This window comes from Vibrio sp. NH-7 (genome assembly GCF_053643215.1).
In genome coordinates this window covers 230024-287346 of sequence record NZ_CM132188.1, presented here as the reverse complement: position 1 = coordinate 287346, position 57323 = coordinate 230024, and the positions used below count along the sequence as shown (strand labels likewise).

The 57323-nt window shown below is 45.4% G+C and carries 59 protein-coding genes and 1 pseudogene (2 of these 60 running past the window's edge); 26 read left to right on the top strand and 34 right to left on the bottom strand.

Annotation, left to right across the window (positions count from 1 at the left end; genetic code table 11):
* The 3 genes from ACUALS_RS15660 to ACUALS_RS15650 all read right to left on the bottom strand — a co-directional run.
* Positions 1 to 705, bottom strand: the 5' portion of a protein-coding gene (locus tag ACUALS_RS15660) for an MFS transporter (RefSeq protein ID WP_454449791.1). 504 nt of this gene lie to the left of the window's left edge; only the first 705 of its 1209 coding nucleotides appear in the window; the start codon lies at positions 703 to 705; its stop codon lies beyond the left edge, outside the window.
* 9 nt (positions 706 to 714) lie between these two features.
* On the bottom strand, positions 715 to 894 hold the full coding sequence (locus ACUALS_RS15655; protein WP_454449790.1) for a hypothetical protein: 180 nt from the start codon (positions 892 to 894) through the stop codon (positions 715 to 717).
* Positions 895 to 980: 86 nt separating this feature from the next.
* Positions 981 to 1394: a rhodanese-like domain-containing protein gene (locus tag ACUALS_RS15650; RefSeq protein ID WP_454449789.1), complete on the bottom strand. Its 414-nt coding sequence runs from the start codon at positions 1392 to 1394 to the stop codon at positions 981 to 983.
* Positions 1395 to 1503: 109 nt separating this feature from the next.
* Between ACUALS_RS15650 and ACUALS_RS15645 the strand changes: the two are divergent.
* Both ACUALS_RS15645 and norR read left to right on the top strand, forming a co-directional pair.
* Positions 1504 to 2085: pseudogene (locus ACUALS_RS15645) on the top strand (helix-turn-helix domain-containing protein); the annotation flags it as partial.
* Positions 2086 to 2197: 112 nt separating this feature from the next.
* Positions 2198 to 3727, top strand: coding sequence for a nitric oxide reductase transcriptional regulator NorR (gene norR, locus ACUALS_RS15640; RefSeq protein WP_038135110.1), 1530 nt, complete (start codon positions 2198 to 2200; stop codon positions 3725 to 3727).
* 1 nt (position 3728) lies between these two features.
* On the opposite strand, the gene ACUALS_RS15635 is transcribed toward norR, so the two are convergent.
* Together ACUALS_RS15635 and ACUALS_RS15630 are read right to left on the bottom strand one after the other, a co-directional pair.
* A complete protein-coding gene (locus tag ACUALS_RS15635; protein WP_039477498.1) occupies positions 3729 to 4124 on the bottom strand; it encodes a DUF2391 family protein in 396 nt (131 codons plus the stop codon).
* Positions 4125 to 4682, bottom strand: coding sequence for a mechanosensitive ion channel domain-containing protein (locus tag ACUALS_RS15630; protein WP_038217152.1), 558 nt, complete (start codon positions 4680 to 4682; stop codon positions 4125 to 4127).
* 464 nt (positions 4683 to 5146) lie between these two features.
* Here ACUALS_RS15630 and hcp point away from each other — a divergent pair, with 464 nt between their 5' ends.
* The 3 genes from hcp (at position 5147) to ACUALS_RS15615 (ending at position 8621) form a co-directional block, all read left to right on the top strand.
* Entirely contained in the window at positions 5147 to 6808 is a 1662-nt protein-coding gene (hcp, locus tag ACUALS_RS15625) for a hydroxylamine reductase (protein WP_454449788.1), read from the top strand.
* 66 nt (positions 6809 to 6874) lie between these two features.
* Positions 6875 to 7909 (top strand): 2Fe-2S iron-sulfur cluster-binding protein, encoded by a 1035-nt coding sequence (locus ACUALS_RS15620; RefSeq protein ID WP_454449787.1) that lies wholly within the window; start codon positions 6875 to 6877, stop codon positions 7907 to 7909.
* Positions 7910 to 8075: 166 nt separating this feature from the next.
* Positions 8076 to 8621, top strand: coding sequence for a glutathione peroxidase (locus ACUALS_RS15615; RefSeq protein ID WP_454449786.1), 546 nt, complete (start codon positions 8076 to 8078; stop codon positions 8619 to 8621).
* Positions 8622 to 8650: 29 nt separating this feature from the next.
* Here ACUALS_RS15615 and ACUALS_RS15610 read toward each other — a convergent pair whose 3' ends face one another.
* Positions 8651 to 10429, bottom strand: a complete 1779-nt coding sequence (locus ACUALS_RS15610; protein WP_454450030.1) for an ABC transporter ATP-binding protein/permease — start codon at positions 10427 to 10429, stop codon at positions 8651 to 8653.
* Positions 10430 to 10630: 201 nt separating this feature from the next.
* Between ACUALS_RS15610 and ACUALS_RS15605 the strand changes: the two genes are divergently transcribed.
* Together ACUALS_RS15605 and ACUALS_RS15600 are read left to right on the top strand one after the other, a co-directional pair.
* A complete protein-coding gene (locus tag ACUALS_RS15605; RefSeq protein ID WP_454449785.1) occupies positions 10631 to 11527 on the top strand; it encodes a DMT family transporter in 897 nt (298 codons plus the stop codon).
* A gap of 84 nt (positions 11528 to 11611) precedes the next feature.
* On the top strand, positions 11612 to 12565 hold the full coding sequence (locus ACUALS_RS15600; protein WP_005470088.1) for a GGDEF domain-containing protein: 954 nt from the start codon (positions 11612 to 11614) through the stop codon (positions 12563 to 12565).
* A 16-nt stretch (positions 12566 to 12581) separates the two neighbouring features.
* Here ACUALS_RS15600 and ACUALS_RS15595 read toward each other — a convergent pair whose 3' ends face one another.
* A complete protein-coding gene (locus tag ACUALS_RS15595) occupies positions 12582 to 13508 on the bottom strand; it encodes a DMT family transporter (RefSeq protein ID WP_043886581.1) in 927 nt (308 codons plus the stop codon).
* An 89-nt stretch (positions 13509 to 13597) separates the two neighbouring features.
* Between ACUALS_RS15595 and ACUALS_RS15590 the strand changes: the two genes are divergently transcribed.
* On the top strand, positions 13598 to 14485 hold the full coding sequence (locus ACUALS_RS15590) for a LysR substrate-binding domain-containing protein (RefSeq protein WP_454449784.1): 888 nt from the start codon (positions 13598 to 13600) through the stop codon (positions 14483 to 14485).
* Between the two features lie 68 nt (positions 14486 to 14553).
* Here ACUALS_RS15590 and ACUALS_RS15585 read toward each other — a convergent pair whose 3' ends face one another.
* A complete protein-coding gene (locus tag ACUALS_RS15585; protein ID WP_454449783.1) occupies positions 14554 to 15768 on the bottom strand; it encodes an MFS transporter in 1215 nt (404 codons plus the stop codon).
* Positions 15769 to 15859: 91 nt separating this feature from the next.
* On the opposite strand from ACUALS_RS15585, the gene ACUALS_RS15580 reads away from it, so the two are divergent.
* Positions 15860 to 17548 carry an ABC transporter substrate-binding protein gene (locus ACUALS_RS15580; RefSeq protein WP_454449782.1) on the top strand — a complete coding sequence of 563 codons (1689 nt, stop codon included), beginning with the start codon at positions 15860 to 15862 and terminating at the stop codon, positions 17546 to 17548.
* 21 nt (positions 17549 to 17569) lie between these two features.
* Here the strand turns inward: ACUALS_RS15580 and ACUALS_RS15575 are convergent, their stop codons facing one another.
* The 3 genes from ACUALS_RS15575 to ACUALS_RS15565 all read right to left on the bottom strand — a co-directional run bounded on the left by ACUALS_RS15575 (position 17570) and on the right by ACUALS_RS15565 (position 19553).
* The gene (locus ACUALS_RS15575; RefSeq protein WP_454449781.1) at positions 17570 to 18382 is read right to left on the bottom strand and encodes a substrate-binding periplasmic protein; all 813 of its coding nucleotides are present in this window, start codon (positions 18380 to 18382) and stop codon (positions 17570 to 17572) included.
* A 140-nt stretch (positions 18383 to 18522) separates the two neighbouring features.
* The gene (locus ACUALS_RS15570; RefSeq protein WP_454449780.1) at positions 18523 to 19011 is read right to left on the bottom strand and encodes a hypothetical protein; all 489 of its coding nucleotides are present in this window, start codon (positions 19009 to 19011) and stop codon (positions 18523 to 18525) included.
* Positions 19012 to 19040: 29 nt separating this feature from the next.
* On the bottom strand, positions 19041 to 19553 hold the full coding sequence (locus ACUALS_RS15565) for a nicotinate-nicotinamide nucleotide adenylyltransferase (protein ID WP_039477521.1): 513 nt from the start codon (positions 19551 to 19553) through the stop codon (positions 19041 to 19043).
* A 170-nt stretch (positions 19554 to 19723) separates the two neighbouring features.
* On the opposite strand from ACUALS_RS15565, the gene nadE reads away from it, so the two are divergent.
* Positions 19724 to 20551 carry an ammonia-dependent NAD(+) synthetase gene (gene nadE, locus ACUALS_RS15560; protein WP_005470232.1) on the top strand — a complete coding sequence of 276 codons (828 nt, stop codon included), beginning with the start codon at positions 19724 to 19726 and terminating at the stop codon, positions 20549 to 20551.
* Between the two features lie 244 nt (positions 20552 to 20795).
* A complete protein-coding gene (locus ACUALS_RS15555) occupies positions 20796 to 21344 on the top strand; it encodes an MSHA operon transcriptional regulator (RefSeq protein WP_038135152.1) in 549 nt (182 codons plus the stop codon).
* Between the two features lie 26 nt (positions 21345 to 21370).
* Here ACUALS_RS15555 and ACUALS_RS15550 read toward each other — a convergent pair whose 3' ends face one another.
* From ACUALS_RS15550 to ACUALS_RS15540, 3 genes are all read right to left on the bottom strand, one after another.
* On the bottom strand, positions 21371 to 22150 hold the full coding sequence (locus ACUALS_RS15550) for a substrate-binding periplasmic protein (RefSeq protein WP_454449779.1): 780 nt from the start codon (positions 22148 to 22150) through the stop codon (positions 21371 to 21373).
* A gap of 139 nt (positions 22151 to 22289) precedes the next feature.
* Positions 22290 to 22580 (bottom strand): hypothetical protein, encoded by a 291-nt coding sequence (locus ACUALS_RS15545; protein ID WP_072016628.1) that lies wholly within the window; start codon positions 22578 to 22580, stop codon positions 22290 to 22292.
* 88 nt (positions 22581 to 22668) lie between these two features.
* On the bottom strand, positions 22669 to 23598 hold the full coding sequence (locus ACUALS_RS15540) for a carbamate kinase (RefSeq protein WP_039477524.1): 930 nt from the start codon (positions 23596 to 23598) through the stop codon (positions 22669 to 22671).
* A gap of 347 nt (positions 23599 to 23945) precedes the next feature.
* On the opposite strand from ACUALS_RS15540, the gene ACUALS_RS15535 reads away from it, so the two are divergent.
* A complete protein-coding gene (locus ACUALS_RS15535) occupies positions 23946 to 24497 on the top strand; it encodes a DUF924 family protein (RefSeq protein WP_454449778.1) in 552 nt (183 codons plus the stop codon).
* 33 nt (positions 24498 to 24530) lie between these two features.
* Positions 24531 to 25508: a D-2-hydroxyacid dehydrogenase family protein gene (locus ACUALS_RS15530; protein ID WP_454449777.1), complete on the top strand. Its 978-nt coding sequence runs from the start codon at positions 24531 to 24533 to the stop codon at positions 25506 to 25508.
* Positions 25509 to 25582: 74 nt separating this feature from the next.
* Here the strand turns inward: ACUALS_RS15530 and hutZ are convergent, their stop codons facing one another.
* The 3 genes from hutZ to hutW all read right to left on the bottom strand — a co-directional run bounded on the left by hutZ (position 25583) and on the right by hutW (position 28069).
* On the bottom strand, positions 25583 to 26113 hold the full coding sequence (hutZ, locus tag ACUALS_RS15525; RefSeq protein WP_038135162.1) for a heme utilization protein HutZ: 531 nt from the start codon (positions 26111 to 26113) through the stop codon (positions 25583 to 25585).
* Positions 26114 to 26182: 69 nt separating this feature from the next.
* Entirely contained in the window at positions 26183 to 26686 is a 504-nt protein-coding gene (hutX, locus tag ACUALS_RS15520; RefSeq protein ID WP_038135164.1) for a heme utilization cystosolic carrier protein HutX, read from the bottom strand.
* A 9-nt stretch (positions 26687 to 26695) separates the two neighbouring features.
* Positions 26696 to 28069 (bottom strand): heme anaerobic degradation radical SAM methyltransferase ChuW/HutW, encoded by a 1374-nt coding sequence (gene hutW, locus ACUALS_RS15515; protein WP_454449776.1) that lies wholly within the window; start codon positions 28067 to 28069, stop codon positions 26696 to 26698.
* Between the two features lie 169 nt (positions 28070 to 28238).
* Between hutW and ACUALS_RS15510 the strand changes: the two genes are divergently transcribed.
* The 7 genes from ACUALS_RS15510 (at position 28239) to ACUALS_RS15480 (ending at position 33634) form a co-directional block, all read left to right on the top strand.
* Positions 28239 to 29024, top strand: a complete 786-nt coding sequence (locus tag ACUALS_RS15510; RefSeq protein WP_454449775.1) for an energy transducer TonB — start codon at positions 28239 to 28241, stop codon at positions 29022 to 29024.
* 2 nt (positions 29025 to 29026) lie between these two features.
* Positions 29027 to 29734, top strand: a complete 708-nt coding sequence (locus ACUALS_RS15505) for a MotA/TolQ/ExbB proton channel family protein (RefSeq protein WP_005469941.1) — start codon at positions 29027 to 29029, stop codon at positions 29732 to 29734.
* On the top strand, positions 29731 to 30147 hold the full coding sequence (locus ACUALS_RS15500) for an ExbD/TolR family protein (RefSeq protein WP_039481306.1): 417 nt from the start codon (positions 29731 to 29733) through the stop codon (positions 30145 to 30147). Before ACUALS_RS15505 ends, ACUALS_RS15500 begins: the two co-directional genes overlap by 4 nt.
* 7 nt (positions 30148 to 30154) lie before the next feature.
* Positions 30155 to 30991: a heme/hemin ABC transporter substrate-binding protein gene (locus ACUALS_RS15495; RefSeq protein ID WP_454449774.1), complete on the top strand. Its 837-nt coding sequence runs from the start codon at positions 30155 to 30157 to the stop codon at positions 30989 to 30991.
* Positions 30992 to 31003: 12 nt separating this feature from the next.
* A complete protein-coding gene (locus ACUALS_RS15490) occupies positions 31004 to 32041 on the top strand; it encodes a FecCD family ABC transporter permease (protein ID WP_454449773.1) in 1038 nt (345 codons plus the stop codon).
* Positions 32041 to 32823: a heme ABC transporter ATP-binding protein gene (locus tag ACUALS_RS15485; RefSeq protein ID WP_454449772.1), complete on the top strand. Its 783-nt coding sequence runs from the start codon at positions 32041 to 32043 to the stop codon at positions 32821 to 32823. Before ACUALS_RS15490 ends, ACUALS_RS15485 begins: the two co-directional genes overlap by 1 nt.
* Positions 32824 to 32905: 82 nt before the next feature.
* Positions 32906 to 33634, top strand: a complete 729-nt coding sequence (locus ACUALS_RS15480; RefSeq protein ID WP_454449771.1) for a substrate-binding periplasmic protein — start codon at positions 32906 to 32908, stop codon at positions 33632 to 33634.
* Between the two features lie 7 nt (positions 33635 to 33641).
* Here the strand turns inward: ACUALS_RS15480 and ppsR are convergent, their stop codons facing one another.
* Positions 33642 to 34475 carry a posphoenolpyruvate synthetase regulatory kinase/phosphorylase PpsR gene (gene ppsR, locus ACUALS_RS15475; protein ID WP_038135183.1) on the bottom strand — a complete coding sequence of 278 codons (834 nt, stop codon included), beginning with the start codon at positions 34473 to 34475 and terminating at the stop codon, positions 33642 to 33644.
* A gap of 174 nt (positions 34476 to 34649) precedes the next feature.
* On the opposite strand from ppsR, the gene ppsA reads away from it, so the two are divergent.
* A complete protein-coding gene (gene ppsA / locus ACUALS_RS15470) occupies positions 34650 to 37019 on the top strand; it encodes a phosphoenolpyruvate synthase (RefSeq protein WP_038188301.1) in 2370 nt (789 codons plus the stop codon).
* 56 nt (positions 37020 to 37075) lie between these two features.
* Here ppsA and ACUALS_RS15465 read toward each other — a convergent pair whose 3' ends face one another.
* The 3 genes from ACUALS_RS15465 to ACUALS_RS15455 all read right to left on the bottom strand — a co-directional run bounded on the left by ACUALS_RS15465 (position 37076) and on the right by ACUALS_RS15455 (position 39514).
* Positions 37076 to 38383, bottom strand: a complete 1308-nt coding sequence (locus ACUALS_RS15465) for a peptidoglycan DD-metalloendopeptidase family protein (protein ID WP_454449770.1) — start codon at positions 38381 to 38383, stop codon at positions 37076 to 37078.
* A 133-nt stretch (positions 38384 to 38516) separates the two neighbouring features.
* A complete protein-coding gene (locus ACUALS_RS15460; RefSeq protein ID WP_005470189.1) occupies positions 38517 to 38816 on the bottom strand; it encodes an isoamylase early set domain-containing protein in 300 nt (99 codons plus the stop codon).
* A gap of 80 nt (positions 38817 to 38896) precedes the next feature.
* Positions 38897 to 39514, bottom strand: a complete 618-nt coding sequence (locus tag ACUALS_RS15455; RefSeq protein WP_454449769.1) for a hypothetical protein — start codon at positions 39512 to 39514, stop codon at positions 38897 to 38899.
* 128 nt (positions 39515 to 39642) lie between these two features.
* On the opposite strand from ACUALS_RS15455, the gene ACUALS_RS15450 reads away from it, so the two are divergent.
* The 5 genes from ACUALS_RS15450 to ACUALS_RS15430 all read left to right on the top strand — a co-directional run bounded on the left by ACUALS_RS15450 (position 39643) and on the right by ACUALS_RS15430 (position 44169).
* On the top strand, positions 39643 to 40050 hold the full coding sequence (locus tag ACUALS_RS15450; RefSeq protein ID WP_331399031.1) for a GFA family protein: 408 nt from the start codon (positions 39643 to 39645) through the stop codon (positions 40048 to 40050).
* Positions 40051 to 40152: 102 nt separating this feature from the next.
* Positions 40153 to 40833: a YoaK family protein gene (locus tag ACUALS_RS15445; RefSeq protein WP_454449768.1), complete on the top strand. Its 681-nt coding sequence runs from the start codon at positions 40153 to 40155 to the stop codon at positions 40831 to 40833.
* Between the two features lie 222 nt (positions 40834 to 41055).
* The gene (locus ACUALS_RS15440) at positions 41056 to 42426 is read left to right on the top strand and encodes a YjiH family protein (RefSeq protein ID WP_005469926.1); all 1371 of its coding nucleotides are present in this window, start codon (positions 41056 to 41058) and stop codon (positions 42424 to 42426) included.
* Positions 42427 to 42617: 191 nt separating this feature from the next.
* Entirely contained in the window at positions 42618 to 43094 is a 477-nt protein-coding gene (locus ACUALS_RS15435) for a molybdopterin-dependent oxidoreductase (protein ID WP_038135196.1), read from the top strand.
* Positions 43084 to 44169, top strand: coding sequence for a GGDEF domain-containing protein (locus ACUALS_RS15430; RefSeq protein WP_454449767.1), 1086 nt, complete (start codon positions 43084 to 43086; stop codon positions 44167 to 44169). The genes ACUALS_RS15435 and ACUALS_RS15430 overlap by 11 nt, the downstream gene beginning before the upstream one ends.
* 27 nt (positions 44170 to 44196) lie before the next feature.
* Here the strand turns inward: ACUALS_RS15430 and ACUALS_RS15425 are convergent, their stop codons facing one another.
* The 13 genes from ACUALS_RS15425 to wecC form a co-directional block, all read right to left on the bottom strand.
* Positions 44197 to 44643 (bottom strand): low molecular weight protein-tyrosine-phosphatase, encoded by a 447-nt coding sequence (locus tag ACUALS_RS15425; RefSeq protein ID WP_454449766.1) that lies wholly within the window; start codon positions 44641 to 44643, stop codon positions 44197 to 44199.
* Positions 44636 to 46066 carry an O-antigen ligase family protein gene (locus tag ACUALS_RS15420; protein WP_454449765.1) on the bottom strand — a complete coding sequence of 477 codons (1431 nt, stop codon included), beginning with the start codon at positions 46064 to 46066 and terminating at the stop codon, positions 44636 to 44638. The genes ACUALS_RS15425 and ACUALS_RS15420 overlap by 8 nt, the downstream gene beginning before the upstream one ends.
* Positions 46067 to 46162: 96 nt before the next feature.
* Entirely contained in the window at positions 46163 to 46642 is a 480-nt protein-coding gene (locus ACUALS_RS15415; RefSeq protein ID WP_005470081.1) for a hypothetical protein, read from the bottom strand.
* A 131-nt stretch (positions 46643 to 46773) separates the two neighbouring features.
* Positions 46774 to 47340, bottom strand: coding sequence for a hypothetical protein (locus ACUALS_RS15410; RefSeq protein ID WP_454449764.1), 567 nt, complete (start codon positions 47338 to 47340; stop codon positions 46774 to 46776).
* 71 nt (positions 47341 to 47411) lie between these two features.
* Complete coding sequence (locus ACUALS_RS15405; RefSeq protein WP_454449763.1) at positions 47412 to 48146, bottom strand: WecB/TagA/CpsF family glycosyltransferase; 735 nt, start codon at positions 48144 to 48146, stop codon at positions 47412 to 47414.
* Positions 48133 to 49284, bottom strand: a complete 1152-nt coding sequence (locus ACUALS_RS15400; protein WP_454450029.1) for an aspartate-semialdehyde dehydrogenase — start codon at positions 49282 to 49284, stop codon at positions 48133 to 48135. Before ACUALS_RS15400 ends, ACUALS_RS15405 begins: the two co-directional genes overlap by 14 nt.
* Before the next feature lie 322 nt (positions 49285 to 49606).
* Positions 49607 to 51157, bottom strand: coding sequence for a hypothetical protein (locus tag ACUALS_RS15395; protein WP_454449762.1), 1551 nt, complete (start codon positions 51155 to 51157; stop codon positions 49607 to 49609).
* Positions 51093 to 52418 (bottom strand): phenylacetate--CoA ligase family protein, encoded by a 1326-nt coding sequence (locus tag ACUALS_RS15390; protein WP_005469937.1) that lies wholly within the window; start codon positions 52416 to 52418, stop codon positions 51093 to 51095. Before ACUALS_RS15390 ends, ACUALS_RS15395 begins: the two co-directional genes overlap by 65 nt.
* Positions 52411 to 53565, bottom strand: a complete 1155-nt coding sequence (locus ACUALS_RS15385; protein ID WP_454449761.1) for a glycosyltransferase family 4 protein — start codon at positions 53563 to 53565, stop codon at positions 52411 to 52413. The genes ACUALS_RS15390 and ACUALS_RS15385 overlap by 8 nt, the downstream gene beginning before the upstream one ends.
* On the bottom strand, positions 53555 to 54757 hold the full coding sequence (locus ACUALS_RS15380) for an O-antigen ligase family protein (protein ID WP_052297952.1): 1203 nt from the start codon (positions 54755 to 54757) through the stop codon (positions 53555 to 53557). The genes ACUALS_RS15385 and ACUALS_RS15380 overlap by 11 nt, the downstream gene beginning before the upstream one ends.
* A complete protein-coding gene (locus ACUALS_RS15375; protein WP_005470035.1) occupies positions 54747 to 55967 on the bottom strand; it encodes a polysaccharide biosynthesis protein in 1221 nt (406 codons plus the stop codon). The genes ACUALS_RS15380 and ACUALS_RS15375 overlap by 11 nt, the downstream gene beginning before the upstream one ends.
* The gene (locus ACUALS_RS15370; protein ID WP_454449760.1) at positions 55957 to 56874 is read right to left on the bottom strand and encodes a glycosyltransferase family 2 protein; all 918 of its coding nucleotides are present in this window, start codon (positions 56872 to 56874) and stop codon (positions 55957 to 55959) included. The genes ACUALS_RS15375 and ACUALS_RS15370 overlap by 11 nt, the downstream gene beginning before the upstream one ends.
* Positions 56875 to 56876: 2 nt before the next feature.
* On the bottom strand, positions 56877 to 57323 hold the end of the coding sequence (gene wecC, locus ACUALS_RS15365; protein ID WP_005470068.1) for a UDP-N-acetyl-D-mannosamine dehydrogenase. The gene runs 792 nt beyond the window's last position; the window shows 447 of its 1239 coding nt (coding positions 793–1239); its start codon lies beyond the right edge, outside the window; the stop codon is at positions 56877 to 56879.

The following is a 57323-nucleotide window of genomic DNA, read 5'->3' as shown; positions in this document are numbered from 1 at the left end:
GGCAATAAACATTACGTGGAAGCCACAAACAAAGAAGCCCGCATGGATTAACCAATATCCTTTATGGCTAAATGCCTCTTTTAACGCCTGCTTAAGCGTTTGTTGTTGCTCCGCAGCTTGCGCTATAGCATTATCTGACGGCTTAGGCGCACGCATAAATAACGCAAAGGCAATCATAGTCGAACAAAGAATCGCAAAGCCCTGCAATGCGCCTTGCCAGCCAAACTCAGATAGCATAGTTTGCGCGCCCGGGATCATCGCGAACATACCAAATGATCCAGCAGCAGTTGTCAAACCGAACGCTTTTGCAGCGTGCTCCGCCGGAACCACTTTCGCCACCGCACCCAACACAATCACATAACTTGTGGCACTTAAACCAAGACCAACTAATACCCCCAATGACAGGTAAAGCATGCTTGGCTCTACCGCAATAGACGTTAGGTACAAACCTAAACCATACGCGATAGCACCTAAAATGATGATCCGTTTCGCGCCAAACCGGTCTGCAGCCATACCCACGAACGGCTGAAACACACCGAACAGTAGGTTTTGTAGGGCAATCGCAAAGCTGAAAAACTCGCGCCCGGTTTGAAAGTGTTCAGATATTGGCATCATAAAAATACCAAAAGATTGTCTGATACCCAGACAGGTAATTAAGATGGCGATCCCTAGCCAAACAATGATTGGAAATCGAAAAATGCTCATCGCATAACCTTAGTGATGATGGTGGTGAGAATGATCATGGCCTTCACCTGTTGTCTGGTGACAGCCGCTATTAATCGCTTGCTGAGCCAATAACGCCAATAGTTTGGGAGAGTTATGGACGGCAACAAGAGAAAGCACTAGCAGTAAAGTTATTCTCATTAGCTGAGCAAAAAGTGATTGAGAAAACATAGTTCTAAATCTCAGCATGGGTTTCAAAAGAGCGCGAAGTGTAGAGATCCGCGCGCAATGACTCAAATGACATTTAAACAAGGAGACTATGCATTTTGTGCATACTGTGACTTCTCCAGTTCAAATCCTTCATCGAGCCAACCTGTCACGCCACCAATCATTTTCTTTACGGGTCGACCTAATTTGGCCAAGCGAATGGCAGCTTTCTCCGTCCCGTTACAGTGGGGGCCTGCGCAATAGACGACAAATAAGGTCTCCTGAGGGAAGTGAGCTAATCGCTTTTCATTGAGCCGCGGGTGAGGAATATTAATTGCGCCGTGAATGTGCCCCTCTTCATACAGCGCTTCACCTCGTACATCAACCAGCACAAAGTCTTGCAAACCATTGGTTAGCGCGTGGTGAACATCCCAACAATCAGTTTCAAACTTCATTAGCGCTTCAAAATGTGCCAATGCTTCTTCACTGCTTGCCGCTGCAACGCGCGATACTGCACTTGCCATGTTCTTTCTCCCTGTTTGTTTGAACACTTACCATTATGCGAACAAAGCTTAGCCACAAAAATTGGCTTATAAGACAATGTTCGTTAATATTAAGCCAAATCATTTGTTCACCAAGGATTGGAAAATGTATGAGCAAAAGTTTCGTACTCAGTTTCCAAACGTCGACTATCAGCCAGACGTTTTGTATGTGTTTGACGGCAATCTCGGCTGCTCAGCGGGCAGTGCGGCTGCGTTAGATTTAGGACTGGCTGTCATTCGCCACGATTTTGGCTACACAGTCGCGAACCAAGTGGCAAAAAGGTTGGTGGTTTCAGGGCATCGCTCTGGCGGCCAAGCTCAGTTTGTCGAAACGCCTTTGCTTGAAGTCCCTAACCAGTTTTCCCAGACCTTGGATTGGGCGAAGAGTAACTTAGATAAAGTGATTCAAATCGACACCTTAGCCACTAAAGCCAATATGTCGCGTCGAACCTTTGATCGCAAGTTTCGTAGCAGCTTCAATATGTCACCAAAAGAGTGGTTAACCCAGCAGCGAATTGAAAGGGCGAAAGCATTATTGGAACAAGAATCAACCTCGGTGGAGCGATTGGCTATTCTGGCAGGCTTCGACAATGCCACAACCATGCGGCACCACTTTCGCCGTTTGGTCGGCGTTTCACCGCAGCAATATCGCTCACAATTCAATGCTGGCTAATATTTCACTTGATGCAAATCAACCGTATAGCGTTTATACCCATTAGTGCGATGTGAAAATGACATCCGCTTGATAGCATGCTCGCACCCAAGACCAAACGGATCACACGCGAATGCATCAACACATGAGCCAAGTGCTGCTTGATATCGCCCTCAACCTTACTTCGAATCAAAATAGCGACGCACAATATCAGCATTTGATCGATGGCATCGATCAGGTTTTTCCTTGCGATGCGAGCGCATTGTTCATCTTTGATCAAGATGGTTTCTTAGTACCTGTCGCCGTAAAAGGACTCGCGAACAGTGTTCTTGGGCGTCGTTTTTTCCCTAAGGCGCACCCTCGTTTAGAAGCGATTATGCAAAGCAAACAGCCGGTGCGTTTTGATGCAAACTGCCCCCTACCCGATCCGTTTAGTGGCGTATTGCTGAGCGAAGAAGCCGAGCTTGATGTTCATGACTGTTTGGGTCGTAGTTTGCATGTTGATGGGCAACTGGTTGGCTTACTCACCTTAGATTCAATGACAGTCGGCGCCTTTGATGCCATCGAATCTGTCACTATTGAAACCTTCGCTGCCCTTGCTGCGGCAACCCTGCGTAATATTGGCCAAATAAAAGCGCTCAAAGCTCAAAACAAGAAGCAAAAGCACGTCACCGAAACCTTAATCCAGCAGGCGCGTTCCAAGGAGGGGGAACTGGTCGGATTAAGCCCTCAGATCAATCAATTACGCAGCAACATCGCGACGGTAGCCAAATCAGACTATGCCGTGCTGATCACCGGAGAAACCGGCGTGGGCAAAGAACTTGTTGCTCACAGTGTGCATGCCCAATCTCATCGCAGCACCAAGCCGATGATCTACGTCAACTGCGCCGCATTACCAGAAGGTTTGGCAGAGAGCGAGCTGTTTGGTCATGTGAAAGGCGCATTTACTGGGGCAAACCATTCGCGAGCAGGTAAATTTGAACTGGCTGATGGGGGCACCATTTTCTTAGATGAGCTAGGCGAGCTACCTTTGCTGCTGCAAGCTAAGCTATTACGAGTGATTCAGCAAGGTGAATTGCAACGAGTTGGCAGCGATAAGCATTTGTTGGTCAACGTTCGAATCATCGCGGCAACCAACCGAAATCTAGAACAAGAGGTCGCGGCAGGTCAGTTTCGAGCCGATTTATACCACCGCCTCAATGTCTTTCCGATTTCGGTACCACCACTGCGTAAACGCGAGGGAGACATTCCTGTCCTGTCAGGCTATCTGTTAGAAAAGGTTCGCAACCAGTTCAACATTCCTAACCTGCACCTTCACCCAAAAGCCCTCGCCCAACTAGAGCGTCAGCCTTGGCCGGGTAATGTGCGTGAGTTAGAACACACTCTGACACGCTCAGCGTTACGGGCGATTCAACAGAACGAAACCATCATTCAGCCGCGGCATTTCGATAGTGATTTACGCCCTACTGACGCCCAAAGCGCATCAAAGTATTTCCCACAACAAAGCGCTGGTCTTCGTTCTTTGGTGGAAGAGTATCAACGAGATCTGATTGTTCATGCTTATGAAAAATCCGAGCAAACATGGTCAAAAACCGCGGAATTTTTGCAAATGGACCGCGGTAATTTGTACCGAATGGCGAAAAAACTCAAGGTGGTGGGCTAGGTCACTCTTTATCGAAACTGTCGACCACGATGGCGCCCATAGAGGCAGGCATGGTGATAACGATCACCCGCCTCAACGAAAGTAATGGATCGCTAAACAGCGGAAGTTTATCGATGCAAAGCAGTACCAAGGCAACCACCATCGCCGCCATCAAATAGGCAGACACAATCCGGAACACAAATACAGCTTTGCGCTGTTTAATATCGCGTTGAAAAACACTCTCGTAGGTGAACAAGGTCAGAAAAACTGTGGAGAGTACGACCAACATAAAGATGTTCAGAGCAGGAAGTGTTTCCCCCAACTTCCATGCCTCCTCGGAAAAAGAGATAGGCACCGCGAGCGCAAATGCCCCAACGAATATTTGCCCTGCATCTTCGATATTAAAATTGAGCTTCATTTATTCCGCCTTAATCTCCGCTTCTTGCGCTGAGGGTTCCGTCTTCTTTGCCACAATCTTGGTTACGCCCTTTTGCAAGATTAGACTATTTGGGTAAGTGATGATGTTCCCGCTAGCATGACGCAACATTACGTGGAACATAGTAATATCAATGATCACACCACTAATATCGTCATCTTTGTCAGAGACTTTTACTTCATCGCCAATTCGGTAAGGAAAGACAAAGAAGATCAAAACGCTGGCCGTCAAATTACTCAGCATCGACCATTGCGCTACCAATGCCACGCCAAGTACCGCAAAAATAGAAGAGAGGAACAAAGAGATATCACCAAAGCCAAGATCCAACAAAATAGTGAACACCGAAGCGAAAATGATAAAGGTACCGAAACCAAAGGCTTTGCTAATAAATTTTTCTCTCTCTAACGAGACCTGCTTACGCCGCGCGATCGAACTGATCGCTCGATTCCCTAGCTTTCTTAACAACAAGTACCCGGCCAGCAAAAGAACGCCCAGCAACACCTGTTGAACCAATGGCGAAATTAATATTGATTGATCCACGCTATAACATCTCAAACATAGGCGACTCCCCAGCATCAGCGGCACGATTCTTCATGAGCCGTAAATTCACGCGTTGGGCGGGGACGCCCTTTAAAAACAGGCGTTCATTAAACCACAACACAGCCAAACATAGATACAAAGAGCACCACTCATTTTGTTGCTCTGCGGCGCAATGGCTGTTCTTGTTGTCATTTTTACATCCCCTAAAGATCTGTCGATATAACATGCGGTTTTAACTCGATTTGTTGTTTTTTTCGCCACACTTCAGGGGAAAACCTAAATCACCCACCGAAGTCCCGCTGTCATTAACACAACACAACTTGTGTCTTAATGACATCAAGCCCGTAAAACTGGCAATATAAAACATTAATAATCAATAACTTAAATATTGGCACGCTCCCTGCTCTAACAACGCATATCAAGGCGAACCGCCAACTTCTAACAATTGCAATTGGAGACGCGCAATGTTTTGTATTCAATGTGAACAGACTATTCAAACCCCAACCGTGAAAGGCTGTTCTTTTGCTCAGGGTATGTGTGGAAAAACATCAGAAGTTTCTGACCTACAAGACGTATTGGTTTACACCCTTCAAGGTGTCTCATACTGGGCTGAGCAAGCCAAAAAATTCGCCATCATCGACAGCGAAGTCAATCAATGGGCACCGCGCGCATTCTTTTCTACGCTCACCAACGTTAACTTCGATCCAGCGCGTATTCTAGAGCTCTCAGCAAAAGCTGCAACATTCAAAGCCCGCTTAAAAGAACAAACCCTAGCGGCAGCAACACTCGCAGACACCGCACTAGAAAACACACCTGCTGTGGCAGATTTTGAGCTCCCAGAAAGCGCAGAGGAAATCTTAGCATTCGCCCCCCAAGTGGCGGTGAACCGCGGCTACCAAACCATCAGTGAAGATGTGATTGGCCTTCGCCTGCTTTGCTTATATGGTCTAAAAGGCGCGGCAGCGTACATGGAACATGCGCGCGTATTAGAGCAAACCAGTGATGACATCTATGCACAATACCACCAAATCATGGCATGGTTAGGGACTGACCCAGAAGATCTTAATGCGCTTCTTGAATGTTCCATGCAAATCGGCCTTATGAACTACAAAGTGATGGAGATGCTCGATCACGGTGAAACGAAAACCTTTGGTCATCCAGAGCCTACTGCCGTTAACGTCAAGCCAGTAAAAGGTAAAGCAATCCTAGTTTCGGGTCACGACCTACACGACCTAGAGAAAATCCTTCAACAAACTGAAGGCAAAGGCATCAACGTCTACACCAACGGTGAAATGCTTCCAGCGCACGGCTATCCAGAGCTGAAGAAATACTCTCACCTTGTGGGTAACTACGGCAGTGCGTGGCAAAACCAGCAGAAGGAGTTCGCTAACTTCCCTGGTGCTATTGTCATGACATCAAACTGCCTGCTTAACCCGAACGTCGGTCAATACGCCGATCGCCTCTTTACGCGTAGCATTGTCGGCTGGCCGGGTGTGGCTCACATCGAAGGAGATGATTTTAGCCAAGTGATTGAGTGTGCTCTGGCACAAGATGGCTTCCAGCATGATGAAATCGAGCACATGATTACGGTCGGTTTTGGTCGCAACGCCCTAATGCAAGCAGCGCCTGCGGTGGTTGAAGAAGTCAAAGCTGGCAACATCAAACATTTCTTCCTTGTCGGCGGTTGTGACGGTGACAAGTCAGAGCGTAGCTACTACACCGACTTTACGGCTGCAGCACCTGAAGACAGCGTAATCCTAACCCTTGCCTGTGGTAAGTTCCGATTTAACAAGAACCAGTTTGGTGACATTAACGGTATTCCTCGCCTACTCGATGTCGGTCAATGTAACGATGCCTACTCTGCTATTCAGCTAGCGCTGGCGCTTTCAAAAGAGTTCGATTGTGACATCAATGAGCTGCCGTTAACCTTGGTTCTATCTTGGTTTGAGCAAAAAGCGATTGTCATCTTGCTTACGCTGTTCGCGCTTGGCGTGAAAGGGATTTACACAGGCCCAACTGCACCGGCATTTTTAACCGATAACTTATTGGCCATCATCCAAGAGAAATTCGACATGCGCAGTATTGGCAATGTTGAAGACGATCTAAAAACCATCTTAGCGGCTTAATCATTTGCTAAACCCCAGCAGAAAGCGTTTCGCGAGCTGTTGGGGCTCACTTCTAAGAGAAATCAGATGTTTATTGAATGGCAAAATAATCAAGCTGCGACAATGCGTTGCAGTGACAAATGGCAAGAGACTGACGATGCTGTCAGTATAACGCTCGTTGCGGCCGACGCGAGTCATCTTCATTTCAGCAACTTCAAACCCGGTCAGTTTGTGTCGCTTGGGTTTGAACTCAACGGAAAGATGGAATACAGAGCGTACTCGATTGCTTCTGCGCCCGGCGATGCTCACCTAAAACTGACCGTAAAAAGAGTCGACGGCGGTTTAGTCTCAAGCCACATTGTCGATCATTTTAACTGTGGGGATACAGTGGCGGTGCTTGCGCCAACTGGGCCATTTAACAGTATTGATTGTCCTCCAAAACAAAAGGTCACGCTGATCAGCGCCGGATGCGGTATTACCCCGGTCATGTCGATGGCTTCCACTTGGCTGCGAGATAAAGCCGACATTGATATCGTCTTTATCCATATGGCAAAAAGTGCCGCCCAGACGATCTACTTTGACCAACTTGAATCGATGGCCGCGGCTCACTCACACTTCCACCTAAAGCTACTCCTCAAAGACAATGCAGGAACGAGGCACCCACAGGGGCGATTAGACAAAGCATGGTTGAACACATTGTGCCCTGATCTTGCCGAGCGCACTGTCTACTTATGCGGGCCAACGCAGTTTATGCAAGACATGGAATCGCACAGCCGCGCTCTAGGGGTCGAAGATGGGCATTTCCACCAAGAGAGTTTTACACCAATTGAATCCAAGCAAAACGAAACATCGTCTGCCGCAGTACAGGTAGAGGTTCCCGCATTTGGTGTCACGGCAGAGGTCGCTCAAGGCTCGACGTTAGCCGATGTATTGGAGGAAAACGGCGTACCTATCATCATCGCCTGTCGCAGTGGCATGTGTGGTTCTTGTAAATGCAAGGTAACCAAAGGGACGGTATCGCGCACCAGTACCGAAACCTTGTCAGAGGAAGATCTCGCCAACGGCTATACTCTTGCCTGCTCTAGCCAAATAGAAAGCGATGTCGAAGTTGAGCTGGTATAACCTGCCGAAAGCGAGACAGGCTCTCGCTTTCATTGCTCTTTACTGCGGCTTAGCCACGAGTTAGGCGCTTACGTCAGCGAATTTGTAGATAAAATCCCCCAGTTTGATGATCGTAACGCGGTGAAATCAGTAACAATGTAACGACTGATAAATAAGGATGACCGCAATGAAAACGACATGGATTTTGTTGGCTACACCTCTGGCTTTAACATGGAGTCTGGCCGCTCAGTCTGCCAGTTGCCCAGAGGTGCTCAATTCAAAGCAAAGACTGCTCAACTCGAATCAAACCATCGATCTCTGTGAGGAATTCAAAGGCAAAACATTGCTGGTCGTCAACACCGCGAGCCAATGCGGGTTTACCTCTCAATATGCTCAACTGGAACAGCTGCATCAGACTTATAAAGACAGCAACTTTGCGGTGATAGGGTTTCCATCAAATGATTTCAAACAAGACCGTGGCAGTGAGGAGAATACCGCCAAAGTGTGTTACCTCGATTATGGCGTGACATTTCCAATGATGGCGAGAAGCTCAATAAAAGGGGCATCGGCTAACCACGTGTTTACCAAGATAAGCGAGCAAGCGGGCGTTGAGCCTCGTTGGAACTTCTACAAATACTTGATCGATGCGAAAGGTGATGTCGTGGCAACATTCCCGAGCTCAACACTGCCAATGAGCCCTGCTCTCACTCAAACCATAGAAAAGCATCTTTAAACGGGCTCAGTTTGCTGAGCCCTTCCCGATTAGTGAATAGATTTGAACTGGAGCTCCACCAGCCTTTGGTAGAGCTCACAGCTTTGCATCAAATCATTATGACGGCCAATATCGACAAGGCGTCCTTGATCCAATACGGCAATTTGATCGGCGTGTTGGATGGTGGAGAGTCGGTGAGCAATAATAATGGTCGTGCGCCCTTTCATTAACTGCTCAAGCGCTTGTTGAACGTGGTGTTCACTTTCGCTATCGAGAGCACTGGTTGCCTCATCGAGAAGCAAAATCGCCGGATCCTTTAAGATTGCACGAGCAATGGCAATCCTTTGTTTTTGCCCTCCCGAAAGACGAACGCCTCGCTCGCCGAGAAAACTGGCGTAACCTTCCGGTAGCTTGGTTATAAAGTCATGAGCGTGAGCTTTTTTCGCCGCTTCGATCACCTGCTCGTCTGTTGCATCTGGGTTGCCGTAACGTATATTGTGCATCACATCGTGGCTAAACAAGGCAGGTTGTTGAGGCACCAACGCCATCTTTTGGCGAAGTGCACTCGGGTCAAAACAGCGCACATCCACACCGCCTAGCGTCACTTTCCCCTCGCTCGGGTCATAAAACCGCTGCAACAACTCAAATAGGGTGGTTTTCCCTGCTCCTGACGGTCCAACCAAGGCCAACACTTTGCCCTCATTGGCAACAAGGTTGAGTTGCTCAATCGCTGGGTGTTGCGGTCTTGATGGATAGTGAAACGTCACATTCTCAAAAGACACTTGGCTCGATAAGCCTTCGATGTCGTGTACCTGACCGTTTGGCGGCGCGATATGGCTTTCAACGTGCAAGATTTCGATCAAGCGTTCTGTCGCTCCTGCGGCGCGTTGTAGCTCGCCAAGGACTTCAGAAATCGTCGCCACCGACGAGGCAACCATAATGGCATAGAACACAAACGCACCTAGATCCCCCGCCGACATGGTCCCTTCAATCACGTCGTTGCCCCCAACCCAGAGCATTCCCGCAATCGCACTAAACACGATGACAATAACGCCCGATATCAATATCGCACGCTGCTTTACTCGACGTCGGCCAATATCGTAAGCACGCTCTACTTCTTTGGAAAACGCCCGCTGTTCGTGGTTCTCGTAACTGTAACTTTGCACCGTCTTAATGTGCTCTATGGCTTCACCAGCGTAACTGCCAACATCAGACATGGAATCTTGGCTCTGACGCGACAACGCCCGCACACGACGACCATAAAAAAGAATCGGGACCAACACGAAAGGAACGGATGCCAAAACAATCAAGGTCAACTTGACGTTAGTGGCAAACAACATGATCACCGCGCCAATACACATCAAAGCACTGCGCATCGCCATTGAAAACGACGACCCAATGATGCTCTGCAACAAGGTGGTATCCGTGGTTAAGCGCGACATAATGTCGCCGCTGCCGTTTGTTTCAAAATAACTCGGATGAAGACCAATCACATGATTGAACACTGCCAAGCGAATGTCTGCGCTCACTCGCTCCCCAACCAATGAGACCAAGTAGAAGCGAAAAAAGGTGCCAACCGAGATGAGTATTGTGATGGTCAAGATAAACTGAATCGCCCCTGTTAGCTCCTGTGTTGACTGCTGGGCAAATCCTTGGTCAATCAAGATACGAACGCCATAGCCGACCGACAAGGTGAGTGACGCGGTAAAAATCAACGCCAAAAGCGCCGCCGCGACTTTGAGTTTGTAGGGTTTGATGAAGGTGACCAATTCGAGGAGAATCGCCAGATTTTTGGACTTCCCATCAACAGCAGCGGATTCTGCTGGCAAGGAAGAGGATGGGGTTTGGCTCTGCACAGGATTCAACCTCTTAGTTGTTCGGACCTTGTTCTTTACTCAGCTTATCACTTGGCATCACATATCAACAAACCTTGCGAGTGACACCACACGATATCCGCTACAAGCGTATAGTTTACATCACCTCAGCTTGCCGTATCATAGCCAACTTAATTGAGAACGTTGAGAATAAGAATGCCTACTACATTCACTCCAGTTATCCCTGTCGGGGTTCGCTTCATGCTGTTGTCTGCACTGGGTTTTGCCCTGATGTCAGCCTGCGTGAAATACGTTAGCGTGCATGGCATTCCTCTGTTTGAAATTGTCGCAGCAAGGGCATTGGTTTCTCTCGTCATTAGCTACATCGATATTAAACGTAAGCGACTATCCGTTTGGGGCAACAATAAGCCTTTGCTGTTCTTACGTGGCGCTGTGGGCACGCTGGCGTTGATGTGCGTTTATTACTCCGTAACTACCTTACCCTTAGCAGAAGCGACCATATTGCAGTATGTTCACCCTGTATTTACGGCGCTACTTGGGCTCTTATTCCTCAAAGAACGGATTCAGATCGCGACACTTATCTGCATTGCGCTCTGCTTGGCAGGATTAGGTTTAATGGTGCAACCCAGTATGGCTAATAACGCAACGCAAGAGTTACCGTTGTTCAGCGTGATGATGGCGTTGCTAGGTGCGCTGGGAAGCTCGATCGCCTATGTGGTGGTTCGAAAACTGAGCCAAACAGAAGACAGCTCTGTCATCATTTTCTACTTCCCTATGGTGGCGTTGCCCACCTCCATCGCACTGATGTGGAATGACTTTGTCATGCCAAGCCTGTTTATCACAATAATGCTGGTATTGGTTGGGGTCTTTACCCAAATTGGTCAATACGGTTTAACCAAAGCGATGCAGACTCAAGCCGCAGGACAAGCGTCTGCCTACTCCTATGTGCAAATCGTCTTTTCAACCTTGATCGGCGTAACGCTGTTTAACGAAATTCCATCGATTTGGACCTATATGGGCGGTGGATTGATTGTAACGGGCGCGCTGATCAATGTGTTTGGTAAACAGCTTCTCCCTGTGCGCCCGCGTTAATCAGAGCGAAACTAGAGTCTAGTCATCGTAGTCTGAGTTATGGCAGACTAACCTTGTATCAGCCACAACGATAAGTCGAAACTCATGGAAGAGCACGAAACGACCATCGCAAAGCTCAAAGACCGTATTGCTGAGCTTGAAGAAAACAACCGCCGCCTCGAAGAGAAGCTCAATGCCGCCTTAGATGGCACCGGATTGTGCCTTTGGGAACAGCATGTTCCGACGGGGCAACTGCGCATCTTTAATATGGAATGGGGCAAGATGCTCGGTTACCAGCCACATGAGCTAGAAGCGACCGTTGAAGTATGGAAAAGCAAACTGCACCCAGATGACTACGATCTTGCCGTAGGCGCTTTCGAAGCCCATTTAAGGGGTGAGGCGGACGCTTATCAAGTTGTGCACCGCATGCTTCACAAAGACGGTACCCACAGTTGGGTATCGGATCGTGGCCGAATCGTTGAATATGATGACAACGGCTCCCCACTTCGGATCATGGGCACACACATCGACATTACCAATGAAAAGCGTTACGAAGAAGAACTGGCTCGGTTGGCTTCTGAAGATCCACTCACTGGGCTATTCAATCGCCAAGCATTGACGTCGCATTTTGCCGACTACGCAAAGCGATACCCACACCGCCCTTCTGCGCTGATTTTTATTGATTTGGATGATTTCAAAACCGTTAATGACAATTTAGGTCACAAAGCGGGCGATTTGGTTCTCATGCAAATCAGCGCTTGGTTGAAAGATTTTGCACCGAAAGACGCCTTCATTGCTCGTCTTGGTGGTGATGAGTTTGTCTTACTTTGCCATGAAGATTCTCCCCAGAGCATAGACCGCTTTACTGACGACTTGCTAAGCCAATCTCAACAGCCAATTCAACTGGATAATGGCTCAGCGAAAGTTGGGTTCAGCATTGGTATTTGTCATTTCACCCCACAATCTTACGACTTTGAAGCGCTCTATGTCGCCTCTGACCAAGCGATGTACAGCATCAAACAAAATGGCAAGAATGGCGTTGCACGAATACACCTGTGAACGCCATACAGGCAATCTAACGAAGGTTGTGATTCATTCTAAGTCGCTCAATCGCCTTTACCCATTTGGGAATGAAGGCGCACAACACATTCGCCAACACAATCAAGCCTAGACCAAGCAACTGAATCGACTCATAGCTGTCATCAAAAAACAGCCACTGCCAAAGCGCAGTAAACAATAAATTGGTGTAGATGAGCGGCGCGAGCTGAGAGTTGGACTCTGCCAATTTGTATGCTTTGGAACGAAACACTTGGGTATTGATGATAAGAGCAGCTAAGGCAAGCAATACCGCAACCAACAACATCAGACTGCTCGACTCACTCACTATCCACTCTGGTTGTTGCAGCGCACTCACTCCGACAAACGGCAGCAGCACGACCGAGGCAAAAAGGAAGGTCCAGAAATTGATTTCAAATGGATTGAGATCGGTTTTGCTCGACCGATACAAAGCCAACTGCGATCCAGCATTAAAAAAACCAGCGGCTAATCCGACCAACAACTCTATTCGCAGCGATAAGTTGGATACATCACCCGCCAGCAATAGCACACCGATAAACGTTATCACTAACCCTAAAATGCTAAGGGGGCGCACTCGAGTCGAAAAGATTAATTTTTCTAACAGTGGAATAAACATGGGGCCGGTGCTAAACAAGACCACACTTTCTACCAAAGAAAGGTGCTTTAGTGAGTAGATAAAACAGATCTGACAAAGACCAATACAGACCGCGCGTAGCCAAAATGGCTTCATCAAGCGACGTTCCGGAATGCGAATTTTGGGCAACGCGACAAACACTAAAAGTAAACTCATTGGCAGAAAAAATCGCAAGAAACCAAGCAGACTTGGCTCTAACTGCTGACTAAGAAATTTGGAAAACAGCCCAGTTAATGACAAACTGAACGTTGATAACAACATAAATATTATTGGGTACAACTGATTAGACATAACTCCTCCCGATTGATGCTCAGTGTATGTCTGATCAGCAGCAATAAAAATCGCGTAATAATTACATTATCGGTAAGAAAAACTAACAGATGAAAAAATACGCTCCACTCAAATCTCTTTACTCGTTTGTCGCTGTTGCTGAGTCTGGCAGCATGACCGAAGCCGCCCAAGCTCTTAGCGTAAGCCACTCTGCCGTGAGCCAAGCGATCAAATCCCTCGAGAGCCAACTTGGTCAGCCGCTGTTTCAACGGGTGGGCAGAAATGTGGTGCTAAACGCCAGCGGACGCAAATATTATAAGCAGGTAGCGCCAGCTCTTGAGCAAATCGTCAACGCGACTCAAGAGATGATCGCCGACAAACAAAGCCATCGCTTAACACTCAATATGGTCAACTCGCTCGCTATGCATTGGTGGATACCGCGAGTAGGTCGACTCAATGAGTTTGCGCCTCAGCTCGACATTCGTATTTCTACCTTAACGGGCAGCTTTGCCATGGAATATGAAGGGGTCGATGTGGCGATCATCCACGGCAAAACCGATGAATGGCAAGACTATTACTGTGAGAAGTTGGCAGAAGATGAGCTCGTTATGGTTGCGAGCCCTGAACTACTCGAAAAAGCCTCGACGCCGCAAGCGCTGCTCGCTCACTACCCTGCGATCATAGCCGCAAATGAACGACGCAAGCATGACTGGCAAGTCTGGTGCGAGGCTCACCAACTGCCTATTCCAGATAGCACTTACAATCTTAGCTTCACTGCCTCAGTACAAGCCGTGCAAGCGACGATTCGGCGTCTCGGAGTGTTCGTCACCCATAGGCAGTTCATTCGCGATGATGTTGAGCATGGATCGCTTGTCGAGGTAGGAGACCCCGTACTCAACCCGCATCAAGATTTCTACTTTGCGTGCTCTCCAGACAAACTGAAAAATGAACACGTGCTCCTACTCAGACGTTGGTTGCGAGACGAGTTTTCCTTGTAGCGGGACATCTGGTCAGGGTTAACGCTCGCTTAACCCGAACAAATCCAGCGGAGTAGCCTGATAGCTCGCTAACGAACGGCCCTGACGCCAGTAAACATGAGTGTCATCGCCACCAATAACTGAACAACGAAGCAGACCACAAACAACCACTCTACGCCCACAGCGGATGCAATGTACCCCGAACTGGCTAATCCAATAGGCATCAACAGCTTAAACAGCGAGCCAGTTAACCCCGTTACGCGGCCAAGGTATTGCTCATCAAAAGCCTCTTGGCGGTAACTCCATATACAGATACTGCTATACAAACCAATTGCTGAAATCCAAAAGAAAGAGATTGCCAAGCTCACCACATTCGGCAAAAAGAGCGGGATGACAAAACCTATTGCTTCTAGCGCTATCGACGCAATTAACAACCAGCCCAAACCCAATCGCTGCCTGACTTTATCGGCGCTAAATGAACCGACTAGCCCACCGATTCCGGATGCGGCAATCAAGTAACTAACTTCCACCGCATTCAGTGCAAGTTCAGCTTTGGCATAGTAAATCGCTTGAATCCAAAACACGGCGCCCGTGGTATTGATCACCATCACGGCCAACGTAATGGTCCACATATTTTGCTCTGCTCTTAGGATTTTCCAGCCCTCTTTTAGCGCTGAAAACACTGGCTGGTGATGGACTGAAGATGACGCAGAGTAGTCCAATCTTTCTAATTGCCAATAGGCAAGCAGCAGCATCACCCCGACACCAATAAAGACATTGTGGATCGCCGACATCAACATTAAAGCGCCAGATAGGACAGGTCCTACCGTCTCCATAAAGCTATTGAGTGAGCTCATTCTCGCAATGGCGGTATTTTGTGTTTCTGGTGCCAACGCTCTTTTCATCATCGACATGCGTGCGTTGTGGTAACCGTAGTTAAACGCCATCATAAAAAACGCCGACGGAAACAGGATCCAATGAGGATTAGCCATCCATTCCACCGCCAAGTAAGACGTCAACACCATCGCGGCTTGACCAAACAACATCACTTGAGACCACTTCTTCTTGTTGACCCTATCCACCCAAACGCCAATAAATAGAGCCAACACCAGATTTGGCATAAACTCGACCGCACGCATCCAACCCATCACTTCAGATGATTGAGTAAGCTCATACACTAAAAGCGGCATCGCGAGATTGTAGACCTGCGCACTAAACGCGACAAACAGCGTGCTGGCGAAGAGAATTTGAAATGAGCGATTGCGCCAAATAGACCCGTGTTGTGCTGCAGTTAACGTATCCATGTTTCGTTCCTTTTTTCTTCAACTGACTGCGCTATTATTCGCCGAGAAAAGATGAAGAAAAATAGAAATATCTAAACAGGATTTCACCTTTATGCGCTATTGGAAGGCTCTCGCTTTTTGTCAGGAACACCTGTCTCAAACAGATTGGCAACCCGTCTCGCTCGATCATTTTAGTCAAGCAATGGGATGCACTCGCCGCAACGCCCAGCTCCTTATTAAACGACTGATTAAAGAGGAGATCATCGAATGGAAACCTGGCATCGGCAGAGGTAACTTACCTGTTTCACGCCGACTAAAAACGCTTGAGGAGCGACTAACTCGTCACGCATTACATTTGATTGAGCAAGGTAAAGTGGAAGACGCGTTGACGCTGGTGAGCCTAGCGAAACGAAATCAGTTTCTGAGTGAGTACCTAGAACGCTATCAAACCGTCCAATCAGACCACCATGTGCTCAAGATTCCGTTTTATCGCGGGACACACGATTTGGATCCCATTGGAATAAACCGCCGCACCGAGCAGCACATCGCCGATCACCTTTATGCCACGCTACTTAAAGCCAGCGACACTGAAGGCAGCTATCAAGGCGATCTTGCTCATTTGTGGACATTGGACGGCAATTCCCTTCGCATTACCCTGCGTAAAGGGCTCTGTTTTCATGATGGCAGTCCCTTGTTAGCACAAGACATCAAAGCCCACTATGATCGTTTGATGGCGTCGGACTCCATCTCGAAACAGATGTATCGCTTCATCGATCGTGTTTCGGTGACTGGTCCATATTCACTGACATTTGTTAGCCTTTCTCTTCCTTCATTGTTACCTAAGCTGCTTGCCAAAGGTGCCATGGGTATCTGTAAACAAGAGCAAGGACGCCTGATCGGAAGTGGACCGTTTATCCTCACGCAGCAAACAAAATGGCTTACAAGCCTCAAAGCCAACCCTCGCTACCATGGATATCGCCCTTGGATTGATGGGATCGAAATTTGGAACGTCGGTGACAAGGCCACAGATTTTGAGCTAAACAGCGATGTCGTTCATGGCAGCCACCTGAAAAAGAGCCGCCACGGTTTTACTCAACGTCACCAATGGGAGCGAGGCTGTGTACACGCCATGCTCAACCCTTACCGGCACCCTTGGATGTTGCGCCGCCAACACCGTCAATGGTTGCAGTCCATTCTTGTGAAGATGAGCCCACCAAACGACGAGCAGTGCGAAGAAATTGCCCAAGCACAGGGCATGCTTTCACAACCAAGCGAACAAACGACACACCGCGAAGACAAGGTTCAGCATTGGAATGCCCCACTACCAAGCAAGCCACTGATTATCATGACTTACCAACTCGCGACACACATCGCTGTGAGTAAACAAGTAGTAAAAACGTTCGAATCTTTTGGTCTCAGATGTGAATTAAAGATATTGGAATATCCAGAGTTTAACTGTGAAAAAACGCTCTCAGATGCGGATATCCTTATAACTGGTGAAGTATTCGGCGAAGACTTCGAGATGTCTTGGTTGGGTTGGATACTCTCAACGAACTCTAACGAGGCGTGTCTCAATCAGAAAGACAAGGCATGGCGCGATAAGCAGGTGGTTCAGATCATGTCTCGCCCTACGCTCCGCGGGCGACTGAGTGGCTTTGAAGCCTTAGAGAAAAAACTCATCACACGGGGCATTTATCAACCTCTCTACCATGTTAAGCAAGATCTCAACATCTCTGACACCGTTAGCGCGCCGGAGCTGTTAGCCAACGGCTGGATAGACTTTAACCAAGTGACTATGTGATTGCAGAGCGGATAGAATGGGCTATTGGGAGCGCTGTTGGTAACGAGCCATTACTTCACTGTCGGGTTGGTATTGTGCTATCAACTTTTCTCTTACCCCAGCGCTTCTTAGCTTTTGGTAACTGTTTCTAAGGGCGCTGACGACGGCTGGCGATGTTTTATTGCCCGTCACCAACCAAAGCTCTTTGCATAACTGGCGCACTTTCATGACCTCAACAAAGTCGTCTGGGTTGAGTCCATACTGCGCCATTCGGTATGGGTAACTCACAGTGACTAGCGGCGCAAAGTCGACTCTATTCGCCCTAAGTAAACGAAGCACATCTTTGCCCTGTCCAACTTGGATGGTGTTGGTTATGTTGAACTTATCCAAAAGCTCTTCAAAAGAGCTCTCGACTTGGACGCCAAAGCGAAAATTACGCAGCTCTTCAAGCGTCTTAGGTGCCACGCTGGGGCCATCTTTGTAGCGATACAGCGCCACTTCATAGGGCGACACCTCACCAATCCATTGATACTCATGCTCACGCTCCGGAGTGCGAGATATTGAGAAAAATAGATTGTTTTCATACATCTGCGTCATACGAATCGCCCGCTTCCAAGGCATAAAATGGACTTGTGCAATCTGCATTGGGATTGATTGAGAAGCGTCACGGACGAGGGCTTGTACAAAATTGGTCACGTCCCCCTCAGGGCGGCCTTGTACCTTAACTTGTAGAGGAGGGAATTCTTGTGTGTAGAGGTTCAAATGAACAGGATCTGCAAACGCAGAAGCACTGATTAAAGTCGCACTTAACAGCGTGCTTATTTGAAAAAATAGAGAGCGAACCAAACCAAACATAAACCAACATAATTTATAAGATTATTATCATTATGTTTGCACTATAAAGGAGCAAATTAAGTATGCCAATTATCAATAGGTCTAACCACTTCAACGATTTGAAGTCGAGCTGTTGGTGATTTTTTGCTAGGTCGCTTTGACTAAAACGGCAATTCAATTTGCATCATTACATCGCCATCATATTTGTCATGCCAGCGGTAATCGAGCCGCATTCTTGGCTCTCCTGCACTCTTTTTGCCAAACCCGACACTAAGAAGCAGACCGTGGCTCAGTATCCACTCTTCGGTATCCATGGCGTGCAATCGATTTTCGAGTTCAGTCGGTACCCAAACACCAACACCCACATAGTTTGAGGAAAGGGCGCGTGTAAGAATCGGATTGGTTTCGCTTTTTAACACCCAATCGTCCCAATAGGTGTCATAGCCTTGATCATCATCGAAATCGACAATATCTAAAAAATCGTCAAATTTATTGGCTGTATATTCAATCCCTTCAAGGAGCGAAAAACACACGCCAGAGGGAGAATGAAACATGACCGACTCCTCGAACTGTTTCGTCTCATACATCTCGCATGCCTGTGCAGAGGCAGTCAGCAAACTTACCAGACCAATCGCTCTTACCGCATTCATTCACACCTCAAATATATCGTATAACAGCCTTAATAATACCCAGATTCGGCCAACTTTTGCCACACTCTCTTAGTGGTCAATGACGAAATATCCTCTCCCGCCTTGATGCCATCACGAATGTCCGTGCTTCGCACTTTTACCTTTTCGGGGCATGCCATTACTGTCCAGCGACTGAGTATTTTGTCAGCATTGTAGAACTTAGCAAAATTCAAAAGATTGTCAGGCCCCATGACAAAAGTTAGCTCGCAATTTTCGTACCTTTTTTCAAGTGCCTCTAAAACTGCAAAGGTAGTCACGCTTTTTCCCGGTAGGAATAACTGCTCTTCGATGTCGGAGCGTTCAACATTCTCTAGCGCTAAATCCTCAATAAACGCATCCACCAACTCACAGCGTATGGCGTAATCCAACATCTCTTTTCCCCAAGCATGGGCAATACTCGGCAGTAACAGCACTTTGTCGAAGTGGGCTAATGACTCGATAACACTTTTGTGACCTAAGCTTGGTGGATTAAACGCACTGCCAAAAACTGCGATTTTGCTCATTTTTTCCCTTATTTTATGCTGAAAACTGTGATCACAGTTTTCTATTAGTTGTATTTAGGTATCATGTCAGTCTGTCATCTTACGAGATTACTTTATCAAAAAGTTCATCTCTTAAGATGACTCAGTATGATGACAAATTTTAACTTTATTGCTTGCAGGAAGGAAACAGAATGGAACAGTTGATTCGCGACGAGATGCGCGTACTGCCATCGATTGACCCTCAATTTGAAATTACGCGTCGTGTCGACTTTATCAAACGCAAATTGCAGGAAGCAGGATGCAAATCCCTTGTCCTTGGTATCAGCGGTGGCGTTGACTCTACTACATGTGGTCGTCTGGCGCAGCTTGCGGTCAACCAACTCAATGAAGAAACCGACGGTGGCTACCAGTTCATCGCTGTTCGTCTCCCATACGGTGAACAAAAAGATGAAGACGAAGCGCAGTTGGCGTTAGGCTTCATTCAGCCAACACACTCCGTGTCGGTAAACATCAAACAAGGCGTTGATGGCATTCACGCAGCAACCAATACTGCGCTTGAAGGCACAGGCCTAGTTCCTGAAGATGCTGCCAAAATCGACTTTGTAAAAGGGAACGTAAAAGCGCGCGCTCGCATGGTGGCGCAATACGAAATCGCTGGGTACGTCGGCGGATTGGTACTGGGCACGGACCACTCAGCGGAAAACATTACGGGTTTTTACACTAAGTTTGGTGACGGCGCGTGCGATTTGGCCCCGCTTTTTGGCTTAAGTAAGCGTCAAGTACGTGAAGTGGCAGCAACATTGGGCGCGCCTGAGTTACTGGTTAAGAAAGTGCCAACCGCTGACCTTGAAGAGCTAGCCCCTCAAAAAGCGGATGAGGATGCGTTAAATCTTACTTACGATCAAATCGATGACTTCCTTGAAGGAAAGCCGGTTTCTGAAGAAGTGACGCAGCGCTTGGTTCATATCTACAAAGTGACTCAACACAAACGTCAGCCTATCCCGACAATTTACGACTAAACAACACGGGCAAACTTGCATGGTGAGTTTGCCCTGTCTCCTCCCCCACACCAACGTCACGTTAAGCCGCCCACAAACTGACCATATGCTGACGTTTATCTCTAGCTACTTTTATTCGTTTTATCTAAAATACGCCGTATGAGCCTAGCTCAGTGTCAATTCGTCCCTGAAAACTAAAATAACCATGCTGCTATAACGCTTGGCTGCGTCACCTTGTTTTTGACAGTAATAAGTGTGTTGATTTATGGATCAAGATAAGTTCACGAATATCTATCGATTGCCAACGGCGATTCAAATTCGAATCGGCAAATGGCAACAAACGTTCAACGGCACCTCAGACTTGGTCATGCACCAAGCTATCGACGTGCGCAACAAACAGTTTCGTAAACCCGACTACTTCCCCAGTGGCTGGTGCGTCAAACTGTTCGACAAAGATGATATTTCCATTACTCACCACGGTAAGTACATCCAAACTGCCATGCGCACAATGATCGATCGTAAGATCTCTTATAAACGCATCTATTTATCTAGACTGCCGCTAGAGGTTGCTGAACCTGGCTTAGTTGCTTTTAAGCAAGAGTGGATTGCCAAACACAATCGCGTGGCAAAGAAATACAATCAAATTAAGAAAAAGCAGTTCATTCGTTTAGCACTGGAAGAGCAAGAAACCCTCTACCCTTCTTTGGAAAAGGGCGAGTTTGACCGAGCGCTCTGGAACAAACTGGTGATGTCTGAATTGGGCAATCCAAAGAAATTCGATAATCCTTACTTCGTCAAGAAGGCAAAAGTATAGTTAACCAGAGCAGCCAAGTGCTGCTCTTAGTATTTTGCCAATATCTCTTCATAAAGAGTCATCCCTGATTCGCCTTGCGTTGACTTCAACAAATCTAGCCCTCGTTGCAGTTTCTCAACCACATCGGTAGATGTCGATTTGTTAAACGCGAAGTAAACCTCTCCCTCTCGAACGATATAAACTGGCTGAAACATTTCAGGATCGACATTCACCTGTCGTGACCACCAGAATGCTGCTCTTTGCGAGTAAACCAAGAGATCGATGCGCTTTTTCATTAATTGCTCAGCTAAAACCGTCACGTAAGAAGCCTCTTGCATCGAGTCACGAGGAATCCCCATTGCCAACAGGCTTTGCTCACCAATATCGTCACGGATCACGCCAATTCGATAACTCGCCATGTCCATTGGGTTTTCTATCTCTATACCGGAATCTTTGCGCGCTAAAACAACCACCTTGATGTCAGCGATTGGGCCAGCCCACTGGAACAGGTTTTCTCGGTGTTCGGATCGCGTGGTCGAAAACAGTACCGAGTTTTCCTGAGTAAGCACTCGCCGATAGGAACGCGCCCAAGGCTGCAAAGTCAATTGATTCATCTCGATCGGTTCGCCAACAAGGCGGCTCGCCTCAAGTAAAATGTCGACCGCATAACCGGTTATGTTGTCATTAACGAGAAAGTTAGCAGGCGGATAGGATTCCGTAAAAAACGATAAGTTTCTAAGATCGTCTTTTTCTTGGCTCCAAGCCGCAATCGGCATCCATAATAGCACCGCGAATAAGAGGTGACGGTAAGCTCGCAGATTGACCATAACCCATTCTCCTTTGACACGCCTGTTATAAACGTAGCTCAGAAGAAGCAAGTACAAAAGAAAGTGTGATGAATATCTCTCAATTGAGTTATTGAATTGAAGAACTACTCAGCACGAAAGCAACAGAGGGCAAAGTAGATTAAGTCGTTAACAGTCCATTTCTTGATAGCGCTCGTTTGACGCTGCTGCACATTTTTCCAAACCGTCGTATTTCATCGAAATGAGGCGTGATGCCACGCGCCATTGCCGATTCCCAATATGTCAGCTCAGAATCGACCATTTCCAGGAGTTTTTTCGGACACCCCTGACAGCTTCCCTTCAATCCACAAATAAAGGTTTCCGGCTCGTAGAGTGGAAGCGTTGACTTTACTTGTTCAATAATGGAACGCATTGCGGTAATTCGGTCAGGCTTTGGTGTGGTCGCGCTCATACTTCACGTTGTTTGGTGAGAATCAAAAACGCGCATTATAGGTATTGGCCAGCCAAAGCCAATACCTATTGTGAGTAGATTGTGCAGATTAGTAGTATTCGATTCCTTCACCTTGCGTGACTAACGTGCCCGCCTGCTTGTTGATCACCTTATCTAGCTCAAACAAAGAGCCGATCGCCGCTTCACCGCGACCTGATTCGACAAATTTACACACAGCATCGACTTTTGGTCCCATTGACCCTGCCGGGAACGTAAACTCAGACAAGCCTTTCGGCGTTGCGACCTTCATCTCTGCTTGGTCTTCTTTGCCGTAGTTTCGGTAAATAGAACCGTCGGTGAGGATGACAAACAGGTCCGCATTGATTTTTTCAGCAAGAAGTTCAGCGGTGAGATCTTTATCGATGACGCACTCTACACCAACGCTATGCCCTTCTTCGATGGAGACAGGCACGCCACCACCACCACAGGCGATCACAACGTTGCCTGAATTGAGCAAGGTTTCAATCTGTTCGACTTCCACAATATCTTGTGGCATTGGAGAAGGCACGACGCGTCGGTAATATTCGCCGTCTGCTTTAAACTGTTTGTCGCTTGCTGCCATGATCTCTTGTGCTTTGGCTTCGCTGTAGACAGGGCCAACAAACTTAGTCGGGTTGGCAAATGCTGGGTCTTGCTTGCTCACTTGAGTTTGTGTCAGCAAGGTCGCAATACGTAAGCTCGCATCACAGTTGCGCAGTTCTTGCTGAAGCATGTACCCCACCATGCCACAAGTCTGAGAGCCAAGAACGTCCATTGGGTAAGGTGTTGTCTGTGGAGAATACTCTTGGTAAGCCGCGTTTTGCTCCATCAATAACCCCACTTGAGGGCCGTTACCATGCACAATAACAACTTGGTGTTCGCCAGCAATATCCGAGATATTTTTCGCTGCTTTTTGAATATTCTCACGCTGGTTTTCTGCTGTTAATGCTTGACCACGAGCAAGCAGAGCATTGCCCCCTAACGCTAATACGATACGCATAAACCTACCCTCCAGAGTCGGCAAAAATGATTGGAAAATTAATAATTTTGTTCGGAGGAGAGATTAAATAATTACGACTAAATAAATCGTGATAATTATCGACAATATTTAGCATGAATAAACTAGGATATTAATCCAGACAATTAACCAATGAATATATTTTCTTTTTTAAATCTATTTACGACGATTTCCTTGTTAAATAGCCCTACCCAATGAATAGTTAGTTGACTGAAACTGCGTCGAGGGCGCAGTTTTTTATTCGGGTTCTTAAACTAAGTCACATTATGGTTTATCGTAAAGTTTGCTCAGCAATAATTATCCGACAGTTATTCAGTATGGGAGACAATATGGACACAGCAACAAGCCCAGAGATCGTGCTCAAGTTCTGGTTTGAAGAACTCGAACCGAAAGATTGGTTTATGAGTAACGACGAGGTTGACCAGATGATTACTGATCGATTCGAACCTTTACTCAAAAGCGCTGCTCAATCAGAGCTTTACCCGTGGAGAACAACAGCAGCAGGAAGGCTGGCCGAGATCCTCGTCCTCGATCAGTTTTCACGCAACGTCTACCGCAACACGCCTCAAGCGTTCTCTCAAGATCCACTTGCCTTAGCACTCGCACAAGAAGCGATTGGATTAAAGCTAGATGACGAGCTATCGACAACTGAAAAGTCATTTTTGTACATGCCTTTTATGCACAGTGAATCAAAGATTATTCACCAAAAAGCCGTCGAACTGTTCAGCCAAGTTGGATTAGAGAATAATTATGACTTTGAAATAAAACACAAAGTGATCATCGACAAGTTTGGTCGTTACCCGCATAGGAATGCTATTTTAGGCAGAGAAAGTACGGCTGAAGAAATAGAATTTTTAAAACAACCAAACTCCAGTTTTTAATATAATACGTCAGTTGAAAATAAGGACAGCCCATTGAAAATCGCAATTTTAGACGATTACCAAGACCAAGTAAGGCACCTCAGTAACTTCACAATGCTTAAGGAGCATGATGTTACGGTGTTTACTGATACGCTAAATGATATCGACGCACTCGTAGACAGGCTCGAAGCGTTCGATGCCATCATCCTGATTCGTGAACGCACCGTCATCACGGATGAACTTCTATCGCGTCTGCCCAATCTAAAGCTCATCAGTCAAACAGGGAAAATCAGTAACCACCTCAATCTAGACGATTGCACTCGCCATCACGTTGCGGTCGCAGAGGGTGTCGGCTCCCCTATAGCGCCTTCTGAACTCGCGTGGGCACTAATCATGGCAGCGGCTCGGCGCTTACCCAACTACATAGGTAACTTTAAGCGCGGACAGTGGCAACAATCTGGCGTACTTGGACTTGGAACCACCTTACACGGCAAAACGATGGGCATTTGGGGATTTGGCAAGATTGGCCAACGACTCGCTAAGTACGCCCACGCGTTTGAGATGGATGTGGTAGTTTGGGGTAGCGAGGCATCAAGGGAAAAGGCGGTTAGATCCGGTTATCGCGCCGCAGAAAGCAAGCAGGCGTTTTTTAGCCAATGCGATGTCATTTCACTGAACCTAAGATTGAATGAGGCGACTCGGCATATTGTCACTCAGCTTGATCTTGACGCTATGAGGGCGGACTCTATGATCGTCAACATCAGTCGAGCGGAGCTTATCGCCCCCAACGCGCTCTATCAAACCTTGGTTAAGCACCCGACAAAGCTGGCGGCAATCGATGTGTTTGAACAAGAACCCGCCAATGAGCACAGTGAGCCGCTGCTAACCCTGCCTAATGTGGTGGCAACGCCCCATCTCGGATATGTAGAAAGAAATAGCTACGAGCTTTATTTCCAATGGGCATTTGAAAACGTCGTGAAATTCTCGGCAGGCACCCCGGAAAATATCGCCAATCCGCAAGCTCTAAGTTAAGAGCCAAGCCGCGGGGGAGTCTGAAAAGGGGCTAAGCGCCCCTTTGTTGTCAGCTAGCCGGTATGGATAGACACTTAAGCGTTGGAGACTTTTTTGTGCCCATCTTGTAGATGAACAAAATCCACGAGATCATCGCCTGAAACTTGGTACGCTTGACCAAATCCTTTTACAAACAAGCCTTGCTCTGGCTTCATGTTGAACAGAACAAAATCTTGCAGTTGGCTTAAGCCATCAATAATTTCACCGAACCGTTGTTGCATCTGTTTGATCACTTGTTGCCACTGCTCTGAATCTCGTTCAACAACGCTAGCAACGGCATCAAATGTGAGGCGTTTACGAGCAAAGAGTTGCTTTGAGCTCTCTTCATCCTCAATCATCATAATAGAAACGCTTGGGTTGACTTGTAAGTTGCGCGCATGACGGGCAATTTCCGAGATCAGCACAAAATATCCATCCTGATTTTGAACAAAAGGGGCATAGCTGACATTTGGTCGACCCTGTTCATCAACGGTCGCCAATTGTAGCGTACGACGTTCTTGGCGAAACTCCTGAATTTCTGGCCCCAGTCGACCTTGCAGACGCTCTTGTTTTACTTGTTGATCCATTGTTGACTCCTGACTTCTATCTACTGAGAGAGATGGCTATCGCCTCAGCTGTTTTTAATAATAATATGACTATTTTCTTAGCGCTTGTTGCCACTGCTTAAACTGCTCAACTTGCTCAGTGATCAGTTCGCGTTTTTCATTACGCCCTAGGTAAACTTTGAAAATATTGTTTCCTTGAGAGCAAAAGAACCCAAAGTAGTGGCTTTCTCGCCCCATGAATGGCTTGCTGACTAGCGCGATGTTTTTCACGTTGTCCAGTTTGAGATGGCCATGCAACTCACCTTCACGTCCCATCAAGTTGTAATAGCCGCGTGCAACCTTTCCTTTTGGAAATGGCGCTTTGACTTCAAAAATAGACCCGAAAGAGTGAACGATCGTTGTCACTGGTCCAAAACCGACCAGTTGCTCAAGTATGGTTTGAGCTTGCTCCCCTGGCGCCAACGCCACCATTTCGTCCGGTAGCGCCTCAACCGCTTGGTATTCAGAGATGGCTAAACGCTCAGCAATCGCAGCTGGGAGCAGTGTTGGCTCTTGCTCAATCAGTTGAGCCACTTGTTGTTTGATTGTTTCCATAATATCCACTTATAACGATACTGCTGGTTGTAAAGCAGCCTGTTCTTGGTAAGTTTTCTGTAATACTTGAATACTTGCTTGAGCGAGAGAGACCGCCCAAAAGCGGCCGGCAAGAGTCAATACCAAGTATTGTTCATCGACCGTAACAAGGCCGCGCTGCTGCCAAACCTCAAAAAGTGGTAACAGCAGATCAAAACTTGATTGACCAATAAATGAAGGCAGAGCATCTCGGCGCACTACGCCATGATCAAACCCGGACTTCAGTGCTGAAAACAGCGGCTCTAATGCGTGCTGCTTGGTCATCATGGCAACGGTTGAATCACCGGACTTCATGGCACTCATATACGTTTCGAGTGTGCGGTGGTTCATCATCCCGTACCCGCCGATATTGCCTCCAGCACCACAGCCAATTGGCAGCACTTCTGCATACGTTTTCGCGAGACTGTTGTATTGGCTTCGCTCTCTGTTATCCCGAGCCCAATGATTCACGCTGAGTCGACGAAGGTGGTGTTGATCCATAAATTGGCTGCCCAACTCATACATACTCGCTTTTTCGATCGTGGTCGCTGGAGCCGGAATCTTGCCTTTGTCGACCAAGTTGATCATCGGCGCGCCTCCTCCAACAACTAACTGATACAAATCAAGCCCATGAGCGCCAGTCGCCATAAAGTCGATAAGATCTTGCTCGAAAACTTCCGCCGTCTGATAGGGCAAGCCATACAGCAGATCGACAATGATCGGCGCTTGCTGCGTTGCACTTAAAGACGCGACGCGCTCCATAACATCTTCTCGGTCGTCTAAACGTTTGGCACTTCGACGGACTTGCGTATTGAAGCTTTGAATACCAAAAGAGAAGCGATTAAAACCACCTTCAAGGGCGCGCTCAAACATTTCATCGCTAAATCGATTGATACGCCCTTCTAGCGTGATTTCGCAGTCGGTCGATAACGGAAACGAACGCTGAATCGCTTTCCCTAAACGCTCAACCTGCTGAGGAGAAAGATCTGTAGGTGTCCCGCCTCCAATATAGACAGCATGAAACACGCCGGTCTGAGTCCATGGTTGAGCGGCTTTTTGGTCAATCTCGACCATCAGAGCCTCAAAATAGTCATCAACCAGTTTTCGACTGGCCGCATTTTGAAAAAAGTTGCAGAACGTACAACGCACTCGACAAAAAGGAATGTGGATGTACAAGCAGCGCTTTTGATGCTTGGAACCGGGTTGTTGCAACAGTCGATTTAGAGTATGCGCTTTTTGCTCAGGAGGAATTGGCGCCGCCATACCACCGGCATGTGCCGATGTTTTTTGAGGGAACGCATAACGGAGAGGATCAGGAGAGTTCACCCCCGTGATTGATTCGTCAAATTTATCAATATCTAACATCTAATAACTCTCTCAACGCTTGTCGTCCCTAGCTTCGCGTCGATGTTGTAAAAAACTGCGTGCAATCTTAAATTGGCGATAATGATAATGCAATTGATAATTGATCTTATTTGCGTTGTAAGTAATAATCCTGTTCCATTTTATGAGAACAACATGATGTGAGGGCAAGGTGAATCTGAAGCGATACTCGATAGCAGGAGGCGTATCATTAGCAATACATGCGGCGTTCCTGTTTGTCGCCCATGAATCAAAATCGTTTGCGATGCCAACGGGATCAGATACACCCACTGTGTCTTTAAAATTTGCGCCGACGCCTAGCCCTAAAGTCGAACAAGCTGCGCCGTCTGAGCCTCAAGAAATGCCTCCTGTCGAAAAGGCTGTTGAGCCTCCGCCGCCTGTCGAACCTCCACCAGTAAAGAAAGCGGTAGAGAAGGCGCCGATCGAAAAGCCTAAAAAGGCGGTTAAAAAAGAAAAACCTAAACCGGTCAAAAAGAAGCCTGAAGTTAAAAAAGCGCCGCCTAAAAAGCCGACGCCGGTGAAAAAAGACACACCAAAAGAAGAACAGCCGAAACCGGTTGTTGAAGAAAAGGTGGCGAAGAAGGTTGAAGAGAACAAGCCAGCAAGCAAAGAAGTCAAGAGTGACGCCGCTTCTCGACCTGGTGCAACAGAAAACCCTGTTTTGGTAGAGCGCCCTTCATTTTTGACGAAACCGCGCCCACCAAAATACCCGCGCATTGCTCAAAAGCGCGGCATTGAAGGGGTCGCTAAGTACGAGATTTGGCTCGATGAAAATGGCAACCAAGTCAAACAAGTGCTTATTTCTTCATCGGGCGCAACCATACTCGATAAAGCAGCACTCGATGCAATCAAGAAGTGGAAATTTTCTCCTCACACTGTGGGCGGAAAAACGGTGGCACATCGAGTAGAAATCCCAGTACGTTTTAAGTTGGATTAACCATGGAACAATTACACACAATACAACAACAACTTGGCTTGATGGCATGGCCACTGATTATTTGCTCAGCACTCACTGTGATGATCATTACCGAGCGCCTCTTTCAAGTCATCATCAGTTTGGGCGTAGGCAAACGAGCGATACGCTCCGAACTTAAAACGATTTCACCAACCAACGGACAGCAGATCGAACAGCTCGCAGAAAAACTCTCGCCAAGACGACCTCTGCTCTACAAAGGCGTGGCGATGCTTCTTGCTCACCACTCGTTTTCTAAGTCTCTTCGTGAAGATGCGGCAGGTATGTGGTTACAAGAGAAACGCCACCAGCTCAACTCTGGATTACGTCTGCTGACCTTGATCGGTGTGATCAGTCCACTCATCGGTCTGTTGGGCACGGTATTGGGCTTGATTGAGATGTTTAAAGGCGTAGCCGCATCCACTGGGAACATCACGCCAAATGATTTAGCCGATGGTTTAGGCTTGGCGATGCGTACCACTGCCGCAGGTTTATTGATTGCTCTGCCTGCCATTGCTGGCGCTCAGCTGCTTGGCCTTTGGGCAGACAAAGTGATGGCGAAACTCGAACATACGCTCAATTACGTCAACCTTTGGCTTGAAGGCATTAGCTTGCAACATGTCTCCCCTGAGCGCGCAATTCATAATATTGAGAGTGCGCCTAAACAGATCCAGCCATCTGAGGCGAAAGCATGATTAAGGTCAAACAGGATGAAAACCGCTTCGGTCTCACCCCAGATCTGACCCCGTTGCTCGACATCATTTTCATTGTGATGGTGTTTTTGATGCTGACGGCCGCAGTGAAGTTGGATTCATTGGAAGTTGACTTACCCACGACCGACTCACAAGCCGTGTCTGAGGTGGATAGCAAATCCATTACGGTCAATTTACTGGCTGAAGAACCGTACTGGGCAATCGACAGCAAAGAGTACATCGATTGGGAGAACTTCAAACTCGCGCTGCTCGAGCAATACAAGTCAGATAAAAAACCAATCGTAATCGGTGCAGAGAAAACCGCCGATGTTCAGCATTTGGTCAAATTGCTCGCCTTCCTGCAAGAGAATGGCATTCAAGCTACACAGTTATTGACAGAACAACCTGAAAACTGAGCTCATTATGAAAAAAAACATCCTTAAAACCGTCGCGGCTCTGAGCCTTACCTTTTGTGCGACCTATACGAACGCCAGTGAACGCATTATCAGCGCAGGCAGTGCGGTGACTGAAATCATTTTTGCTCTAGAGCAGCAAGACAAGTTGGTCGCAGTAGATGTTACCAGCGCACTACCTAAGGATCTGGAGCTGCCAAAAATTGGCTACCATCGCCGCTTATCGGCTGAGGGTCTGCTCGCTCTTGGCGCAAATCGATTGATTGGTTCTGATGAAATGGGGCCAGACACAACCCTAGCACAACTAAAATCGGCGGGCGTAAAAGTCGATGTGGTCAACACGAAAGCGACACCAACGGGTTTATTGGAACGCATTGATGAAATCGCACTCATTACTGGTGCCGAGCAACAAGCAGAAAAATTGAAGCGTCAAGTTAACCAGCAGATTGAAACGCTCGAGGCGAATCAACCTGAGGTGGGTAAAAAAGTTCTCTTCTTGCTGATTCACGAAGGTCGTCCGGCAAATGTGGCAGGCAAGGATACGACGCCCAATGCGATTATTGAGCTCGCTGGTGGCATCAATCCAGCCGCAGAGCAGCTTACCTCATACAAACCAATGTCGACGGAAGCCATGGTCGAGATGCAACCTGATGTCATTTTAGTTAGCGGTCGTAGCTACGACAAAATGGGTGGCGCAGAGCAGATTCTTAGCAAGATGCCCCTCTTAGCGGCGACACCCGCAGGCAAAAACAAACGTATTATCAAAGTGAATGGACACGCGCTTGTCGGTGGACTAGGGCTCAAAAGTCTCTCTGAGGCAGAGCGCTTAAGCAAGCTACTCAACTAGAGTCAATCGGATATGTTGTTACGTCGTCTTCCTCTTTCCGCTAGTCTGCTTATTTTTGCGCTTGCGCTCGGTGTCACTGCTGTTAGCTCCGTTTCCGTCGGCCCGATGTCGATCAGCTTTATGGACAGTATGCGTGGTTTACTCAACCAAACCAACGAGTTAGCTCCGCACATCAACTTAGTTATTCACGAAATTCGTTTCCCAAGAACGCTACTCTGTATGTTAGTCGGGGCTATCCTCGCGGTCTGCGGCACCGTAATGCAAGGGCTGTTTCGCAACCCACTCGCTGAGCCAGGAATCATTGGGGTTTCAGCGGGGGCGTCACTTGGTGCGGCGTTCGCAATCGTGATGTTTGCCGAACTTGCTTCTCAATACCCTCAATTTATGACATTGGCTGCGGTTCCGTTATTTGCATTTCTTGGCGGATCTATCACGACCCTGTTGGTATACAAACTTGGGACGAGCAAAATGGGTACCTCGGTCACGATTATGTTACTGGCTGGAGTTGCGATCAGTGCGCTCTCAGGGGCGGGTATTGGCTACATGAACTTTATCGCCAGCGATCAGATGCTGCGCGATCTGAGCCTTTGGTCAATGGGCTCATTAGCGGGTGCAAACTGGAACAGTATCCTCTTGTGTGCGGTGACACTCATCGCCCTGATGATCATATTCATGCGTAAGTCGATGGCACTTAATGCGTTGTTGCTCGGCGAAGCAGAAGCCAATCATTTGGGCATCCCTGTTCAGTCACTAAAGCGCCAACTGATTCTCTTGACGGCCATTGGCGTCGGTGTAACGGTGAGTGTCTCAGGTATGATCGGCTTCATTGGCCTTGTCATTCCTCACCTTGGCCGCATGCTATCAGGTCCAGACCATCGCTCTTTACTGCCGATTTCGGCGTTAATGGGCGCTCTGCTGTTAACTCTCGCCGATATGTATTCGCGTGTGGCGGTTGCGCCTGCAGAACTCCCGGTCGGCATTGTCACTGCGATCATTGGTGCTCCCTTCTTTATGTTCCTGCTATTTAAACAAAAAGGAAGAATCCTTTGATGAAAAACGTCGTTTTGTCTGGCCGTCATATCTCGATGAAATTTGGCCAGCATTCCGTGCTTGACGATATTAATATTGATATTCATGCAGGAGAAGTGACTGCGCTCCTTGGCCCAAACGGCGCGGGGAAAAGTACGCTGCTGAAGCTGTTATGCGGCGAGATTCCTTCCACAAATCACATTGAGTACTTTGGTGAGCACAAGCAAGATTGGCAGCCAAAACAGCTCGCACGTCATTTAGGTATGCTGCCTCAACATAGTACCTTGAGCTTCCCGTTCTTAGCTCACGAGGTTGTAGAGCTAGGTGCAATTCCACTGGATGTACCCAATCAGGAATGCAAGGCCCTTGCTCAAAGATACATGCAAATGACGGAAGTGGCACACCTCGCTGACCGACTCTACCCTTCGTTGTCGGGTGGAGAAAAGCAGCGTTTGCACCTTGCGCGTGTCTTGGTTCAATTGGACAAGTCAGAAGAGCAGAAGATTCTCATGCTGGATGAGCCGACGTCTGCTCTGGATCTCGCTCACCAACACAACACCTTGAAGATCGCCCGTGACTTGGCCGATAAAGAGCAGACTGCGGTGGTCGTGGTATTGCATGATCTTAATCTTGCCGCTCAATACTCCGACCGTATCGTTCTGCTTCACAAGGGAAAACTAGTCACTGATGCGGCGCCATGGCAAGCGCTGACTCCAGAAAATATAGAACAGGTCTACGGATACCGTTCGATAGTTGCTAAACACCCATCGCTGAACTTCCCTGTGGTTTATCCCGCTCATTAACTCGCGGTCATCTAAAGTTGGTGGACGCCGTACCGCCCTTGTCTATACTCAAACAGGAGACAGAGCAAGGGAGTTGTTCAGTATGAAAAATGGTTGGCTGCAAAGCTGGGTTGTGATGTTACTTGGGTTTGCTTTCCAGGCACACGCCAACTTAGATGGCGAGCATCCGACACTTCAAGTGTGCGGTGACGCCATTGACTGGCCACCTTACACCTACATTGATGGTGACGTCGTAAAAGGAAGGGATATCGACATACTCGACGAACTGCTTTCGGAACTAGGGTATGGTTTCGATATCACCATGACGTCTTGGAGTCGCTGCCTCAAAGGAACAAAAGATGGCGACTATCAAATTGCTGTCAGCGCTTCCTACAGTGAGGAACGGGCACAAGACTATCTCTACACCACTTGGTATTACGATATTACGCCTTACTATCTGTACTCGACCAAGCGATTCCCGAATGGCTTGGATATCACATCTGTGTACGACTTAGAGCCATACATCGTGTGCGGCATTCACGGTTACAACTACTCTGATTTTAAACTCGACAATGTGAATCAATTCTCGGTCAGTATTTTTGAGGCCGTTACCGAACTCCACAGTCTCAACTGCGATGTGTTTATCTCATGGTACGAAATTCTTGATGGCATGAATAACGTTTGGGGCATCAACTATGTTCAGGACGACATTGTTGCAATGCCCATCCCAGACATGGAAAAACATAAGTTTTACATGCTGATATCCAAGCATTTTCCCGATGCGGTGGCACTTCAAGAAGCTCTCAGCCGAGCCATGGTCAGATATCAGTAAGTCTCAATCACAGCAGTCGGCGACGTAGTCCTGCTTTTTCAAGGATTCGCGTCGAGATCTCCTCCACCGAAAGTGAACTGGTGTTGATGTAGGGGATCGCTTCTCTGCGAAACAGCGCTTCGACACTCGCCAGCTCAGTTAAGCATTGCTCCGTGCTCGCATAATCACTGCCCGCCAAACGGTTCTCCCGGATCTCAGTGAGGCGCTCTGGATTGATGGTTAAACCAAAAAGCTTATGGCGATGAATTTCGAACTCAGGAAGCAAGCGTAAGCGCTTTATGTCTTCCTCGATAAATGGGTAGTTTACGACACGCAAACCAAACTGCATCGCCATGTACAAACTGGTGGGTGTTTTGCCACTGCGCGACACCCCAAGCAGAATGATATCAGCTTGCTCCAAGCCTTTGAGCGTGATGCCATCATCGTGCGCCAAGGTGTATTCAATGGCGGCAATTCGGTCAAAGTAGGTGTCCGAGTCTTTGCCTACACTTCGCGAACGCTGCAATTTTGGCTTAGGTTTGAGCTGAATGTCGTCTTGCACTTTTTGAACGATGCTTTCGAGTACGTCATAACAGTATGCGGGCGCATCCAACAGTGATTGACGAATCTCAGGAATCACAATAGAGAAAAACACCAACGGCTTCACGCCGTTTTGACGGTAGGAAATGTCGATCTCTTTAAGTAAGTCCGACAATTTGTCTTCACTTTCTACAAATGGAAAGGTTTTTTCATTCGCTCTAAACGGAAATTGTCCCAGAACAACATGCCCTAAGGTTTCACATGTTATGGCCGTTCCATCAGAAACATAGAACACATCACGACTTTGACTATCAATTTGCATGTTTTATTTAAACTTTAAAATTCTTTTGAGTAGGATGGTAACCATAATATCGATAATAAAACCCGGCTGACTATTATGTTCCCCACAGCTTTGAAAATTTGTTAAGAATTTTTTTAAGCCAATACGTAATCGTTTGCCTCTTCCCTACAAGCTGCAATGTTTCTGGAGAAAGACATGCAAAAGAACACCCTCTGGTTCAATAGCCTATCCATGGATGATGTTGATAAGGTCGGCGGTAAGAACGCTTCACTTGGTGAGATGGTCTCTAATCTTTCCAATGCTGGTGTATCAGTACCCAACGGCTTTGCAACCACATCGTTCGCTTTCAATCAATTCCTTGATTTTGAAGGCTTGGATGAGCGTATCCATCAATTACTTGATGAATTGGACGTTGATGATGTTGAAGCCCTGCGCAAGACAGGTGCCACCATTCGTCAATGGGTTTTAGAAGCCCCCTTCCCTGCGGATCTCGAACAAGACATCCGTGACAACTATCAAGAGCTGACCGACAACCACCCTGAGGTGTCTGTTGCCGTCCGCTCATCAGCGACCGCCGAAGATCTTCCAGACGCGTCGTTTGCTGGTCAACAGGAAACCTTCCTCAACGTAAAAGGCATCGATGCTGTTTTGGAAGCAACCAAACACGTCTATGCGTCGTTGTTCAACGACCGTGCAATCTCATATCGAGTACACCAAGGGTTTGACCACCGTGGCATCGCACTGTCTGCGGGCATTCAGCGTATGGTTCGTTCAGATAAAGCGTCATCGGGCGTCATGTTCACACTCGATACAGAGTCTGGCTTCGACCAAGTGGTGTTCATCACCTCTTCTTGGGGCTTAGGTGAAATGGTGGTTCAAGGTGCGGTTAACCCTGATGAATTCTACGTTCACAAGCCAATGCTAGAAGCAGGTCAGCACCCAATTGTTAAAAAGACTTTCGGCTCTAAGCAGATCAAAATGATCTACTCAAACAGCCAAGAGATCGGCAAACAAGTGGAGATCATCGACACCTCGGTAGAAGAGCGCAACGCCTTCTCTCTAAACGATGACGAGATCAAAGAGCTAGCAAAACAAGCGATGATCATCGAGAAGCATTACCAGCGTCCGATGGATATTGAGTGGGCAAAAGATGGCATTGACGGTAACCTCTACATCGTACAGGCACGCCCAGAGACAGTCTGCTCTCAAAGCGAGCAAAACGTGATTGAGCGTTACGAGCTCAGCAACAAAGCAGATGTATTGGTTGAAGGTCGTGCAATCGGTCAACGCATCGGTAAAGGTCCGGTACGTTTGGTGGATTCTCTGGACCAAATGTCACTGGTTCAAGATGGTGACGTGCTAGTCACAGATATGACTGACCCTGACTGGGAGCCAGTGATGAAAAAAGCGTCTGCGATTGTTACTAACCGTGGCGGGCGTACTTGTCACGCAGCAATCATCGCACGTGAGCTTGGCATTCCTGCAATCGTAGGTTGTGGTGACGCCACCAGCAAGCTAACCGACGGTGAAACCGTAACCGTTTCATGTTCTGAAGGTGAAACAGGCTACGTTTACCAAGGCGAGCTGGATTTCGAAATCAAACGTTCTGCAGTCGATGAGCTTCCACTGCTGCCAACCAAAGTGATGATGAACGTGGGTAACCCAGACCGCGCATTCGACTTCGCTCAGATTCCAAATGAGGGTGTCGGACTTGCGCGTCTTGAATTCATCATCAACAAGATGATTGGTATTCACCCGAAAGCGCTGTTGAACTTCGATGCGCAAAGCGATGAGCTAAAAGCTGAAATCACTGAGCGTATCCGTGGCTACAAAGATCCAATCGATTTCTACGTGAGCAAGCTAACCGAAGGCATTGCGACCATCGCGTCTGCTTTCTGGCCAAAACGCGTTATCGTGCGTATGTCTGATTTTAAATCGAACGAGTACAGCAACTTGGTCGGCGGTAAAGGTTACGAACCACATGAAGAGAACCCTATGCTGGGCTTCCGTGGTGCCTCTCGCTACATTTCACCTGTGTTTGAAGACTGTTTCGAACTAGAAACTCAGGCAATCAAACGCGTACGAAATGAAATGGGGCTGAAGAACGTTGAAGTGATGATCCCATTCGTGCGTACACCAAGCGAAGCAGCATCGGTTATCGACCTTCTGGCAAAATTCGATCTGCGCCGTGGCGATCAAGGTCTTAAAGTCATCATGATGTGTGAGCTGCCGTCTAACGCGGTGCTTGCTGATGAGTTCTTGAAGTACTTTGATGGCTTCTCAATCGGTTCGAATGACATGACGCAGCTGACGCTGGGTCTTGATCGTGACTCTGGTGACGTTGCCCATCTCTTTGATGAGCGCAACCCAGCCGTAAAAGCGATGCTTAAAATGGCGATTGATGCCGCGACAAAAGCAGGTAAATACGTCGGTATCTGTGGTCAAGGGCCATCAGACCATGAAGACCTTGCAGAGTGGTTAATGGCGCAAGGAATAAGCTCAGTATCTCTCAATCCAGATACGGTGATCGACACGTGGCTTAAACTGGGTAAAGTCAGCCAGTAGCGACCACTAAAAAGTAGAAAGGCGGCTAAGATAGCCGCCTTTTTTCTGTCTCTCAATTAACCCGCTTGGTTAGAGTCGCTTACGTTGGCAAGCGATCTTTCTTGCTCTTTGAGCATGGCATTTAGCTCATCACGACGCTGTTTAAAGGCTGCCATTTCTTTCTTGGGTACAGAGCTCGCCATCGGAATGTTTGCCTTCATCGCGTTAACTGCTCGCCCGCGATCAAGCAATTCATAGTGTATATGCGGTCCCGTCACTCGCCCTGTCGCACCTGACAGGCCAATGCGTTGACCTCTAGACACTTTCTGCCCTTTACGAACAAGAATCTTACTCAAATGCAAATAACGTGTTTTGTATCGGCTGCCATGTTGAATCACAACATAATTACCCGCGTAGGGGTGCTTGCGAGTCATGATTACTACACCATCCCCTGTCGACACAATTGGTGTTCCGGTTGGCGTTGCCCAGTCGGTACCATTGTGCGGCGAGACACGTCCAGTAACCGGATGTTTACGATGCGGATTGAAATGCGAGCTCAAACGGTATCGGCCATTGACAGGCTTACGCTGAAACGCGCGCTGCAAACTTTCACCGTTTTTGTCGTAATACTGTCCATCAGTGTGGAGATAAGCCGTCAGTTCTCTGCCTCGATTCACGATCTTCACCGCTTGAAGCTCACGATTGCCAGTAAAGACACCATCAACAAACTGTTTTGATTGAACCACTTCAAACTTGTCACCCGCACGCAGATCTCTCGAGAAGTTAATTTTCTCTTTTAGCAGGCTTACCACCTGACTGATCTCATTGCTACTCAACCCCAGCGAATAGGCAGACTGGGAAAAACTGCCTCTAATGTCACCAACTAGGGCGAATGAGCCCCACTGTCCTGGAATTTTGACATCTTCAAAACTGTAACTGCCGTCGTCAAGGCGTGTATAAACGGCGCTCTCAACCAGGCTAAACTCTAGTTCCATTTTCTCGAGGATGGAATCATGCTCCCCTTTCCAAAAACGCAACACGTTGCCAGGCTTTAAAGTATCTAACGCGAGATAGTTCAAGTCGGTCGCCATCACATTCATTAACTGGCTATAGCCAAAACCGAGTTGGTCAAAAATCGTGCTTAAGTTATCGCCTGGCTGAACGGTGTATTCATAGTCAGGAAGGTCGACAATCTCTTGCTCGGTTTGAAGAATATCGGAAACAATTTGCGACTCTGGAATGGAAAGATCAATTGTACGAGTGAGTGAGTTGCTGTCATTGAATGAAGATGCAACGACAATAGCCAAAATTGGCAGACTGAGAAGTGACCACTTCTTTCTTTTCGAAAGCTCACTTAGGCGAGTATTAATTATTTTCGCACTCACAACTGTACCCTTTGCTACTCTATGAAAGCGCTAAGAGTACGAATTTATCCGTGCCTTGTCACCCATCGAATGTCAAAGTTAGATCAATAAGAGGTGCTCGAAAGCACCTCTTTACGTTGTTTCACTGTTTAGGCTACTGATAAGTGGTAATTAAGCCGTTATCCTCACCAAATCCATTGGGCTTATATTGATCAGCATGGGGATCGTTCACCCATTTCTCGTTATCAACGAGATAGCGAAATTCAAACTCGCTGCCCTTTGGTAGCCGAGTCTTAAATTTGTATGACTTCGACTTGACGACTTTTTTCATTTCAGCAGGTTGCCAGCCGAGAAAATCGGCAACAATCGATGCCGTCTTACCTACCTCTGAAGCGGGCAACTCAAAGGTCACTTCCACTTCATCCTTGGTTTTAAAATAGCGCTTATTGATCATCTTTCACTCCCTTAACAACAAACAATAAAATAAAGGCCATTTCAAACAATAAGCAACCTTGGTCATATTTACAACTTGATTTAATCCGCTGGCTGAAATTTACCTTTATTTGATAAGGCAAAAACTCGATGGTTTGACGCTGTTGGCACTTGAGCCATCGACTGATCGACGCCGTGAGATAAGTACTCAAAACGTATGTTTTCTTGCTCAAGTGTGATGGATTGAAGCACCACTCGATCCCCCAACAGTTCACTATCTCTAAGGACCATACGCTTTAGCGCTCTATCGTAGTAGAAGTACGCGGCATACGTGAACACTCCGCTCCCCTGATTCGAAACCGTCAAAGCAGACACATAATCGGTCGCAGAAAGTTGACTTAGCCATTGAATGTTGATTGAAACCGAGCCACGCTCCGCCCCTGCATCGTAATTACCTGAAGCAACTTGATTGGCCTCATCGTACTGGTTGATAAAACTAAACGCATGGGTATTTGGCACCTCAACCGTCCATGGGTTTGGCGTAGACAAGTCAAAAATGGCTTTAAGGATCGGATCCGCCGCTTGCTGTTGGCTTGGAAACTTAGCCAAAATATCTTCATCGCTCAAGCTGAAGCGATAGATGCCCGCAACAGCCACAATGATAAGCATAACGATAGGTATCAATAAGATAAGTGGAATGGGGAGACGTCGCTTTTTCATTTTGCTCTCTTTCAGCTCTTAAAGGTGAGTCATGTTACATTACGCGCCCTTCACATTTGACTGATTCTCACTAACTAACCTAAAAATAGTGACATGAGTAGTAGAAACTGGCGGGGATTGGAGAACTCATGAAGAGCGACAAAGTGATTCGAACCGCAGAATGCAGCTGTGGACAAGTTTTTCTCACCTGTAATGGCGACCCAGAAAGAACATCCATTTGTCACTGCTTCGAATGCCAAAAGCGAACAGGTAGCGTATTCGGTGTTCAAGCTCGCTTTAAGAAGGGGCAACTGAAATACAGTGGAGAAATGGCGAGCTATGTGCGTATCGCCGATTCGGGCAATCAGGTTCACTACTACTTCTGTCCGAAGTGCAGTACCACCATGTTGCTCACATTGTCGTCATGTCCGGATGATTGGGTAGTGCCTGTTGGTGTTTTTCATCAGCAGGATTTACCTTTACCCAGTTTTTCAGTTTATGAGGAACGACAGCATCAGTGGGTAAAATTTGATTGCCAGATGGAACACGTCCAATAGCGTTTGGTTTTAAACCGATATGTTGTGCAAGATCAATGGATACTGCTGTTGCTGGCTGCCGCGTAGATCTATAATCAGCGCCTAGTTTCAAGAGGCAGAACTGTGATATCTAAGTTACCAAAATGGGTAGAATATGGAGCATTTCTACTTGCACTACTCGCTGGTGCTGTCAATGCAATAGGATTGCTCGGATTCCAACACCAAGCCGTCTCCCATATTTCTGGAACGGTAACACTACTCGGTACCAGTATCGAGGCGTTTGACAGCCAAACGTTTCACCTGTTTATGGTCCTGTTTAGCTTTCTACTTGGCGCGACGCTTAGCGGACTTTTCATAGAGTCGACCGCACTCAAACTCGGACGTCGCTATGGCGTCGCACTCTGCATAGAAAGCGCGCTTCTACTCATCGCCTACTGGATGCTAAAAGAAGGTCACATTAGCGGCCAATACTTTGCCTCTGCCGCATGTGGATTACAAAATGCAATGATTACCACCTTCAGTGGTGCTGTGGTCCGTACCACACACATGACTGGAATCATTACCGACCTCGGCATTATGATCGGCGCACGTTTACGCGGCGAGTATTTTGACTATCGCAAAGCTAAGCTGTTCTTGTTTATCTTTTCGGGCTTCCTGTCCGGGGGCATAGTAGGGGCCAAACTCTTTTCCGTATATGCGATATCGGCGCTACTGGCCCCGATCGCTTTCGCGCTACTTCTCGCGTTTAGCTACTGGGGTTACTTGTGGTTAAAACGCACACAAGAAGATCGAAATCACAAATAACATCAAAACCCAAATTTATTAACAATAACATTACAAAAATCCATTATCATGCTCCATAGCAAAACTATAAGTTGAATATTTAACGATGATTAATGAATAGTATTGCAAGGAAAATAAAAAGGCGCTAACCTTGCGCCTAATTGACCGAATATGGATGTTTAGTGAATATATATGCCAGATTGACTGGCTATACTATTGACTAGTAGTAACTCGAGAAATGTAATGTCAGATAATACTCAAACCATTAATCAGCCTAAACCTAAAGGCAACTTTTGGATGTTTTTCATCCCTTCAATCATTGGCTTATTCCTGTTCATGGCGCCTATTAGCTACCAAGGGGATATCACTATCCCGGTCGCAGTATTGGCAAAGAGCATTCAAGCCCTATTTGGAGACTATCTTGTTGGGATGATCACAAGCATCATCGTCTTCATGGCAACGGCATCCTTGCTATGCCGCATCAAAAACCCATCATTCATCGCTAACAACACATTTTTAAATGGCTTGTTTAACCCATCTCCACTTTGGCTAGCGGTTCGAGTGATTGGTGGCCTAGCAGTTGCAATGACTTACTTCCAATTTGGGCCTAAAGCCATTTGGGAAGAAAACACTGGCGGCTTGGTGTTAGAGGGGCTCCTTCCAACGTTATTTTCAGTCTTTATCTTCGCAGGCCTATTGCTTCCTCTATTGCTCAACTTCGGTCTATTGGAGCTGTTTGGTACGCTCCTAAGTAAGGTAATGCGACCACTTTTCAACTTGCCAGGACGTAGCGCAATTGACTGTATGGCTTCTTGGTTGGGCGATGGTTCAGTGGGTATTCTACTTACCAGTAAGCAGTATGAAGGCAAGTTTTACACGCAGCGTGAAGCCGCTGTTGTGGGTACGACTTTCTCTGCCGTATCAATTACGTTTAGCTTGGTTGTGATCGCGCAGGTAGAACTGGAACACCTATTCTTACCGTTTTACGGCGCTATTTGTTTGGCAGGTTTCGTTGCAGCAGTAATCATTCCAAGACTGCCGCCACTGAGCCGCAAGAAAGATACATTTATTGATGGCACGAAACCCAACGCTGAAGCAGATGCGATTCCTGAAGGTCACTCGACATTTTCTTGGGGCATGGAACTCGCGCTGAAAAAATCTAGCCAAGTCACATCCGTGAAAAGTGTTTTCGGCGAAGGTGTGCGTAATGCCGTTGATATGGTGTTTGGCGTGCTTCCAGTCGTGATGGGCTTGGGTACTATTGCGCTTGTCATTGCCGAATACACATCAGTATTCGCTTTCTTAGGCCAACCATTCGTTCCGTTCTTAGAGCTGTTACAAATCCCGGAAGCCGCAGCTGCATCTGAAACGATTGTAGTCGGCTTTGCGGATATGTTTATCCCTGCCATTTTGGCAGCCTCTATCGACAACGAAATGACACGTTTCGTGATTGCGGCAATGTCTGTTACCCAGTTAATTTACATGTCTGAAGTGGGTGCTCTGCTTCTAGGCAGTAAGATCCCAGTGAACATTTTCGAACTGTTTGCGATCTTTATTCTCCGCACGCTGATTACTCTCCCAGTTATCGCGGGCGTCGCCCATCTCATTTTCTAACATGAGCGAATCACCTTCGATTAGCCCCTCCTTGTGAGGGGCTCTTTGTAGCAAAATCAAAACAGATTTCATTCTGTCTAGGTAACATTGGATTTGTACTACAAACTAGAAAAAGCGAAGCGACCACTATTAACTCGACTTATACTTAATGATATAACGGTTAATTAAGGACAATCTTACCCGGAGGGACTATGGCGAAGCTGTTTGGCTTGTTTTTTCTCATTGCTAGCTTTCAAGTTATGGGCTCTCAACTTGTTATTCGTGTTCCAGAGAAAAGCCCCGTCACTCTTACTCATCAGCAAATTGAATCTAATTTTGAGCCGGTCACGTTCGAAACTAAACTCCCGTGGTTCGAAGGTAGTAGGTCGTTTACGGGCTTCAAGATCACCTCGCTGTTGGACTACCTACGCATCACCGATGCGTTTTCTTTGTCGTTTATCGCCCTGAATGACTATGCTGCCTCATCTCGAGTTGAAGACATTCTGCAATATGAACCCATCATTGCCTATGAGATGAACGGCAAGAAAATGAAAGTAAGGAATAAAGGCCCTTACTGGCTGATCTTCAACCTATCTCGCCATCCAGAAATTGATAACGCCTCTTTCCATTCGCAGATGGTGTGGCAAATCGATGAAATCATGATACATAGACGAACTCATGATCAATAACCCGAGCAGCACGCACATATCTCCCCTACTTTCTCGAGCCAAGTTTTTGTTGATTGTACTATCCGTTGTTTTGATTGTTGCCAATCTCTATCTACTTACCGCAACTCGGCATTTGGCAGATTCGTACTCCGCAAGGCAAAATCAAGCAACCTGGTTTTTGTTTCAGCTCACTAAAGAGTTTTCTGAACTAAGTGCAATCACGCCATTTTCACCACAAAGCCCAGAGTATCAAAACCAGACCTTATTGAAATATGAGCTGACTTGGAGTCGCTTCGATCTGCTCCTCAACAGCAAAGAAGCCGATAGCTTTATTCGCCTACCAGGAGCAAAAAGTTTCTTTGAAACGCTATTTACTAACTTTAAACAGCTTGAACCAGAGCTAGAATTGATTGATCACCCATACTACGCAGACAAGGTTGGCCAACGTATTTCAAATTTATATATGTCGATGATCCAATACATCAACACAAACTTCCGGATTCAAAGTCCACTTTATCAAGAACAAATGAAGCAAGCGGAAATGCTGCACCATGCTCAAGTCGCACTCCTGATATTGCTGATTATCTCCGCCACTCTTGCAGGTTACATTATCCATTTAGAGGCTAAGCATCATCGCGCGCTTTCTCTTACAGATTCGTTAACAAAAATAAGAAATAGGCTCGCGCTGTTTAATGACCTCAACAAACATTTATTAGAACAAAAACGCTTTACCATTTACCTGTTAGACCTCAATGGCTTCAAACAAGTCAACGATAAACACGGTCATCAAGCGGGAGATAAAGTATTAAGGGAAGTAGCGGGACGTTTACGACAGCTCAGATTACATTGCTATCGAATTGGAGGAGATGAGTTCGCTTTACTCGACTTCAGTGGTACGAAGAGTGATGTTGTGCTTGCTCGGATACACAGCTGTTTTGGGCAGAAAATATCCATTGACCACGATAATGATGCGTTGTTAACAACAAGTATAGGCATCGCAACCTATCCACAAGACGCGATACAAATCAACCAATTGATCTCTATCGCAGACAGCGAGATGTATCGGATGAAATTTGAGGAAAAGCAAGCATTGTAAGATCGATATAATTAGTCAAACCAACGCTTATTTACTCAACCGTTTAGACCAACTTAGACATGCCTTTTCCAACAACTCGTAACTTTGTCTGAATGCGTCTATGTCCTTACCTATGGGATCTTCTATCTCGCCGACACCAATCCATTGGCCCAACAGCAAAGCCTTAGCTCTAGCGCCACGACCTATTTGGGCTACCTGTTCCAAATGCTCATGTGTCATTACCAATATCAGGTCGCAGTCGTCAATAAGCTCACTTGTCAGCTGTTTTGCCTTATGATTTGAGAGGTCCAGCCCGTTCTCTTTCGCGACTATTCGAGAGTTGTTAACGGCAGGGTGAGCGGACAAATCATGGTGAACCACAAGAACGCCAGCTGAATCAATAGAAATATTAGGTAACAGACGACTGAGCAATACCTGAGCTAAAGGAGAACGGCAGATATTCCCCGAACAGACAACAAGTACTCGTTTAAACATCAGGTGACACCTTCACTTTGTTGGTGTATTTGGAAGAGTCTGTCACTTTAACTGGCAGGCTTCCAACCGCGGGCAACACTGCCGTAGCATTGGCGAGGAAAAGAACGAGAATAAAAGTCGCTGCATTTGCCATTGGCTGCAAGTTGAAATCAACACTTATATGAATCAACATACCGATAATTGCCATCATACAACCGAGGGCCACCCCCTTCATCGTTTTACTATGCCTGCTCCGGATGGTATTGAAAGTTCGCCACAACGAATACAGCACAATTGAACCCAAAAGCAAAGTGGCGGGAATCCCCGCTTCTACCATAAATTGAACATAATCATTATGGGCATGATCGTAAAAGCCGATATCTGCTCTAGAGTACATTGGAAATATCGTATAAAAGCTAGCCATGCCTGTTCCGGTAAACGGAAAGTCTCGGATAATATCCAGTGACCAGACAACAACCTGATCTCGAGACTCAGCATCGAGTGAAGTTTCTACCAATCGTTGCTTCACTTTCTCTAAACCAAACAAAGCACCAACGACGATTGTATCGATAGCAATCACGCTCCCTACCAGAGCAACAAGAGCTTTGGGTTTATACTTATAGAACAGCAAAGCAATCATTCCGCCAATTGTCGTGGCAGCAAAAAAGGCAGTATTTCCCATTCGAGAACGTGTCATCACCAAAGCGATCACCATTATAACAAGGCACAAACGAAGCAGCATTTTATCGCTAAGTAAGCCTTCAATAAGACGCTTAACAAAGACAAACTTTGAACCGGATTCAGTAGTATGAAGCAGTGAGATGATCAGCCCTAATCCTAGGCAGAGAGACATCATCAAATAGTTTGCTAGATGATTCTTATAGACAAACGAGCCTGTGGCGATTCCATTTTGGCGATAACCAAAGACTGGGCTTTCAACCACGTTAAGTAAAACCATCATTGCAGCATAAAACGCTTGTATGGTGCCGCTAATCACTATAGCAACAACAACTGTTTTTAACCTTCGACTCGAGTTAACCAAGAAAATGGCATTGAACACCAACAATGTGTAGGTAAGGCCTTTAAACAAAGAGACGAGTGACATTCTCGAATCTAACGAAATGAAACCTGTCGGAGCCTCAACCAATTGGTATATTTCAGAACTTTTGGGCGAAACTAAACTAAGAATTGACCAATCTAAAGGAACAGTTTGAAGGAAGACCCAGAATTGAAAAGCGACTAAGCCAAACACTAGAAGCCCGTAGTGTTTGACATGCTCAAATGGCAAATTTCCTTTGTAGGAGACTATTAATAGTAAGGATTGTAGTGCGACCCACATTTCAGCAATAGCCCATGCCCAATCGCGATTACTGCCTAAGGGGATAGGTAGCCAAACAATCAATGCGATAAGAGAATAAAAAGTAAACTTCTCGAGTTTATTCATTTAAAGGGGATCCGGAAACGTACTAATGGTGGAAAAGCAGTAGAAGAATAGCGAGACAAAAATTAAAGCCCAGCGGGCGCCGGGCTTTATGGAATACTAGTTAGGAGAGACTACACCCTCACCACCGCCTCCATTACTACCAACAGCAGGTGCTGAAGGAGGAGCAATAGTTGTGATAGTCTCAGCTGCATTCGTAGCAGCGGTCTCAATACCTGCTGCTGTTGCCTCTGCGATCTGAGTCGGGTCAATACCAGATAGAAGCGCCGCAGTAGTAATTATCTCGTTACTAATACCAGCGTCACGAGCAAACTGAGCAATTTCTTCTGCACGCTCTGGAGCGACAGCAAAAGCGGCTTCAATCGCAACTTGAGGATCCACATTTTCGCTATTTAGCAACAAAGCTAAAATATTGAGCACAAAATCTGGGTTTTCTTGATAAACAGACTGCATAACTTCGCTGCTTGGCGTCTCGCCTAGTTGAGCTTCAATTGTCTTCAATGGTTGAGCTGTTTCAGCTAATACACCTGATGACCATAGCAAGGCAGTTAAGCTGAAAATAGTAATAGGAGTTTTCATGAGTCTTCCTTGGGTAATCTTAACTCTGTAAGACCAAACCGATTATTTGGCACCAATTGACATATAATACTTGGTTTACACACTACATTTGTTCTCATTAATTGGAATGTAGCAAAAATAAACGCTCTGTTTTAAAGGCAAGCATCAAACTTTAACTTGTTAAACGCCAACATGTTACAAATTCTCTGCTTGCCAGGTGAATAAAATATCATCTTGTTCAACTCAGTCCGATATCTCCAGCTTTTCGCAAGCGTGAGCAGTTGAGTCGTAGCCTCGATTCGCTGTGCATCTTCTACTGACAACCAGTTGGAATATACATAGTCCACATTTAACGATAACGTTGTATACGAATGAGGGCCAAATTCGTTCGACTTCAGCATTCGCGACTCAGATTCTAGTTCGTCGCCGTATGACATAGCGATTTTGGCCAGCTCTACATGCGTGTTCGACCAAGTGGGACGAAGATACGAGCTTGAAACGAACAGTTCATTAGCCAACGAGGTGCTCTCTAAATCATTATTTGCGTAACCTTGCCATCGCAATAAGTGAGCAAAAGTGTTTAGAGAATGGGCAGTAGTAATAAGCACGTTTGATTCTGGTAGCTTCAAAGTTAGCTCTACGTGTCCCAGACTCTCAGCTGAGCTACCTTGAAGGGTATTCACTCTTTTTTCTGCCGCGCCCACATTGAGTGCATTCAATAAGTACCTAACACTCGATGTAAGCAAAACAAACGAAAGCAAAATAAATAATAAAGAGTAAAGCTTACGCATCATCTTTTAGACAATTTTTCTTTGATAAGTAGCCAAGCAAACTTGGAGTTGGTCACTAAGTATCGTTTCCACATTCTACGCGGCTCTTGGATTACCCTGTAAAGCCACTCAAGCCCCGCATTTTGCATCCACGTCGGTGCACGATTAACTTTGCCGGCAACCACATCAAATGTTCCACCGACTCCCATCACGAAGTTAACACCAAGTTTATCTTGCCACTTATTGATAAAGTTTTCTTTCTTGGGTGAAGTAATCGCAACGAATAATAGCTTAGCGCCAGACTCTCGAATTTTATTAACGACAGCTTCCTCATCATCCCAGAAATAGCCATGGTGTACCCCGGCTATTTTTAGGTTTGGGTGCGTTTCTTTCATACGCCTTGCCGTTTCTTCAACAACTTCTTGTTTGGCGCCCAAATAAAAAACCGGAAACTGCTGAGACTCAGCCATTGCGTTAAGATTGTGAAACAAGTCGACCCCGGCCACACGCTCAGGTATTTTGTGCCCTAAAAACCTTGCTCCCCAGACAACACCCATTCCGTCAATATTGATGATGTCACACTCTTTAATACTACAAGCAAGAGTATCGTCACTGCGCATGTTGACTAATTTGGCAACATTGACGACGACATGCTGGGTAAACAGGTTTTGCCTCACTCTACCTTCAATTTGCGCTACGGTATCTTGCATAGTCGCAGAATCCATTGGGCTATCTAAAAAATTAATTCGTTCCATGTTCTTCACTTGTTGCATTCAAATAATAGGAAAGTGCGTAATACATCCATGCCTGTGTCCAGCGCATATAGTTGATTTTATTGGTATGTGATTTGCTTTTTTGGTACACGAACTGAGCCTCATCTGGCAAATAGAGTGTATCAAAAGCACGTTCAATAACTTTTTTCACCAAATTCAAATCACTAGCACCGTCACCTAACTTCAGAAGAGTAATTATTGCTTGCGAAACCGAGTGGGGATCAAGAGGATAAGGGTTGTTGTTGTAATACTTAGCGGTGCCATCACTATCAATGAGGTTTTCACGATAATACTTTAAGCCCTTATCGATTGATTGATCAAACTCATCGGTAGACAGAGCCTGACGAATAATATGTAGGGCCTCAAGATTGTACCCAGTATGAAAACCATCGATAAACTGATGGTGATGCCTTGAGCCATATACCCATGAGCCATCTTCGGACTGCTCGGATACAGACTGCTTTGCTACACGAATAGCAAGGTCACGATACTCTTGGTTGCAGGTTTCCTGTGAAACTACAGCTACCCACGCCGCAGCCCAAAGACTAGCATTGTGAACAAAAGTGGTTTCTCCAGGGATATAAGCAAAAAATGCTCGATCATCTGCTTCGGTATAAAGCGTATTAACAATAAAATTTGCGGCATCTAACGCTTCATCTCGAAACCGTTTAGCCTGCTCAGGCTGAGACGACTGAATCTCTTTAGATAGCTTATAGAGCGCTTGCGCGACATAAATCGTGGTGATGACGTTTGGCTTACCTTTAGGTACGTAGAATGCGCGCGCCTTCCAATCAAAATGATAGCCCCAACAAGCATGTTGCCACTCGGATTTATCACATTGTTGGGTTAACAACCAATTGCCCAAATCTACCGCATCAAGGAGGAAAGACGCTTCGCCTGTACGTTGATAGTCTTCAATCATTCCCAAAATAAACAAACCAATTCCTTTCGGATTGCGCTTTTGAGGGACACCGAGTACAGGCCTGAAATTAATATGAGACCGTTTGAACAATTGTATCCAAGCAAGACCAAACGTTGTGTCTTTTAAAAACGGGAAGACATCGAACAGTTTGCTATTTAAGCCATCGAAGGGGTCATAGCCAGAATAGTCGTTGAGCATAGAGCTCTGATAAATAGCAGAATGGACTGTACTAATATTCAAAAATTGTCTCCTAACTGACTTCCTTTACTAACTTCAAGTATTTAACACATTTACGAGTGCGACTATAGATAACAAGATCTCGGAACAACACACTCCAATGTAAACTAGCTCATATACTCATGTAATTGGCACCTGATTGTAATGCCAATTCCGGTGCTCATCGACCATCTACCAATGTTGAATGATGGATATACAGAAAAATTGATTCTCAAAACATATCAAAGTTGGTTACAAAAAACGCAGATGCAGTGACAAATAGAAATCACACACCACAACTAAATTAGTGGCCTTTTTTGGAGAGACTAACTGAATATATCGCTCTCATTTCATCAATCAAAGTAATAAAAATACTGGATTTGATTTTCTTAACAAACTTTGATTTAACATCCTTCGCTGGATTTATAGGTAGAGAATTTAGCTCTGGTGCCAATTCATCTATCAAAGAAGCATACAACTCACAGTTATTATATGTAGTGTACTTTTTATTCAATTTAATCATTAATGATATATTGAAGTGACTAGCAAATGGATTAACTTCTTCAAATGCAATATCAGACTCAGCATTTCCGACAGCTCCCCAATTACCCAACTTTTGCTCAATGTAATATAAGGTATTCATAGGGTATTTACGAGTTAGTTCAGAATTAACAAAATCATCTCGCCATTTCTTGGTCTGAAGAATACCATAGTTTGAATTGCCACAGAGATATTTATTGCAGAGAAACCCAGTACTCTTACTTGACGCAGGTGTTCCATATACAGAGCGACCAAATTCACCAACACCACAAATATTTATATAGTGAGAAAGATCACAGCTATAGTAATAAACTTCAGGCAAACGCTTTTCCATTGCGAAGAATACACTATTGAGGTATTCATTCTTGAAATCAACAGGTATCTCATTCACATCTAATAGGCTATCGTGAATATTATATTTCACACCAAAAATATCACACAACTGGCGCCCAATAGAAATGTCAGTATGATCTAAAGACATCGATGGTAACTTGTCGATAAAGTAATAACATTTATCTCTAATATCTTTAGAGGCCGCAAGCATAACTCTACTATCATTACCACCTGTTACGGCAATAGACAAAGGAGATTCATGGGAAAGTACATTAAGTGTCTTTTTTAACTCCTTAGCCAATAGCGCTACAGATTTGCTAAACTCGTTTTCACAATAAGGCTCCCACGGCCAATAACGCACTTCCTTAAATTCAACTAAATCTAGAGCAAAATTAGGTAAAATCTTATTTACATCGGTATAGATGGATTCATTACCCACCCAAGCATTCCCGTTACCTTTCGAAGGAAATGTATGCACGTAAAAATCGTGAGCTTGTTGATTTAATGATAGCTCGCCAGATATTTCTTTTACTAGATTAAGATCCGTAGCTATGATTTTTTCACTACAATGAAAGTTAATCTGAGCAAGCGATGTAGGATCGGCCCTTAGAAAGTCACCATCGACACCAGAATAAATAAAATAAAATCTTCCCACACAGTGCTCTAGGGCTTTGTTGGCATCACAGAAAGAATTAATAGCACCACTATTTAACAGTGCCGAGAAATCAAAAGAAAGTTGATCAGGATGAAATATCTTCCCTATAACAATACACTTAAAATTATCTTCTTCATAAAAATGCACGTCATTTAAATCGTGATAGTATATATCCAACTCACCAAAACATACGTGAGAAAAATTCGCTAACCGCTTTTGATTTGCTTGTTCTTTATATATATATATCTGTCGACTAAACACTTTAATTTTCCTCAATGTAGCAGATTGCTTGTCTGAATTTACCGGAGCGAGTTCGAGCAATTTCATCAGTTAGTACAACGTTTACTTCGGTCTGAGGCCCTAAGTAACGCTGAACATTACTAATCAATTTGCTTATAGAATTGGAATTAAAGGCATCGCTAATTACCACAATTGCATCGATTTTCTTATGCTTTCTCTGAACCAATTGCAGTTCAATAAGTCCAATAACACCCTTAGGAATATGATTAAAAATACTAACACGGTCACCCGTGTCTGAGATGAGGTACTCACCTACACGTCCCTCGATTCTATCAACTCGACGAAACGGTAAACCGCACCCACATAAGGTAAATTCATTCTCGACGCCGGAGAATCGGTCTCCAGTGTTGTACCTAATCAAGGGCATCTTTGAGTTATGAAAGCCAGTAGCAATTAATACTCCATTTTCATCAAATTCGTGCAACCCGTAGTCTTCGATTAAATGGAGCTTTCCCTCACGGCATGTACCTACTGTTGAAACCCTCTCACTCAGGCCATACCAACTAAATACGGGGCAACGAAACACTCGCTCTATTAGCGCTTTTTGTTCAATAGAATATGACTCAGATGACAACACGATACTTTTAAGTGAAATTTTTAAATCTGCGCCTGACTCATCGATCAGTTTCGCCAATAAGTATATCGCCGAAGGGTAAGCTTGAATAATCTTAGGGTTATAAACGTTCAACTCAGAAACATAGTCGCTGACCGTTTCGCTATTAATATGATAAGCAGACAACATTAGCATGTTGTCCACCAGATTAATTCTTCCATAAGGCGCCGTTTTTTGAGAGAGAGGAACTATCATATCCGCTCTTAACCAAACACGTCTGTCGCCTGGTTCAAATCCTGCCCAGACTAACTGACGGTGCGATTGGGCGTGATCTTCAATGATGGCGGTTAGGTTAGACAGCAAACTGAGAGGCTTACCCGTTGTACCTCCAGTCGATGACTTGAAACTAAAGCTCAACTTTTTCCTGTTGTTGACATACTTTTCTAGGCCATTTGCCACATCATCCTTGGTCGTCACTTTATAGTGATTAATATCTGTCCCGCCGTCTCTATAGGCTTGTGTCCCCAAGCTTGCTTCTCGTAATATAGACTCAGTTGATCGCGCCTGAATCTCTAGTATCTCTTTCCGAGATGCACTACAATTTCTCATCAGCTCGGTGAGGCGTTTTCTATATAAAAAGTTCTCTCTTATAAATTTATATATTAATGATTTTACGTTGATATATAAAGTTTGAGCTATGATTGGTGAAATTAAGTAGAGCTTTGAGCTATACACGAGCCGACACTCCTAAAGCTTTTGCCATCGAAGCTAGTTGTTTTCCAATGCTAGCTTTAGCATTAACTGTTGAAATTGCATTTGTAGACACTTTATTTTTTAAGTAAGGATCACAAGCAGAGTTTTCAATAAAGTACTTCCATTCATTAACTCCACCTTCTTCAAAAATAAATCCATTTTTCTCATTTTCCAAATAATATATTTCTGGACTGTGGAATGAAATATTCTCTGTCAAGATTGGTAAGCCATGACTAAAAGCATGAACTATCGCTAAACCAACGTAGCCGGGCATAACAAACCAATCTGAACTTTTAAAGATTATTGACAGACGTTTATCTTCAAATACTTCTCCGAGAAACACACTTTTAAGACCAACATCTTCGCACATAGACATCCATTCATCTTTCATCTCTCCATCACCAACTACAACGAGAGAAATTTTATCCAGATTCTTGGCACTACCAGCTGCTTCAATAAACCTTTCCAACCGCTTACCCGCGCGGAGCCTACCACTGAAAAGAAATATAGTGGTATCTTCCAACCCATGTTTTTTCTTGAACTCTGAAACATCGTTCAAATCAACATCATGGTAACCCTTTAGCAATTTATTGGTATTAAGCGTATTGGGAGCAACAATAATTTCTTTTTTTGTAACTTTCTTTTCTTCTAAGTATTCCTTTCCTTTAGGAGAAAATACGATGATATTGTCAGCGAGAGACAAACATGTCTCAATTATTTTTACTCTAAATCTATTTAATTGCCCACGAATGCCTTCTGTTGGTCGTCTACAATGATCATAGCCATGCGTCCAATAAGTTAAATTGGATTTAGTCAATTTACAAAACACTGACAGAGTCAACTCTGTAAAATTGGACACATTAGGGAGAGCCAGGACTGCGTCCGGCTTACGTTTCAATATGTAAAAATACACGTAAGGAATAAGGTTAAGTTTACTAGAAAAAGATAGTAAATTTGAGGAAACTATATACCTTAGGCCTGAGGTTTCCTTGATATATTCTTCTACATCTAAACAAGTTATGACTGTAACTTCACAGTCATAAAGTCGAGTTAGCTCTGCTAAAACTTCATTTCTATAACGTTGCCAGTGTGCATCTTTCGAGACAAATAATATCTGCTTATTTTTCACTTTCGACCTCATGTAAGCGCATTGAAGAAAAATATATTAGTGTGTACATAACCCAGAGATAGTTGTTACTTCGGAAAAAGTCCGTTTCCAGAAATGAATGAATCGTTAGAAACAACAAAATTGAAAAGTAAAGAATGTTAAATTTTGAAATGACTGAAAAAGAATTCACTACAAAGATTGAAAACACCAGCACCCCAATCCAACCTAGCATAACCCAAATATCAAGATAAGAATTGTGTGCTTGGTTTAGCTGGGTAATAAACCCATCATATTCATTTCCATATAACACACTGATTCCAGTTTCTCCTACCCCCCAAAATGCTCGGTAACCAACACCAAACAACTCACGTCCCTGAAGCTCAGAAATAGCAAAATCCCAAATGACAAGCCTTCCGGTCAAGTTAAGACCGATCTCGTGCAGAGTATCAATCGGTACAACTAATAGACTGATAAACGCTACACAAGAAAACAGCCAAACAAACAATACAGTTCTATATAAAATCTGGCTACTAAACTTAGCTAGCGACACTATTGATAGTATCGACACTAGAGAGAGAATCATCGAAGTTTTGGAACGCGTCAAAACAAGTAAAACGATAGAAACCAAAAGAGCAAATATGAAAAACCTATTACGGTAGTCATTGCTATGAACATGGTAAAACAAAATTATTGCAGATAGTGCATACAAATATCCAGCTGTATTTTTATGTCCATGAATGCTTCGATAGCCTATGTCTTGCCATGCTCCAGGTATAACCAAACAGAAAAAACCCACAGCAACTAAAACCAACACGGTAAATATTAAAACATGATATATCCGCTTTGAATCTAGAGTGATGGAAATGGCCAGTAAAAATACAAATAGAAATAATTGCTGGAGTAATCTCACAACTGAAACGCTGCGTAAGTCAGACCACAATATAGATAGCAATGCGAATAGAAATAGGAGCCAAACAGGCCAACTTTTAACTATAGCCAAACGCAATCTATAAACTTCAGTTCTAAATATGACTCCTATGCCAAAAATAAAGGATGAAAGCATGACCAATCTATTTATGGTGTTAGAAGAGACACTACGAGCCAATTCCCAATCTTCACCTCGCATGCTTAATGTCGGGGAGAATAATCCGGCAGAGTTTAGAAGAAACACCGCCAGAACAATCATAAATACAGAACCTAGTTTAATTTCCACTAAATATCCCACTCGTATTTATACGTTTCCTTGTGTTTATGAAGTGCATAAACTCCCCTAAGCAGAACCCGATTAGAATGCCTTTTGCACCAAATAAGAAACCTAAAGAAGCAGAAAACGCCACACCCAATATGGCTACTTTGGTGCCCATTAGTCCTAAATATTTAAAATCTTCAGAAACATTTAGTATGTTGCTATTTGAAAACTTGAAGCACTGAATCGCAGCTGATAAAAACCAAAGCATTAGCAATACGACATCTAAATCCGTTGCTAAGAGATTGCTCAGCGAATCCATCATAAAAAAGCTGACCATTGAAAAAATGGCGACAAAGGCAAACATAAATTCAGTGACTCTTTTACTGACAGTTTTTAGTCGCTTTTTATCAGTAGCATATAGGCTAGCCCACTTAGGCTTCTCTGCCATGTAAATACCCGACGCCACAACATTAATTGGCATGGTAATCAAACGAGCGGCAGCCAAAGCAGCTGTAGCTTCGAGTCCGATAATGATCGTCGCTAAGTATGTGTAACTATTGTTTTGAGCCCATGTAGCAAATGATCCAAGAGAGGTCCACTTTGCAAAAGAAGCAACTGTTGTTCTTGCACTAGTTAAAGAACGAACCGATAACTGTTTACGCGATACGCCAAGTACAAGCATCGTAGTAGAGAGCAAACCGGACATAGCCAGAACTGCATATATGAACTCCAATGATTGGATATCAAACGTTACACCTATCAACAGTGCCGTTGACAGCGAAACGACTAACACTATAGAAGACAGAATAACTCTGCTCTTGTTACCAAAGACAAAGTTATACGTTCTATATAACTCCCTATTTAGGTACATGGCGTGAGCAAAATAGACAAATACCACTAGCCAAATTGGATAACTTAAGCCAAACAGCATAACCGGTAGGAAGCAAAGCACCTGAGCCAAGTTAGACAATACGCATAAGTGAAACGCGTGATTCTCTTTCTCAAACTTATCGCTTATTTTTGAGCAATGGACTGATAGTGCTGTATTGATGAACGCATTTTGAATCGTGCTTAAGAGCATAAGCACAGAAAACAAGTTGACGTAGATCGCATACTGACTATCGGAAAGCTCTCTCAAAATAAAGAGTGAAACGATAAAATTTGTAGCACTTACACTAGCAACATCAATGACGCCAGCAAACTTCAATACAATATGTTTAACTCTACTTGCCATACATCTCGACTACTTTGCCAAAGAGCCCTCCTATCTGAGCTACTTTCGCTATCGAGATTTTCATGAGCGATGTTCCCTTTTTCTTAGCAGTCAACAATACGATCAAGCTAGATAACGCGAGAGAAGGCAGTCCGACAACAATAGACGTAGTCACGAGTTTTAGCTTATCTACTAAACTGTAGTCCGATGCCCTTATTCTTGAATAAGTTTGTCCACCTCTTATTGCTCGGGTTAGCAAATACTTCAAAGTACATCTCTGCAATTCTAAGTATTCGTAAACCTCCGCTTCATCGCACCAGACCATATTCAATCCATGCAATTTACAACGATAGAAAAATTCCGAATCTTCACCACCAGTACGACCAAAAACTGGATTAAACAGGCCTATGTCCATTATGGAGGATACCTTAACTAAAGCATTTCCAGTATTTCCTGTATCTACTACTTCTCCGCTTTTCTTTCTGCTTCGTTCATATGATTTACTTTTAATTACCCAGTCCGGCGTGTCGGGATGATACAACGTAATAACCGGACCAATCACCACATCAGGCTGTAAGTCATTAACAATATTTTCTAGTTGGATGAAATAGTTCTCGGACACAAATTCATCGTCATCTAAAAACAATATGTAATCAAAGCCCATATCTTTTGCACGCTGTAAACCTACATTCCGCACCTCTGATATGTTTCTTTTTGGCTCACTTACATATGTTAAGTTAAAACCACCGTAACCATCACGACATAACGCTTCAGCACTTTTTTCACTATCATTGTCAATAACTAAAATAGAAACTCTGAAGCTTGAGTATTTTTCTTCCTTAAACACGCTTTGTAGTAATTCATCAAGTAACAATGCTCTCTTATAAGTACATATTGATATCAATATCGTCTTATTCTCGCTATCCATGCTTACACTATCCCGCGAGTATCAATCACTACCTTAGTCGCAAACTGTGTCTTGTCTGCAGCTTTAAACTGCTTGTGATCAACAAGAATAACAATAATGTTTGCTCTCTCTAGAGCAGCATCTAACGCCATTTGCTCGACACCTGCGTTGACAAGTTTTTCAGGAATAGCGTGTACATTTGGTTCGACAGCTAAAACTTGACCTATATTTTTTGCCGCGAGTTCTTCTACTATTTGTAGAGCAGGGCTTTCGCGTAAGTCGTCGATATCTGCCTTAAACGCTAAACCTAAACACGCAATGACCGGTCGTTTAAACTCATCTGCAGCTTTCTCTACCTGATTAATAACATAGTGTGGTTTTGCGTCATTCGTTAAACGCGCTTGACGTATGATTTTTGCCTCTTCTGGCGCGCTATCCACAATGAACCAAGGGTCAACAGCAATACAGTG

Excerpts from the sequence above, each read along its gene's own strand:
- ACUALS_RS15655 (WP_454449790.1), bottom strand. The coding sequence starts at position 894 with ATGTTTTCTCAATCACTTTTTGCTCAGCTAATGAGAATAACTTTACTG.
- ACUALS_RS15650 (WP_454449789.1), bottom strand. The coding sequence starts at position 1,394 with ATGGCAAGTGCAGTATCGCGCGTTGCAGCGGCAAGCAGTGAAGAAGCA.
- norR (WP_038135110.1), top strand. The coding sequence starts at position 2,198 with ATGCATCAACACATGAGCCAAGTGCTGCTTGATATCGCCCTCAACCTT.
- ACUALS_RS15635 (WP_039477498.1), bottom strand. The coding sequence starts at position 4,124 with ATGAAGCTCAATTTTAATATCGAAGATGCAGGGCAAATATTCGTTGGG.
- hcp (WP_454449788.1), top strand. The coding sequence starts at position 5,147 with ATGTTTTGTATTCAATGTGAACAGACTATTCAAACCCCAACCGTGAAA.
- ACUALS_RS15620 (WP_454449787.1), top strand. The coding sequence starts at position 6,875 with ATGTTTATTGAATGGCAAAATAATCAAGCTGCGACAATGCGTTGCAGT.
- ACUALS_RS15615 (WP_454449786.1), top strand. The coding sequence starts at position 8,076 with ATGAAAACGACATGGATTTTGTTGGCTACACCTCTGGCTTTAACATGG.
- ACUALS_RS15605 (WP_454449785.1), top strand. The coding sequence starts at position 10,631 with ATGCCTACTACATTCACTCCAGTTATCCCTGTCGGGGTTCGCTTCATG.
- ACUALS_RS15600 (WP_005470088.1), top strand. The coding sequence starts at position 11,612 with ATGGAAGAGCACGAAACGACCATCGCAAAGCTCAAAGACCGTATTGCT.
- ACUALS_RS15595 (WP_043886581.1), bottom strand. The coding sequence starts at position 13,508 with ATGTCTAATCAGTTGTACCCAATAATATTTATGTTGTTATCAACGTTC.
- ACUALS_RS15590 (WP_454449784.1), top strand. The coding sequence starts at position 13,598 with ATGAAAAAATACGCTCCACTCAAATCTCTTTACTCGTTTGTCGCTGTT.
- ACUALS_RS15585 (WP_454449783.1), bottom strand. The coding sequence starts at position 15,768 with ATGGATACGTTAACTGCAGCACAACACGGGTCTATTTGGCGCAATCGC.
- ACUALS_RS15580 (WP_454449782.1), top strand. The coding sequence starts at position 15,860 with ATGCGCTATTGGAAGGCTCTCGCTTTTTGTCAGGAACACCTGTCTCAA.
- ACUALS_RS15575 (WP_454449781.1), bottom strand. The coding sequence starts at position 18,382 with ATGTTTGGTTTGGTTCGCTCTCTATTTTTTCAAATAAGCACGCTGTTA.
- ACUALS_RS15570 (WP_454449780.1), bottom strand. The coding sequence starts at position 19,011 with ATGAATGCGGTAAGAGCGATTGGTCTGGTAAGTTTGCTGACTGCCTCT.
- ACUALS_RS15565 (WP_039477521.1), bottom strand. The coding sequence starts at position 19,553 with ATGAGCAAAATCGCAGTTTTTGGCAGTGCGTTTAATCCACCAAGCTTA.
- nadE (WP_005470232.1), top strand. The coding sequence starts at position 19,724 with ATGGAACAGTTGATTCGCGACGAGATGCGCGTACTGCCATCGATTGAC.
- ACUALS_RS15555 (WP_038135152.1), top strand. The coding sequence starts at position 20,796 with ATGGATCAAGATAAGTTCACGAATATCTATCGATTGCCAACGGCGATT.
- ACUALS_RS15550 (WP_454449779.1), bottom strand. The coding sequence starts at position 22,150 with ATGGTCAATCTGCGAGCTTACCGTCACCTCTTATTCGCGGTGCTATTA.
- ACUALS_RS15545 (WP_072016628.1), bottom strand. The coding sequence starts at position 22,580 with ATGAGCGCGACCACACCAAAGCCTGACCGAATTACCGCAATGCGTTCC.
- ACUALS_RS15540 (WP_039477524.1), bottom strand. The coding sequence starts at position 23,598 with ATGCGTATCGTATTAGCGTTAGGGGGCAATGCTCTGCTTGCTCGTGGT.
- ACUALS_RS15535 (WP_454449778.1), top strand. The coding sequence starts at position 23,946 with ATGGACACAGCAACAAGCCCAGAGATCGTGCTCAAGTTCTGGTTTGAA.
- hutZ (WP_038135162.1), bottom strand. The coding sequence starts at position 26,113 with ATGGATCAACAAGTAAAACAAGAGCGTCTGCAAGGTCGACTGGGGCCA.
- hutX (WP_038135164.1), bottom strand. The coding sequence starts at position 26,686 with ATGGAAACAATCAAACAACAAGTGGCTCAACTGATTGAGCAAGAGCCA.
- hutW (WP_454449776.1), bottom strand. The coding sequence starts at position 28,069 with ATGTTAGATATTGATAAATTTGACGAATCAATCACGGGGGTGAACTCT.
- ACUALS_RS15505 (WP_005469941.1), top strand. The coding sequence starts at position 29,027 with ATGGAACAATTACACACAATACAACAACAACTTGGCTTGATGGCATGG.
- ACUALS_RS15500 (WP_039481306.1), top strand. The coding sequence starts at position 29,731 with ATGATTAAGGTCAAACAGGATGAAAACCGCTTCGGTCTCACCCCAGAT.
- ACUALS_RS15495 (WP_454449774.1), top strand. The coding sequence starts at position 30,155 with ATGAAAAAAAACATCCTTAAAACCGTCGCGGCTCTGAGCCTTACCTTT.
- ACUALS_RS15490 (WP_454449773.1), top strand. The coding sequence starts at position 31,004 with ATGTTGTTACGTCGTCTTCCTCTTTCCGCTAGTCTGCTTATTTTTGCG.
- ACUALS_RS15485 (WP_454449772.1), top strand. The coding sequence starts at position 32,041 with ATGAAAAACGTCGTTTTGTCTGGCCGTCATATCTCGATGAAATTTGGC.
- ACUALS_RS15480 (WP_454449771.1), top strand. The coding sequence starts at position 32,906 with ATGAAAAATGGTTGGCTGCAAAGCTGGGTTGTGATGTTACTTGGGTTT.
- ppsR (WP_038135183.1), bottom strand. The coding sequence starts at position 34,475 with ATGCAAATTGATAGTCAAAGTCGTGATGTGTTCTATGTTTCTGATGGA.
- ppsA (WP_038188301.1), top strand. The coding sequence starts at position 34,650 with ATGCAAAAGAACACCCTCTGGTTCAATAGCCTATCCATGGATGATGTT.
- ACUALS_RS15460 (WP_005470189.1), bottom strand. The coding sequence starts at position 38,816 with ATGATCAATAAGCGCTATTTTAAAACCAAGGATGAAGTGGAAGTGACC.
- ACUALS_RS15455 (WP_454449769.1), bottom strand. The coding sequence starts at position 39,514 with ATGAAAAAGCGACGTCTCCCCATTCCACTTATCTTATTGATACCTATC.
- ACUALS_RS15450 (WP_331399031.1), top strand. The coding sequence starts at position 39,643 with ATGAAGAGCGACAAAGTGATTCGAACCGCAGAATGCAGCTGTGGACAA.
- ACUALS_RS15440 (WP_005469926.1), top strand. The coding sequence starts at position 41,056 with ATGTCAGATAATACTCAAACCATTAATCAGCCTAAACCTAAAGGCAAC.
- ACUALS_RS15435 (WP_038135196.1), top strand. The coding sequence starts at position 42,618 with ATGGCGAAGCTGTTTGGCTTGTTTTTTCTCATTGCTAGCTTTCAAGTT.
- ACUALS_RS15430 (WP_454449767.1), top strand. The coding sequence starts at position 43,084 with ATGATCAATAACCCGAGCAGCACGCACATATCTCCCCTACTTTCTCGA.
- ACUALS_RS15425 (WP_454449766.1), bottom strand. The coding sequence starts at position 44,643 with ATGTTTAAACGAGTACTTGTTGTCTGTTCGGGGAATATCTGCCGTTCT.
- ACUALS_RS15420 (WP_454449765.1), bottom strand. The coding sequence starts at position 46,066 with ATGAATAAACTCGAGAAGTTTACTTTTTATTCTCTTATCGCATTGATT.
- ACUALS_RS15415 (WP_005470081.1), bottom strand. The coding sequence starts at position 46,642 with ATGAAAACTCCTATTACTATTTTCAGCTTAACTGCCTTGCTATGGTCA.
- ACUALS_RS15405 (WP_454449763.1), bottom strand. The coding sequence starts at position 48,146 with ATGGAACGAATTAATTTTTTAGATAGCCCAATGGATTCTGCGACTATG.
- ACUALS_RS15400 (WP_454450029.1), bottom strand. The coding sequence starts at position 49,284 with ATGCTCAACGACTATTCTGGCTATGACCCCTTCGATGGCTTAAATAGC.
- ACUALS_RS15395 (WP_454449762.1), bottom strand. The coding sequence starts at position 51,157 with ATGAAATTGCTCGAACTCGCTCCGGTAAATTCAGACAAGCAATCTGCT.
- ACUALS_RS15375 (WP_005470035.1), bottom strand. The coding sequence starts at position 55,967 with ATGGCAAGTAGAGTTAAACATATTGTATTGAAGTTTGCTGGCGTCATT.
- ACUALS_RS15370 (WP_454449760.1), bottom strand. The coding sequence starts at position 56,874 with ATGGATAGCGAGAATAAGACGATATTGATATCAATATGTACTTATAAG.